The sequence below is a fragment of the Lacisediminihabitans sp. genome (assembly GCF_036569425.1).
Classification (GTDB): domain Bacteria; phylum Actinomycetota; class Actinomycetes; order Actinomycetales; family Microbacteriaceae; genus Lacisediminihabitans.
This window is the reverse complement of record NZ_DATCQQ010000040.1, coordinates 1-55,576: the sequence shown is the minus strand read 5'-3', so window position 1 is coordinate 55,576 and position 55,576 is coordinate 1. Positions and strand designations below refer to the sequence as shown.

The following is a 55,576-nucleotide window of genomic DNA, read 5'->3' as shown; positions in this document are numbered from 1 at the left end:
CCTGGCCGCCCTTGTCGGACTTGCGATGGGGTGCGCGGTGGAAGCCGAGCAGGGTGGTGACGCCCGCGTCGCTCACGAGCACGATGTCGCCGCCGTCGCCGCCGTTGCCGCCGTCGGGGCCGGCGAGGGGCTTGAACTTCTCGCGCTTCACGGAGACGCAGCCGTCGCCGCCGTTGCCCGCGCTGAGATGAAGCGTTACCTGGTCAACGAAGGTAGCCACAACGCATCCCTTCTTGGTCGACCGAGCGACCGCTTAAAAGGTGAGAGCGAGCCGAAGCTCGCCCGCACCCGTTGAACAACATGCCGGCCCGGACGGCCGACGAACGACCGTTTCGGGACCGAGCGGAAAACTACTGGGCAGCCGCCACGATGTTGATGACCTTGCGGCCACCCTTCGCGCCGAACTCGACCGAGCCCGCCGCGAGGGCGAACAGCGTGTCGTCGCCGCCACGTCCGACGTTCACGCCGGGGTGGAAGTGGGTGCCGCGCTGGCGGACGATGATCTCGCCCGCGTTGACGACCTGGCCGCCGAAGCGCTTCACGCCGAGGCGCTGTGCGTTGGAGTCGCGACCGTTACGAGTGGAGCTTGCGCCCTTTTTGTGTGCCATTTAACTATTCAGCCCCTGGGTACGTGTCTGTCGAGGATTACTTGATGCTGGTGATCTTGATGCGGGTGAGCTCCTGGCGGTGGCCCTGGCGCTTCTTGTACCCGGTCTTGTTCTTGAACTTCTGGATGACGATCTTCGGTCCACGCAAGTCGCCGACTACCTCGGCGGTCACGGTGACCTTCGCAAGCGCCGCAGCGTCGTGCGTGATCTTGTCGCCATCGACGAGCAGCACTGGTGCCAACTCGACGTTGCCGTTCTTGTCGGCCTTGATGCGATCGAGCACGACAATCGTGCCGACCTCAACCTTTTCCTGCCGACCACCGGCGCGCACAACTGCGTAAACCACTTGGTAACCCTCACTATTTGACTGGTAAGTCCGTATTCGACTGGAAGTATCCAGGGAAGTCATGGCGTGCTGACATTTCGCGGGCTTAGCCCAGCGCACACCAAGGGTCAACAATACTCGATTTCTGGTCCGTCGGTCAAACGGGCTCCGGGCAGCCGTCAGGCCGTGTCCACGATTCCCGCGATGGGGTGCCTGGAGGGGTGGCGTTCGACCCAATTCCACAGCAGGATGCCCGCGAGAATCACGAGGGGCGTCGCCGAGACGAACTCCTGCGCAGCCAAGGCGAGGCCGACGCCGAGGGTGCGCATCGTCTCGGCGCCGAGCCGCGAGAGGGCGCCCTGGTCCATGAGCCCCTGAACCGTCGCCACGGCCTCCACGACGGTCGTGGTGAGGAACACCAGGACCGCCCCCGCCAGGGCGGCGAGCAGGCTCCTCGTGATCACGTGGGCGAGCCTCAGCTCGGCGGCGACGGGCGCGATGAACCAGAAGCCGAGCAGCACTCCGACGCTGAACGGCACGGAGACCGTTACGACCTGCCGACCGTAGACCGACCACCACGGGAGGTCGCGCAGGGACCCGCCGCCGGAATACCCCAGCTGCGCCACGAAGAAGGTCAGGAGGCTCTGCACCACCAGCACGGCGAGCACGAGCGCCGCGGCGGCCAGCGCCACGAGGAAGCCGCGCTGGCGCACGACGCGATGGGCGAGGGCTGTCATCGAAAGGGTCCCCTTGGGTGAGTGGGTGCGGCGCTCGGGCCGTGTCTAGAATCGGCCAATGACCGTGTTGATAGACCAGCCTAGGTGGCCTGCGCACGACATGCTCTGGTCGCATCTGGTCAGCGACAGCTCGCTCGAGGAACTGCACGCGTTCGCTCTCCGGATGGGAATCCCCCGCCGCGGGTTCGACCTGGACCACTACGACGTGCCGGAGGCCCGGTTCGACGAACTCGTGGCGGCCGGTGCCGAACCGGTCACGATAAGGCAACTGGTGGAACGCCTCGCGGCCAGCGGTCTGCGGGTGTCTCAGCGCGAACGGCGCGCTCTCGACGCTACCAATTGACGTCGAAGCCCGTGACGCCGCGCACGAGGTTGCCCGAGGCGATGTCGACGAAGACGGTCGTGACCGAGGTGGACTGCGGATTCGCCGCATAGCCGTCGGAGATGCTCGTCGAGACGTCGGGCACGGTGCTGATCGCCACGTACTGGCCTTTGGGCGACACCCGGAAGTCGTCGATGCTTCCGCGGTCGCCGACCGTGCGGTAGAGGATGCGCGCCGAGCCGCCGGACTCGAACACCAGGAGACTCGCAAAGGTGTTCCCGGCGCCGGTCACGACCACCTTCTGCACCCGCGCCGTGCCAGCACCCAGCAGCTCCAGCCGGCCGCCGAAGGCGTGTTCGCCTCCGATGTCGAGCACGGGAAGCCGGGTGGTCTTTCCGGTGGCGATGCTCAGTGTCATCCTGCTGACGGCATCCGCGACAACGATCGTCGAGCCGTCGGGCGAACCTCCGTCGAGTTCGGCGTACTGGCCGAGTGGCGTGATTCCGCGGGGTTTCGACGGGTCGATGAGGAGCACGGACTGATCGAATCGATGGGCGACGATGCTGTCCCCCGCACCCAGGAAGCACCAGTCGTCGACGGCGAGCGGCTTCGAATCGAGCCCGGCAATCGGCTGCACGGTGTGCGCCCCCAACAGATCCACGGTCATCAGGGTGCTGTCGTATTCGCGACCGGCAGGAGGTCCGGTGCTCGTGAACTCGAAGCCGAGCCTGCCCGCGGCAGGAGCGGCCCGAAGCCCCCGGATCGTGCCCGCTCCGGGCAACGGGATCTGCTCGACGGCTCCCCCGCCGAGACTCACCAGGGCGAGCTCGCTGGCCCCGTCCGCGCCCGTGCTCACCACGGCGAGCAGGGCGGCGAAGGCCACGAACTGCTCGACGTGGGGTGCCGAGTAGACCACGGTGCGCCCGGTGCTGCGCAGCTTCGTGCGAATGATCTCGTCGTCGCCCCCTGACGCGGGATCAGCGCGATCCAGGGAGAACGACTCGGCGCCGGGTGTGGTGAAGCTCGAGCGGAAGGTCTGCGGCTACTGCTGGTAGGCGCTCGTCACGCCGCGCACCGTCACGGAGTAGTTCGTGGCGTAGTCGAGCCGCTGGTCGAACTGCACCGCGATCGCCTGCCCGGCGGTGCTCACGGTGAAGCCGGCCTTCGGGCTCACCGTCACCTGCGATTTCGACACGCGCGCCAGGTTCTGGTCGGCGAACAGCCTCAGCTGCTGGCCGGGCTGCTCGACGGCCTTTGTCGCGTCCACCTGACTGGACGACAGCTTGGGACCCTGCAGGTAGTCGAGCACCGCAAAGGTGCCGCAGACCGCGACGAGGATGGCGACGGTGAGCGCGAGAGCGCGCCGGAAGCGGCGGTCGGACGCGGAGCGGCGGTCGAAGTCAGTAGAGGTACGGCTCACTCGGCTGCTCCACTTTGGCGGTCGAGGCGGGCACGATCACGACGGGCTGCTGGCTCGACCGGCTCGGGTTCGAGTCGAATTCTCCCTTCACCTGCACCCACTGGTTGGGCGCGAGGGCATTCCTCCAGTCGGGCAGGTACACCGGTACTCCCACCGGCTGCGCGTCGACCGCACAACAGGTGATCACGAAACGCGAGACGTAGAATATGTTGTTCGCATCGTCCTTGTCCGCCGTGACGAAGCCGGTCACATCGACCGGCTTGTTCCGATAGAACGACGAGTCCGTGGTCTGGCGCAGCAGTGAGGCCCAGTCGGCCACCGAGAACCGCGCAGACGCATTCGCGGGGGCCACCGCGGCCGAATCCAGGGTCTTGGAGCTCTGTCCGACGTTCGTGCTGTTGATCACCCGCTGGTCGGCCGTGGCCGTGGTGAGGGTGGCCGGCGGCACGACGATGAGTCCGGCGGCGAGCACAAGAGTGGACACCGTGGCCGTGTTGGAGACGACCGCCCGCCACCCGACAGGCTGCTCGTCGTGATCGTGGTCTGGCCGGCGGGCGAGACTCGCGACCACGATCGCGAGGCCCACGGCGGCCATGATCACCGTGAACACGATGTAGCGCGGGTGGATGTAAAGGATTAGCTGGTTGGTCAGCGCGAGCCAGACCGTGGAGACCAGAGCCGCGATGCAGAGCACGATTCCGCGGGCGCGGCGGAGCTTAAGCCACATAGTTGATCACCAACCCGATGACCGCGCTCATGAGCGCGACGACGACGGTGAGCTGCACGAGCACGCGGGCGGTGAAGGTGGTGCGCATCAGCGTGAGCATCTTGATGTCGACGATGGGTCCGAACAGGAGGAAGACGGCCACCGATCCGGGCATGAAGGTGCTGGCGAACGGCAGGATGAAGAACGAGTCCACGTTCGAACACACCGAAATCACGAACGCGAGCACCATCATGGCGAGGATCGACCAGACGGGGTTGCTGCCCAGATTGAGCAGCACGCCGCGGGGCACGACCACTTGCACCAGTCCCGCGACGAGCGATCCGATGAACAGCGCGGGCATGATCACGCCCGCCTCGCGCGCGAACAGCTCGACGCTCTTCCGGGCGCGCGTCTGCCGGTGCTCGTGGGCATCCGGCAGCCGGCACTCGGCGGCGAACCGGTCCGTGAGTAGGCTCTCCTGGCGCGAATGCAGCGAGAAGAGCCAGCCGACGACGTTCGCGATCGCGAACCCGCCGAGGAGCCTCGCCACGAAGATCGGGCTGTCGAAACCGAATGCCTGCCCGGTCGTGATAATGGTGATCGGGTTGACGATGGGGGCGGCCAGAAGGAACGTCATCGACTCGGAGACGGTGAAGCCCTTGACGATGAGCCCCCGTGCGAGAGGCACGTTGCCGCACTCGCAGACCGGCAGGAAGATGCCGAGGAGGGAGATGACGGCCCGCCGCAGCGCCGGCTGGGAGGGAAGCACCCGCATGATCCAGTGATCGGGAATCCACACCTGCACGAGGATGGAGAGGAGAACCCCGAGGATCACGAAGGGGAGGGACTCGACGATCACGCTGATGCTCAGCGTGATCAGGTCCTGAAGCTGGTTGGGCAACGACCACCGGCCGAGGCTCGGCGTGGTCGCGCGAATCAGGAACGCCGCACCGACGCCGACCACGCCGACGGTCAGCCCGACGATGGTGGGTACTCCGATGCGAGCTCGCTCTCGCTCAGCCGCCCGGGTACCCACCCGCCAAATCCTAGAACACCGTTCCGCGAGGAACGCTGCGCCTCGCTACACCTCGGGCGAAGACTCGGCGTCGCTGGATGACGTGCGCACGGGGCCCGCGCTCGACACGCGGCGGCTCGTGCGCGCACGGCCCTGGCCAGGCTGCTTCGGCTCGGGCAGGGCGTCGAGCACCGAGTCGAGAATCTGCTCGGCGTCCCGCGGACTGATCGTGCGCGGGGCACGAGCGGTCTTCTTCACCGGGATGTCAAGGATCTCCACGGCGGCTTCCGCCGCGGCGACGGAGGCCTGCTCCACCGCGTGCTCGACCGGCTCCCTGGCCTGTTCTGCCTGGTGGTGGGCCGGCTCGTTCGAGTGCGCGATGGTGGAGGCCGCGATCTGGGCGAGCGCGTTCTTCACGTCGTCGGTGATGGCGTGCGTTCCGCTCGTGGACTTCTGGGCCGATCCACTGGACTGGCCGCGTCCGGAGTCGCCGCCGTTTCCGTTTCCGTTTCCGCCGTTTCCGCCGCTGTTGCCGCCCTTGCCGCGGCTGCGACGGATTTCGGGCTGCGCCGTCTGGCGGTGCTTGGTGACCGGGTCGTGATGGATGACGATGCCGCGGCCCGCGCAGTGCTCGCACGGCTCGCTGAACGACTCGATGAGGCCGAGGCCGAGCTTCTTGCGCGTCATCTGCACGAGACCGAGCGAGGTGACCTCGGCCACCTGGTGCTTGGTGCGGTCGCGGCTGAGGCACTCGACGAGTCGGCGGAGCACGAGATCGCGGTTGGACTCGAGCACCATGTCGATGAAGTCGACGACGATGATCCCGCCGATGTCGCGCAGGCGAAGCTGGCGCACGATCTCCTCGGCGGCCTCGAGGTTGTTCTTGGTGACCGTCTCCTCGAGGTTTCCGCCGGAGCCCACGAACTTGCCCGTGTTGACGTCGACGACGGTCATCGCCTCTGTGCGGTCGATCACGAGCGAACCGCCGGAGGGCAGCCAGACCTTGCGGTCGAGCGCCTTCTCGATCTGCTCCGTGATGCGGTACTCGTCGAACGAGTCGACGGTGCCCTCGTAGGTCTGCAGCCGGTCGATGAGGTCCGGCGCAACCTGCTTGAGGTAGGTGGAGATCGTGCCGAGGGCATCCTCCCCCTCGATCACGAGCGTGTGGAAGTCCTCGTTGAACACGTCGCGCACGATCTTGACGAGCAGGTCGGGCTCGCTGTGCAGCAGCGCGGGCGCCTGCACGTTCTCAAGCGTCTCGCTGATCGCGGCCCACTGGGAGGTGAGCCGGTTCACGTCGAGGGTGAGCTGCTCCTCGGTGGCGCCCTCGGCCGCGGTGCGCACGATGACGCCCACGTTGTCTGGCAGAACCTCCTTGAGGATCTTCTTGAGACGCGCACGCTCGGTGTCCGGAAGCTTGCGGGAGATGCCGTTCATGGATCCGTTTGGCACGTAGACGAGGTAGCGTCCCGGCAGGCTCACCTGGCTTGTGAGGCGCGCGCCCTTGTGACCGACCGGGTCCTTCGTCACCTGCACGAGCACCTTGTCGCCCGGCTTGAGGGCGAGCTCGATGCGGCGGGCCTGGCTCTTGCCGTCGCTCGAGTTCTCGGCGGCGGCCTCCCAATCCACCTCACCGGAGTAGAGCACGGCGTTGCGGCCGCGCCCGATGTCGACGAACGCCGCCTCCATGCTCGGGAGCACGTTCTGCACCCGCCCGAGGTAGACGTTGCCGATGAGGCTCGCGTCTGCGGCCTTCGCCACGTAGTGCTCGACGAGCACGCCGTCTTCGAGCACGCCGATCTGGATGCGGTCGAACTTGGAGCGCACCACCATCGTGCGGTCGACGCTCTCGCGGCGGGCGAGGAACTCGGCCTCAGTGATGACAGGGCGGCGGCGTCCGGCATCCCGGCCGTCACGACGACGCTGCTTCTTCGCCTCGAGGCGGGTGGAGCCGCGAACCTTCGTCGGCTCATTGCTCAGTTCGGGTGCCGGTCGCGGGGTGCGCACCTTGACGACGGTGTTGGCCGGGTTGCCGTTGCCGGCCTCGCGGTCCTCTTCGCCGGAGCGCCGGCGGGACCGACGGCGCACGGTCGCGGTCTCTTCGAAGTCGTCGCGCGGTTCCTGCGGACCCTGTCCACCGGAGCGTCCGGCCGGGCGGGGCATCAGCACCGGCAGGTCGGGGGCCTGGAAGAGCAGGGATGTCGTGGGGCGGGCCGGCCGCGTCGGTTGCGTCGGCTGCGTCGGCTGCGTCGGCCGTTCGGGCTGTTCCGGCTGCGACGCCGTCTCGGCCGCCGGAGAGTCGACCGGCTTGCTGGACCGGCTGCGGGCCGGGGCCTTCTTCGGTTCCGCCTGCTGCGTGCCGGCGCCGGGCTCGTTGGCGTCTGGCTGGTTGGCCTCGGACTTCGGCGCGACGCGTGGCGCGGCCTTCGGCGCGGACGAGCGCCTGGCCGGCGCTCGCTTCGCCGGAGCCGACTGCTCGACGGCGGGCTGATCGGCGGCGGGCTGATCGGCAACCGGGCCGGCCGCCGCCGTCGCGTCGGTCGTGACCGTGGCGCGCGGGGCGCTGCGACGGCGCGGCGCGGCGACCGGGACGGTGACCTCCGTCGGCTGTTCGCGCTTGGAATCCGGCGCTGCCTGCTGCACGGGCGCCTGCTGTGCTGGCGGAGCCGTGGTCTCCGGCGCGCTCACGGGTGGCGCGGCGGCTGCCTTCGCCCTGCGACCGCCGAAGAGACGGCTGCGCCTCTTGCCCTCGTTCGGTGTTGCGCCGTCATTGTTGTCAGTTGTCTCCACCATCGCTGGTGCACTCCTAGCCCGCTGCAGGCGACCGCGCCGCCTACCGGGTACTCTCTCGTGCGGCCGTACGCTTCGGCGAATCTGGCGCCTCGGCGAACATCCCGCTAATTCTCACGTTCCGAGACCGGCCTGTGCCTGGTGATGCCCTGCCTCCTGGCACGGCATTTGTGGACGGTGCTCCGGTTGGAGCTGGCTCTGGTCTCGCTCGTCTTAGTTTCGTTCTCACTGCTCGGAACTTGCTATCCGACACGGTCTGGTGAGCGGCACTGTCTTACGACGTACCGATTCTTCGTGGCCCGGTTTGATGCCCGGTAAGCATTCTCTGGCGTCACATCGAGCGCGGCTCGGGTGACTAAACCAAATTATCGCACGCATTGCCAGCAATGCGGCATTTGGGGCATGCAATAATCCGAGGGTGACTCCGAACTCGCCGGAAAACCGCCCGTCGCGGTCCGGGATCCTTCTGACCTCCCTCGGCGCCGTCGGGGTGCTGGTCTCGTTCCTCAGCACCGTGATCGCGTTCGTCGGCATCGAGACGGCGATCGGCATCCCGAAGCTCATCGGAGCCGACAACGAGCTCGGCTACCCGTCCTCGGCCTTCTCGATGGCCATCTTCGTGATCGCGCTCACCGTCGGTGCCGCCCAGCTCGCCGGGGCATCCGTCTCCCCCGCCTGGTGGCGCGCGCTCGGAACCGTCTTCGCGGTCGGCGTGGTCTTTGAGATCTGGGCCGCCTACCTCGCCTTCACCTGGTTGCTCGCCGCGCAACTCGTGCTCATGGCGCTGGTGTTCGCCCTCACGGTGCCTCGACTGCGGCGGGACGGGCGTCCGCTCGAGCTCGGCATGTTCCTGGCGGTGGCCTCCGTCGTCGGCTTCTTCGCCGCGTGCCGGCTCACCGTCGACAAGGTGGGCACGTTCACCACGCCCGACGTCGCTCCCTCCTGCAACGTCAGCGTGCTCGTGCAGTGCGGCAAGAACCTCAAGTCCTGGCAGGGCTCGCTGTTCGGCTTCCCGAATCCCCTGCTCGGGATCGGGGGGTGGATGGCGCTCTTCGTAATCGCCGTGCTCATCATCAGCGGGGTGTCTTTCGCCCGCTGGTTCTGGATCGCGCTCAATGTGGGCATCACCGGCGCCCTCGCGCTCGTTGTCTGGCTCATCACCGAGAGCATCTTCGACCTCGGAACGCTCTGTCCATGGTGCATGGGGACCTGGTCGGTCACGATCCCCTCGTTCTGGTTGATCACCCTCTACAACCTCAAGTCGGGCAACATCCGGGTGCCGGCGAGAGCGCGCCGGCTGTTCACGGCCGCCTACGGCTACGTGCCCCTCATCACGCTGCTCAGCTACGTCGTCGTGGCGGTCATCGCCCAGGTCCAGCTGGACGTTCTCAACCGCCTCTAGGCAAAACCCCAGCCGGGGTAACGGATGCTCTGAGCACCGTTTCGTATTGTTAGTACCGGTTCCTGTTCATTCGACAACGTTGGGTCACATCACATGGTCGCTCCTCCCGCCAACCGCAACTCCCCGCAGCCGGGAAAGAAGGATCGGCGAGAGGCCGCCCGCGAGACGGCGAGGATCGAACGCGAGACCGAGAAGCGGCGGCAGCGCCGCAACCGGGTGTTCCTGCAGGGCGGCATCCTCGTCGGCGTCATCGCGATCATCGCGGTGGTCGCCCTCGTGATCGTCAACGTGAACGCCAACAAGCCGACCGGCGACGGGCCGAAGAACATGGCGAGCGACGGCATCCTGCTCACCGGCAGCACGCTGGCCGCGGTGCCGACCCCCGCGATCAAGGCCGGCGGCAAGCCCGTGCCCATCGACACGTCCACGCTGAAGAGCGGCGTGCGCATCGTCACCTACATCGACTACCAGTGCCCGTACTGCCAGCAGTTCGAGGCGGCGAACGCCCAGCAGATCGAGTCGATGGTCGCCTCGGGAGCGGCGAGCCTCGAGATTCACCCGATCGCGTTCCTCGACGCGAACTCGCTGGGGAACAAGTACTCGAGCCGGGCCGCCAGCGCCGCGGCCTGCGTCGCCAACTACGACCCGAACAACTTCAACGCCGTGAACACGGCGCTCTTCGCCAACCAACCGGCCGAAAACACCTCGGGCAAGACGGACAAGGAGCTGATCGCGGTGCTCAAGGACGCGGGAAGCAGCAGCAGCAAGATCAGCTCGTGCATCACCTCGCAGGCCTTCGTGCCGTGGGTCACGGCCGCCACCGCCCGCATCGACCCATCCGGAAAGACGGTGACATTCAAGGGCGTCGCGAACACCCCGCAGAAGTTCGCCGGCACCCCGACAGTCTTCGTGAACGGCGAGCGCTTCACCGGTTCGATCACGGATCCCGCGGTGTTCGCGGCGTTCGTGCAGAAGGCGGCCTCCGCCGGGTAGTTTCCTGCCACCCGGGGCGTTCCCCTGCGCCAGGAAGTGGCACAGGGGAACACCCGCGGGGCCGGGCGCGGTCGCCGCGTGAACGGGGTTGGTCAGTCGAACCAGAGGTCGAGCTCGCGCGCGGCCGACTCCGGCGAGTCCGAGCCGTGCACCAGGTTCTGATGCACCTTGAGGCCCCAGTCTCGTCCCAGGTCGCCGCGGATGGTGCCGGGCGCCGCGGTGGTGGGGTCCGTCGTGCCGGCGAGCGAACGGAAGCCCTCGATCACGCGGTCGCCGGCGATGCGCAGGGCCACAACGGGCCCGCTCTCCATGAACTCGACGAGGGGCTCGTAGAACGGCTTGCCGACGTGCTCCTCGTAGTGCTTGGCGAGCAGTTCGCGGTCGGCCTCGACGAGCTTCACGTCGACGAGCTGGTAGCCCTTGGCCTCGATGCGGCGCAGGATCTCGCCCGTGAGGTTGCGGGAGACCCCATCCGGCTTGACGAGGACGAGAGTTTCTTCAACGGTGGTCATGGTGACTCCTCAGTGCCGGGCATTTCCGGCGTTGCGGTGGTTTCGGTTCGGTAGTGGGCGTTGCGGTAGACGGCATTGCGGCGGTCGAGGCGACGGCCGGTGATGGCGCAGTAGGTCCAGAGGGCGGCGAAGACGGCGCCGATAAACCACATGAGCGGAAGCAGAAGTCCGGTGGCGAGCAGCACGGCCTGCGCCAGCCAACCGAGCCAGACGCCCCAGCGGTAGCGCACGAGCCGACCGATCACCAGCAGGGACACGAGCAGCGCCGCTCCCCCGCCGAAGGCCGCGCCGGCCGGCAGCACGCGCAGGCCGAACGCGGTGAGCGCGATGAAGAACACCAGCACCGCCTCGAGCAGCAGCACGATCGAGAGCAGCGACTCGGTCGCCGAACGCTCCCGGCGCGCTCGGCCAGGCGTCGGCTGCGCGGTCACCGCTTCCAGCCGTCCTGTTCGGCGAGAGTGATCGCCTCGCCGATCAGGGTGATGGATCCCGTGATCACGACGCCGCGCCTCGGCTCCTGGGCCGCCCACTCGCGCGCCGCATCGATCGCGTCCTGGGCCGAGTCGAACGAGTCCGTGGCCTTCTCCCCGGCGAGCTCGAACACGATCGGCGTGAGGTCGTCCACCGGCACTGCGCGGTCGGAGCTCGACGCGGTGACGAAGAACCGCGTGGTGATCGGCACGAGCGCGGAGACGATGCCCCGCGCATCCTTGTCGGCGAGCACGCCGAGCACGATCCCCACCTCGTCGAAGGTGAAGTAGCTGGCGATCGCCTTGGTGAGCGATTCAGCGCCATCCGGATTGTGGGCGGCGTCGATGATCACCGTCGGTTCGACGCCGATCACCTGGAGACGGCCGGGGGATGCCGCCGTGGCGAGGCCCTCGGCGAGGACGTCGCCGACGAGCGCCTGCTCGCCGCCGCCGAGGAACGACTCGACGGCCGCGATCGCGACCGCTGCGTTCTGCGCCTGGTGGTCGCCGAAGAGCGGCAGGAAGAGGTCGTTGTATGTGCCGGCGAGTCCGCGCACGGAGAGCACCTGCCCGCCGACCGCCACGGTCGTGCCGAGCAGCTCGAAGGCCTTCCCCTGCACGGCGAGGCTCGACTCGGTCAGTTCGGCGGCGCGCTCGAGTTCGGCGAGCGCGGTCGGCTGCTGGGTCGAGGTGACGACGGCGGCGGCCGGCTTGATGATGCCGGACTTGGTGGCGGCGATCTGCGCGACGGTGTTGCCGAGCCGGGCGGTGTGATCGAGCGAGATCGGGGTGAACACGGCCACGACGCCGTCGCCGACGTTGGTGGAGTCCCACTCGCCGCCGAGTCCGACCTCGATCACCGCGACATCCACCGGGGCGTCCGCGAAGCTCGCGAACGCGAGGGCGGTAAAGGCCTCGAAGAAGGTGAGCGGCAGCTCCCCCGCAGCCGTGAGTTCCGCGTCCACCATGAGCAGGTACGGCCGGATGTCGTGGTAGTTGGCGACGAACGCCTCGTTGGAAATCGGTTCGCCGTCCACCACGATGCGCTCGTTCACCCGCACGAGGTGCGGGCTCGTGAGGAGGCCCGTGCGGAGCCCGTACGCGCGCAGGATGCTCTCGGTGATGCGGCTGGTGGAGGTCTTGCCGTTCGTGCCCGTGATGTGGATGATCGAGTACGCCCGCTGCGGGTCGCCGAGCAGTTCGACGACGCGCCTGGTGGGACCGAGGCGCGGCTGCGGGTTCGCCTCGCCGACACGGTCGAGGAGTTCGCGGTAGACCTGGTCCGCGTCGTTCTGGTATAGCGAGTCGTCGCTGAGTTCCGGGTCGTGCGCGTCGTGGTTCTTAGACATCTGTACCTGCTCCGTGGATGGTGACTTGGACGAGAATGTCGCCACTGTTCGCGTACTGGCCCGCCGGCACGAGCGCCCGGAAGGCGCCGGGTGTGCCGTGTTGCGCGGCATACGTCTCAACATTCTCGCCGTCCGTCGAACGGACCTCAATCGCGAGAGCGAGAGTCTCCCTGGCGATCGTGTCTTCGAAGGGCTCTACTCCCGACCGCTCGGAACCGGAGGCGAGGAAGATGGCGAGATCGATCCGGTCGCTCACGGCGAGGCCGGCGGCCTTGCGGGTGTCCTGCACTGCACGGATGATGTCCCGGGCGAGGCCCTCCGCCTCGAGCTCCCAGGTGGTCTCGGTGTCGAGCAGCACGAAGCCGCCGCCGGGCAGGAAGGTGATGGCCTGGGCCTCGTGCGCCGCCTGCAGCTCGAGCTCGAACTCGCCGTCGACCAACTCGATGCCGCCCACCAGCACTCCGTCGCCGCTCGGCGACCAGTCGCCGGCCCGTGCGGCCTGGATCACGGCCTGCACCGCCTTGCCGATGCGCGGACCGGCCGCCCGGGCGTTCACCGTGAGCTTGCGGGTGATGCCGAAGTCGGCGAGGCTGCCCTCCTCGAGCTCGCGCAGCACCACGGCCTTGACGTTGAGTTCGTCGCGCAGGATGTCGGAGAACCCGGCGAGGGACGCCACGTTCCCGGCCACCACGGTGAGCTCGGCGAGGGGCAGGCGCACCCGGAGCCCTGTCGCCTTGCGCAGCCCGAGGCCGGAGGACGCGATCTCGCGCACCCGGTCCATCGCCGCGACGAGTTCGTGGTCGAGCGGGAAGCGCTCGGCGTTCGGCCACTCGGTGAGGTGCACGCTGCGTTCGCCGGTGAGTCCCTTCCAGACGCGCTCGCTGATGAGCGGCAGGAGGGGCGCCGCGAGGCGGGTGAGCGTCTCCAGCACGGTGTACAGCGTGTCGAACGCGTCACGCCCCTCGGCGGTGTCGGTGTCCCCAGACCAGAAGCGGTCACGGCTGCGTCGCACGTACCAGTTGGTGAGCACGTCGCCGAAGTCGCGCAGGGCGAGCGCGGCGAGCGGGCTGTCGAGGCCGTCGAGGTGCGTGGTCACGTCGACCACGAGCTCGCGCGTCTTGGCGAGCAGGTAGCGGTCGAGCACGTCGGTGGAGTCGGTGCGCCACTCGGCGGTGTAGTCGGCGGCGTTGGCGTAGAGGGTGAAGAAGTAGTAGCTGTTCCACAGCGGCAGCATGAGCTGGCGCACGCCCTCGCGGATGCCCTCCTCCGTGACGATGAGGTTGCCGCCGCGGATCACGGATGACGCCATGAGGAACCAGCGCATCGCGTCCGCGCCGTCCCGGTCGAAGACCTCGGAGACGTCCGGATAGTTGCGCAGCGACTTGGACATCTTCAGGCCGTCGCTGCCGAGCACGATTCCGTGCACGATCACATTCTTGAAGGCGGGTCGGTCGAAGAGCGCGGTCGACAGCACGTGCAGCATATAGAACCAGCCGCGGGTCTGGCCGATGTACTCGACGATGAAGTCGGCCGGATTGTGCTCCTCGAAGAACTCCCCATTCTCGAACGGGTAGTGCACCTGGGCGAAGGGCATCGAGCCGGAGTCGAACCACACGTCGAGCACGTCCTCGATGCGGCGCATCGTGGACCTGCCGGTGGGGTCGTCGGGGTTGGGGCGGGTGAGCTCATCGATGTACGGGCGGTGCAGGTCAGGCTGGCCGGCTGCGTTTCTTGGCAAATCGGCGAAGTCGGCCTCGAGCTCGTCGAGCGAACCGTAGACGTCGATGCGCGGATACTCGGGGTCGTCGCTCTTCCAGATCGGGATCGGCGATCCCCAGTACCGGTTGCGCGAGATCGACCAGTCCCGGGCGTTGGCGATCCACTTGCCGAACTGGCCGTCCTTCACGTTCTCCGGCACCCAGTTGATCTCCTGGTTGAGCTGAACCATGCGCTCGCGGATCTCGGTGACACGGATGAACCAGCTCGACACGGCCTTGTAGATGAGCGGGTTCTTGCAGCGCCAGCAGTGCGGGTAGCTGTGCTCGTAACTCGCGACGCGCAGCAGGCGCCCGTCGGCTCGCAGCTTCTGCACGAGCGGCTTGTTCGCGTCGAAGACGTGCAGGCCCGCGACATCCGCGACGATCGGCAGGAACTTTCCTCCGTCATCGACGGAGATGATCACCGGGATTCCGGCGGCGGCACAGGTGACCTGGTCGTCTTCACCGTAAGCGGGCGCCTGGTGCACGATTCCGGTGCCCTCGCCGGTGGCGACGTAGTCGGCGACGAGGATCTGCCAGGCGTTCCCGGTGCCCCAGGCCTCCTCGTCGGCGTAGTAGTCCCACAGCCGGTCGTAGGTGACGCCGGCGAGCTCGGCGCCGAGAACGGTGCGGTCGATCGCGGTGACGGCGGCCTCGGGCGAACCGTAGCCGAGGTCCTTCGCATAGGTGGCCACCGTGTCGGCGGCCAGGAGGAACTCGGAGACGCCCTCCGCCGACCCGTCCGCGGCGCCCAGCGGGCCGCTGGACACGACCGCATATCGGATGTCCGGGCCGACGGCGAGGGCGAGGTTGGTGGGCAGGGTCCACGGCGTCGTCGTCCAGGCGAGGGCCCTCACCCCGGTGAGACGCAGGCTCTCGGCCTTCGCCCCGTCGAGCGGGAACGTGACGGTCACCGACTGGTCCTGCCGCATCCGATAGACGTCGTCGTCCATGCGCAGCTCGTGGTTGGAGAGCGGCGTCTCGTCGTGCCAGCAGTACGGGAGCACGCGGAATCCCTCGTACGCGAGGCCCTTGTCGTAGAGCTGTTTGAAGGCCCAGATCACCGACTCCATGAAGGTGACGTCGAGCGTCTTGTAGTCGTTCTCGAAGTCGACCCATCGTGCCTGGCGGGTGACGTAGTCCTCCCACTCGCGGGTGTATTCGAGCACGGACTCGCGCGCCTTCGCGTTGAAGGTGGCGATTCCCATCTCCTCGATCTGGTGCTTCTCCGTGATGCCGAGCTGGCGCATCGCCTCGAGCTCCGCCGGCAGCCCGTGGGTGTCCCAGCCGAACCGGCGGTGCACCTGCTTGCCGCGCATGGTCTGGTAGCGCGGGAACAGGTCCTTCGCGTACCCGGTGAGCAGGTGGCCGTAGTGCGGCAGGCCGTTCGCGAAGGGTGGCCCGTCGTAGAACACCCACTCCTCTGCGCCCTCGCGCTGGTCGATCGAGGCCTGGAACGTGCCGTCCCGCTTCCAGAACTCGAGCACCTCGAGCTCGATGGCCGGAAAGTTCGGGCTCGGGCGCAGCGGTTCGGCCGGTTCGGCGTCGGGCGAGCTCTTGGGGTAGGTCATATCTCTCCAGGTCATTGCTGTCTGGACGAGGACGCCGGGCGCACTCTCGGGTGCGGCTGACGCGGTACCACCTCGCTTGCCGGATCACTCCGACCGCTCGTTGCGGCTGTGACGGGCCTGCCCGCTCGGCTCTACTTGCCGCCCGCCCCGTGAGGGGTGTTCGCCGTTCTTCCGAGGACTCCCCGGTGATGGCCGGATCGTAGTCTGTGGGTCAATCCTAGCGGTTCAAGCGTCGACGGCTCACGAGGAACGCGATGATGCCGAGCGCGAGCAGGAGCCCGCCGATGTACGGCGTCGCCCCGGCCGAGAAGCCGGTGAAGGCGAGACGGATCGGGTCGACCGCCGCGCTGAAGCTCGCGGAGTCGTCGTTGTTCGCGAGGTCGAAGTCGGCGAGGGTGTTCGCCGCGAGCGCGACCACGAGGCCGCTCGAGCCGGCCCCGGTCGCCTGGGCGGCAATCACGAGAGTCGCGGTGTCGCCGAGCGCGAGCGTGGGCACCAATGAAGGGGACACCCGATGTACCCCGATAGACCGGAGAACGGATGGCCCGCCGGGGTCCGCGCCGCGCGACCTGCCAGACTGAGGCGATGACCGAGGCCGAACCGCCCACCGTCGCCGGCGGCTCCCTCACCGTGCTGATCGCGCTCGGCTCCAACCTTCTGGTCGCGATCGCCAAGACGGTGGCGTCCGTCATCACCGGCTCCGCCTCCATGGTCGCCGAGACGGCGCACTCGTGGGCGGACTTCGGCAACGAGATCTTCCTCCTCATCGCCGACCGGCGCTCGACGAAGGCGCGCGACGAGCCGCACCCGCTCGGCTACGGCCGGGAGGCATACGTCTGGTCGATGATCGCGGCCTTCGGCATCTTCACCGCGGGGTCCATCGTCTCGATCAGCCACGGAATCCAGCAGCTGATCGCGCCGGAAGACGCCACCAACTTCGGCATCGCCTACCTCGTGCTCACCGTCTCGTTCCTGCTCGAGAGCTTCTCGTTCGCGCAGGCCTTCCGTCAGGCCAGGCGTGGCGGCATCGACCGCGGAACGAGCGCCGGGGTCTATGCCCTCACCAGCTCGAATGCCACGCTGCGCGCGGTGTTCGCCGAGGATGCCGCGGCACTCGTCGGCCTGCTGATCGCCTTCCTCGGCATCCTGCTGCACCAGCTGACCGCCCTCGCGGTGTTCGACTCGATCGGTTCGATCCTGGTCGGCGTGCTTCTCGGCGGAGTGGCCGTCGTGCTCATCGACCGCAACCGCAGGTTCCTCGTCGGCGAGATGCCGGATGCCCGGCTGCGCAACGAGGTGCTGCGCCGGCTTCTCGACCAGCCGGAAATCGACCGGGTCACCTACCTGCACCTGGAGTTCGTCGGACCGGGAAGGGTCTTCCTGGTCGCCTCGGTCGACATCGTCGGTGACGACACGGAGACCCACGTCGCATACTCGCTTCGCCGGATCGAAGAGACGCTCACCAGGAGCGAGCACATCCAGGAGGCCCTGCTCTCGCTCTCGACGCCGGATGAGGCGTCCCTGGACCCCGACCGTCCCTAGACCTGCCGCAGGGGCCCGGTGCTTCCGGCCCGTGGCCGGTGCCCGGCGCGGCCGGTTCGATTCAGCCCTTCACCGCCCCGGCGGTCAGGCCCTGCACGATGTATCGGCTGGCGAATGCGAAAAGGACCATCGTCGGCACGATGGTGAGAACGGCTGCCGCCGACATCGATCCCCAATCGATGTTGTAGCTGCTGATGAAACCGTTGAGAGCCGTGGGGATGGTCTTCTTGCCGTCGCTGTTGATGAGGGTCACGGACAGGAACAGTTCGTTCCAGCAGTTCACGAAATTGAAGATGAATGCCGCGACGATCCCGGGCTTCATCACCGGTACGAGAACTCGGAAGAGGGCACCGACCCGGGAGCAGCCATCGATCATCGCGGCCTCCTCCAGGGCGTCCGGCACGTTCGCGAAGAATCCCCGCAACATCACGGTGCAGAAGGGGATGCATACCGCGATGTAGATCAGCGTCAGGCCGACCCTGTTGTCCACCAGCCCGAGGCTCGTGAACATGAGGTAGAGCGGTCCGAGTGCGATGAAAGACGGGATCATCTGCGTCACCAGGAATCCCATGAGCAGGGCGCCCTTGCTGCGGAACTCGAAGCGTGCGAGCACATAGGCAGACATCAACGAGATGAGGGTGGCGACGAGCGCGGCCGTGATCGAGACCACGAGGCTGTTGGCGACGTAGACGCCGAACTGCGACTTGCTGAACAGGCCGGCGTAGTTCTCGAGCGAGAAGACCTTCGGCCAGTAGGTGAGGGGGTAGCTGAAGACCGAACCGGGCGACTTGAACGAGGTGACCGCGATCCAATACAGCGGAAAGAGGGTGATGACCAGCCACAGCGCGAGGAACGCGATCCGGACGGCCTTAGCGAGGGGAGTCTCCCTGGTGATCATGAGAGGTCGCCCTTCTTTTCGCGGCTGGCGGTGAGGAAGAAGATCGAGAAGAGCACGAGCAACCCGACGACGATGAGGCCGAGCGCGGAGGCCTGACCGTAGTCCCCTCGCTGCGTCGTGGCGATCATCCAGGTGGTCACGATGTGGGTCTGGTTGGCTGGACCTCCGCCGGTCATGCCGTAGATGATGTCTGGAAAGTTGAAGATCCAGATCACCCGCAGCAGCACGGTGAGCGAGAGCGTGATGCGGATGTACGGCACGATGACCTGGAACAGGGTGCGCGCCTTGCCTGCCCCATCCAGCGCCGCCGCCTCCAGTATCTCGTCGGGAACCGACTGCAACGCCGCGAGGATGATGATGGCGAAGAAGGTCACGCCGTACCAGACGTTCGCGATGATCACCGCGACCATCGCCGTCTTCGGGTCGGCAAGCCACGGAATGGGGCTGTGGATGATGCCGGCCTTGCTCAGCAGGTCGTTGATCACCCCGAACTCGCTGTTGAACATCCAGCGGAAGAGGATTCCGATGAGGAATCCGGAAATAGCCCACGGAAAGAAGATGAGCGCCTGGTACAGCCCGCGAAACGGGAACTTGCGCCGCAACCACAGCGCGATCGCGAAACCGATGACGAACTGCGGCACGATTGACGCGACGACCCACACCACCGTGTTGCCGAGCACGGTGTAAAAGGTGGGGTCGGCGAAGATCGTCTGGAAGTTCTTGAAGCCCACGAACGCGGTGTCGGTGAGGTTGTTGAGGTTCCAGTTGCGGAACGCCATCTGGCTGCCAGACACCATCGGGTAGTAGATGAAGACGGCCACGAAAAGAACGGCCGGCGCCATGAAGGCCACCATCGTCGCACCACGGCGCACCGTGAACGCCCGCCGTCGACGGATCGACCGCGGCTCGGCGGCGCCGACCGCCGCGGCGGGGCCGGGGGCACCCGTCGCGGCCGACGGATGCCCCTTCGTCGCGTTGTCGAGCTTCGTCATGGTCGACGACCGTTTCGCATCAGCGACGGATTCATTTCGTCTTCCACTTGTCGGTCCAGTAGGTGTCCCAGCTCGCGAGCAGTTCCTTCTGGGTCATCTGCCCGATGAGCACCTTCTGCACCTCGGAATCCGACTTCTGAATCCACTCGGTCCACCAGGCGGAGTCGCGCGGCTGAACGACGGACACGTACTTGTCCGGGTGCTCGGTCATCGTGAGGTAGCTCGCCCAGGCGCCGGTCTTGTAGAACGGGCTGTCGGCCGCGCTCTTCAGGATGGGGACCAGGCTGTTCTTCTGACTGAAGGTGGTGGACGCCTTGCCTTCGGAGAGGAACTCGATGAGTTTCGCCGCCTCGGCCTTGTGGGTGCTCTTGGCCGCCGTGCCCCAGCCGGCCGTTGCCATCGGCTGCACGGCGATGCCCGACGGGCCGGCGAGCAGCGGCGCGGTGCTCCACTGGGCCGGGGTGATCGCGTCGGACTCGCCGACGGTGGCGATCACTTCGGGGTCCTGCAGCAGGAAGGCCGTTGAACCGCTCGAGAAGCCCTGCACCATCTCGGGGTAGCCCCAGGCCACCGATGACGGCGGCGAGGCCTTGCTGAACAGCGTGAAGTAGGTCTTCAACGCGTCCGCGGCCTCCGGGGCCGAGAAGATCGTCTTGCCGTTGGTGAGCTTGAAGGCGTTGTCGTGATCCAGGTTCTTGGCCACGTAGGCCTCGATCGCGACCACGACGTTCGAGTTGGCATTCGTGCCGCCGCGGAAGGCGTAGCCGAACTGGTTCTTGGCGGGATTCTGCAGGGCCGTCGCCTGGTGGAGCAGCTCGCTCCACGAGGCCGGAGGTCCGTCGAAGCCCGCCGCCTTCACGAGGTCCGTGCGGTAGAAGAGGCTGAGACCGTAGAAGCCGTATGGCACGTAGTAGGTCTTGCCCTTGGCATTCTTCGCGTACTTGGCGGCGTTCTCGGTGAGGTCGCCCCAGCCCTTCCAGCCCGTGAGCTGGCCGCTCATGTCGGAGAGCCAGCCGTTGGTCGAGAACGGCCCGACGGTGATGTCGCGAACCTCCACGACATCCACCCCGCTTCCCGACTGAAGCATCTGCTGGATCTTCTGGTCTGCCTGGTCGGTTGGCGGGGAGATGAGATCGACACTGATCTTCGGGTTCGCCTTCTCGAAGTCGGCGATGAGCACCTTGAGCACCTTGGTTCTGACCGGGTTGGTGAGGCTCTCCACCATCTGCAGGGTCACCTTTCCCCCGCTCTCGGCCGGCGCGGAGCATCCGGAGAGCAGGAGGGCGGCCACGAGGCCGATCCCCACGAGCGACAGCACTTGTTTCTTCTTCACTGTTTCCTCTTTTCCTTTGGGTGGAGTTTCTTGGGTGGAGTTTCTTGGGTGGAGCGTTGGTCGGGACCCGGAACCGGTCATTCGCCCTGTGCGGCCTCCGCCAGGGCGGCGAGGACGGGCACGCAGCGGTCGGCGAACTCCTCGAAGTCCGCTGCGGTGTTGTAGACGTGGGCGGAGAGGCGGAAGTATCCGATTCCGGCGAAGCTCGTGAATGCCGCCTCGATGCCGAGTTCTGCCGCGACCCGGTCTCGCAGGGCGTCCGCCTCCGGATGCGATGTTCCGAGCCCGGTCGGCAGCCGCACGAGTCGCAGCGCGTTCACCGGTGCCCCGACATCCACGCGGTGGTCTTCTCCCGTGAGGCTCGTGAAGGCGGCGGCGATCGTGGCCTCGGCATAGTCGGCCAGGGCCGTCAGGTAGCGGCGCGCGGCATCCCATCCCCAGGTCGAATCGATGAAGTCGAGCGCTGTCGGAGCGGACAGATAGGCGGTCGCGTCGATCGTGCCCTGGGTGTCGAAACGCTCCGGGAAGTGCTGCGGCGCGCCCCACGAATCGATGAGCGGATACAGCTCGTCGCGCAACGGCCCGCGGGCGATGAGCGCCGCGGTGCCGCGTGGTGCGCACCCGAACTTGTGGAGATTGCCGACCCAGAAGTCGCAGTCGAGGCCGACGAGAGGATCGGCGACGAGACCGGGAACGTGCGCGGCATCCACCAGCGTGGCGATGCCCCGCTCCCTGGCAACCGCGGCCACGGTGTCCGCCGGCAGGAAACGAGCCGTGGCAGACGTGATCTGGTCCACGACGATGAGGCCGGTCTTGTCGCCGAGTTCGGCGACGATCGCATCATGCGCCTCCGCTGTCGTGGCGCCGAGCGGCACCCTTGCCGTTCTCACGGTGCCGCCCCACCGACGGGCGAGCCGCTCGGCACCCATGGTCACCGCACCGTACCCGTGGTCGGTCACCACGATCTCCAGTCCGGGCGTCACCGGCAGGCTCGAGTAGACGACGCTGGCGCCCGCGCTCGCGTTCGGCACCAGGGCGAGGTCGCCGGCATCCGCTCGGAGGAAGGCGGCGATGGCGTCGCGCGTTGACGCGACCTTCGCGGGAAGCGCCGGAAACCAGAGCACCGGGGCGGCATCCATCTCGGACCTCAGCCGGCTCTGCTCCTGCTGTGCCACGAGAGGCACGGCACCGAACGAGCCGTGGTTCACGTGCAGGATGTCGGGCGAAAGCGTCCAGGCGGTGCGGGCGAGGCTGCCATCGCCGAGTCGCAGCGGGGAGGGCGCGATCGCGGTCATCGTTTCGGTCATCCCGGTGGTATTCCGTCCTGTCGTGGTGCGTCGTTGCACTCACCCTAGTAAGTCATCATATGACTTTGGTGAATTTGATGTTTCAGTTGTGTAAAATCGACCGAATAACGACAAGTGATCAAACCTCTTGAGCGGACGCGCGAGTTCGGTCGGGCCGCTACTCTGGGGCTACGCGAGAGAAAGGCGAGTCATGTCGGCAGTCGACGACGCGTTCCACGGGCTGCGCCAGATGATCGCCTCCGGGCGTCTCGTCGCCGGGCAGAAGTTTCCAGCCGAGGCCGAGCTCTGCGAGGAGCTCGGGGTCTCCCGGGGCTCGCTGCGTGAGGCGGTACGGATGCTCGCCGCCCTCGGAGTGATCGAGTCTCGCCACGGGTCCGGCACCTACGTCTCCGCGTTGCGAGCCGCCGATCTCGTCGGGGTACTCGCGCTCACGGTCGACCTGCTCCCGCTGTCCGGCCTCCTCGACATGTATGAGCTGCGGCGGGTGCTCGAGACTCACGCCGCGGTGCAGGCGGCCGCCCGCATCACCCCGGAAACGGCGCTCGAGCTGCAACGGCTCATCGACGAGATGGAGGCCACCGACGACCCGGCAACGGCATCCGCCCTCGACGCCGAGTTCCACCAGACCATCGCGCAGACCGGGGGCAACCCGACGCTTGTGGCCCTCCTCAATGTGTTCCGGTCACGGTCACGCGCCTACCAGGTGTTCACCCTCCCGCAGGGCCCGGAGTTGAAAGACATCAGCGACCGCGGGCACCGGGCGATCGCGAGCGCCATCATCGCCCACGACCCGACCGCCGCATCCACGGCCGCCGCGGCCCACGTCGCCCTGACGGAATCGTGGTTGCGGCAATTCCAGCTCGAGCTTGAGCCTTTGCCACAACTCCCGGGCGACGCGGGTTAGGTCGGATCCGGCAGCGCGAGCTCGAGCCCGGAGGAGACGATCTCGAAGGCCGAGGAAACATAGTCGGCGAGGGGGCCGCGACCGATGCCGTCCCGCGCCCACACCGTCCAGGCCGCCGAGAGGGCGCCGGAGATCGCGCTCGCTGCGCTGAGCACGAGCAGGTCGCCTGCCGGCCGCGAGAGCTGCCGCGCCAGGAATGAGGCAATCACGTCCGAGCGCCGGGCGAGGCGCACGAGGCCGGATGACCGGGTTTCCGCCCTGGTCCCCATCACGTCGTCCTGGGTGAGGGCGAGCGGCACGCGGTCGACCTCGATATCGGCGACCACCCGCAGCGCGGCATCCCGCACCGCGGCGAGCGCCGGAACGCCGGGCGGCACGTTGCTGAGCTCCTCGGCGAGGCGGTCGATCCCCGCGTCGAGTTCCACCCAGAGCAGGTCGCTCTTCGCGCCGAAATAGTTGAAGAAGGTGTTGCGGCTGACGCCGGCGCGCTGGGCGATCTGCTCGATGGTGGTGAGAGCGTAGGTGTTCTCCAGGAACAGCTCGGCCGCGGCATCCTCAAGCGCCAGGCGCGACGTCGTGCGCGGGCGCCCGACCGAGTTGCGAGAATCCATGTCCACCTCCGGGCGGTGCAATAATGTACTCAGTCCAATAATAGCCGTTCAGCAGAGAGCCCGTCCGTGAAACGCTTCGTCGCCCCCCTCATCGCCATCGTCTCCGTCGCTCTCCTCGTGGCCGGCTGCAGCACCACCTCCACCCCCTCGTCCGACGGCAAGCCCGTCGCCGGCGGCACCCTCGTCTATGCGACCGGGGACGCCGAGCCCACCTGCCTCGACCCGCACGTGGGCGGCAACTACCCTCAGGCGCTCGTGGCCACCCAGTACCTCGAGTCCCTCGTCTCCAAGAACACGGCCGGGGACATCATCCCGTGGCTCGCCACCAAGTGGAGCGAGTCCGCCGACGGCCTGAGCTGGGATTTCGCGCTGCGCACGAACGTGAGGTTCACCGACGGCACCCCGTTCGAGTCGGATGCCGTGGCCGCGAACGTCGCCCACCTGCAGGACCCGGCGACCGCGTCATCCACCGGGTACCTCGCGCTGCAGAAGGTGACGGGAGTCACCGCCGTCGACGCGCACACCGCGCGCATCACCCTGAGCAGCCCGGACAGCGCGCTGCTCGACTCCCTCTCCCAGCCTTGGCTCGCGATCGAATCCCCCACCGCGCTGAAGCGCAGCCAGGCGGCCAACTGCGAGTCCCCGGTGGGCACCGGCCCGTTCGTCGTGACGAAGTGGACACACCAGCAGTCGATCTCGCTCGTGCGCAACGAGGGCTACACCTCCCCGCCCGCTGACGCCGCCCACACCGGCAAGGCCTACCTCAAGGCGATCGACTGGCGCTTCCTGCCCGACTCCGCCTCGCGCTATGCGGCCCTCACGGCCGGAACCGTCGACGCGATCGACAACGTGCAGCCGGACACCCTCGTCGCCGCGAAGAAGAGCAAGGACATCGTCGCCCTCGACGCGCCGCGCCCCGGCGCCTCCAATCGCATCGAACTGAATTCGAGCATCGCGCCGTTCGATGACGCGAGGGTGCGTGAGGCGTTCATCCGCTCGGCCAACGTCAACGACGCCGTCACGAGCCTGTTCTTCGGAACCGCCAAGCGGTCCTACTCCGCGCTCTCGAGCGTCGAGAAGTTCGGCGTCTCAGAGCCGAAGCTGTTCGGCTACGACCAGAAGGCGGCGGCCACACTCCTCGACGCGGCCGGCTGGGGCACGAAGAACGCCGACGGGTACCGCACGAAGAACGGCAAGGTGCTTGAACTCGACTTCCCGGTGAGCACCAACCAGTCGATCCCGGCCGAGCAGTCGCTCTTCGAACAGCTGCAGGCCACCAGCAAGCAGGCCGGCTTCAAGGTGAACCTCCACCCGCTCGACCTCTCCAGCTGGTACGGCGCCCTCGGCAAGAACCAGTACAACCTGGTGAGTGCCCCGTACACGAAGGTCGGACCGGATGTGCTGCGCATCCTCTTCGACAGCGCCGGCACCAACCCAGCGCCGAGCGGCTACTTCGCCAACCACTCCCAGGTGAAGGATCCCGCCCTCGACGCGCTGCTGGAGAAGGCGGCGCAGGCCTCGGACAAGACCGAGCGCGCGAGCCTCTATCGGAAGGCGCAGGAGATCGTGCTGAGCGGCTACTACATCCTTCCGCTCTACGATCAGCAGAACCACTTCCTCCAGCGCTCCCTCGTGAACGGGCTGCGCGCCATGCCGACGGTGTCCACGCCGACGATGTACGACGCGTGGCTCTCCCGGTAGCCGCAGCACCCGCGGTACGGCGCGGCCCCCTCCCGTGGCTGCTCGTGCGGCTCGGGGGCGTCGTCTTCGTGCTCTGGGCCGTCGCCACGGTCACCTTCTTCGCCATCCGGCTGATCCCCGGGGACCCGGCCGAGGCGGTGCTCGGCGGCCCGGGCTCCCAGGCCAGCGCCGCCGCCCTCGCCCAGGTGCGCGCCGACTACGGGCTCGACCTGCCGCTTCCGTTGCAATACCTGCACTACCTCGGTCGACTGGCCGCCGGGGACCTCGGCCGGTCGTACTCGCTGCGCGAGCCGGTCACCACGGTGATCGGGCAGAATCTCGGCGGGACGCTGCTGCTCGCGCTGCTCTCACTGCTCACCGCGGCCATCATCGCCCTCGCCCTCGCCGCCTGGTCGACCAAGGGCGGCCGCTGGGCATCGGCGGTGACGTGGGTGCTCGAGGTCGTGTCGGCGGCGGTGCCGCACTTTTGGCTCGCGATCTCGCTCATCCTGCTCTTGTCCACCACGCTCGGCTGGCTGCCCCCGGTGAGCGTCCCGGGCCCCGCGGGCCTCGCGCTTCCCGTGCTCACCCTCGCCATCCCGCTGGCCGGATTCCTCGGCCAGGTGATGCGCGAGTCCCTCCTCGACGCGCTCGCCTCGCCGTTCGTGCTCGCGGCCCGTGCCCGTGGCGAGAGCGAGGCCGGCGTGTTCTGGCGGCACGCGCTCAGGCACGCGGCGATCCCGGCGATCGGCCTCGTCGGCTGGGCGTTCGGCGCCCTGATCAGCGGAGCGGTCGTCGTCGAAACGATCTTCGCGCGGCCCGGGATCGGGCGAAGCCTCCTCTCGGCCGTGCAGCTGCGCGACGTGCCGCTGGTGATCGGGGTGGTGCTCGTCGTGGCGCTCGGCTACATGCTCGTCACGACCCTCACGGATCTCGCCGACCGCATTGTCGACCCGCGCCTCGTCGACCCGCGCCTCGCCCGCCCGGCGGCCGCGCGTCGGGTCACCGAGCGCCAGGGGCGGGCATGAGGAGGCCCGCCGTCATCGTCGCCGCCGCGGTGCTCGCCTTCCTGGTCTTCGCCGCCCTGTTTCCCGGCGTCATCGCGCCCGGCGATCCGCTCGCCATCCACCCCCTCGACAGCTTCCGGGCGCCCTCATTCGCTCACCCGTTCGGAACAGACGAATCCGGCCGGGACATTTTCACGCGCATCATCCACGGCACTGGCGCGTCGCTCACGATCGGGCTGTCGGCGACCGCGATCGGCGTGGGGCTGGCCCTCATCCTCGGGCTGCTCTCCGGGCTCGGGCCGCGCTGGCTCGACTTCGGCACGACCCGGTTTCTCGAGGTGCTGTTCGCGTTTCCCGGCCTGCTGCTCGCGCTGCTCTTCATCGTGATCTACGGTCCGGGCGTGGTCACCTCCACGATCGCCGTCGGGCTTGCGACCGCGCCTGGGTATGCGCGCATCATCCGAAGCCAGGTTCGGGTGGTGCGGCGAGCGCCCTACCTCGAGGCGGCACTCGTGCTCGGCCGGAGCCCGGCCCATCGCCTGGTGCGACACCTCCTGCCGAACGTGGCCGGATCCCTCTTCGTGCTCGTGACGCTCGGCATCGGGCAGTCGATCGTCTGGGCGTCGTCGCTCAGCTACCTCGGCCTCGGCGCCGTGCCGCCCGCCGCCGAGTGGGGCGCGATGTTGTCGGCCGGCCGCACCTACCTCGGCTCCTTTTGGTGGATGACCTTCTTCCCCGGCCTCTTCATCGTGCTTGCCGCGGTCGGCACCACCCTGCTCGGGCGCGGAATCCAGCAGCGGACACGGCTCGGATGACCGCCCTCGTTTCCGTGCGCGATCTCGCCGTGTCGTTCGGCGGCACGACCGTCGTCTCCGGGGTCGACTTCGACATCGAGGCCGGGCAGTGCGTCGCCGTCGTGGGCGAATCCGGCTCGGGCAAGAGCGTGACCGCCCGCGCGCTGCTGGGCCTCACCGGCGGGTCGGTAAGCGCGGCGGAGATGCGCTTCGACGGCACAGACCTCCGCGCGGCCTCCCCCACGCGGCTCCGCCGGCTGCGCGGACGGGAGATCGGATTCGTGTCGCAGGGCGCGCTCGTGGCGCTCGACCCGCTCCGGCCCGTCGGGCGGGAGATCGAGGACTCGCTGCGAATCCACACCGCGCTCGGCGCCGCCCAGCGCCGGGAACGCGCCATCGAGCTGCTCGCCGAGGCGGGCGTTCCGCAGGCGGCGGAGCGAGCGGCCCAGCGACCCGACGAGCTCTCCGGCGGGCTTCGCCAGCGTGCGCTGATCGCCTCCGCGATCGCGCTCCGGCCGCGCCTGCTCATCGCGGACGAGCCGACCACGGCGCTCGACACGACGGTGCAGGCCGGCATCCTCGACCTGCTCGAGAGCCTCCGCGACGCGGGGACGGCGATCCTCCTGATCAGCCACGACCTCGCCGTCGTGAGCCGGCTCGCCTCCCACCTCGTTGTCATGGCCGAGGGGCGAGTGGTGGAGAGCGGACCGGCCGAGCGGGTTCTCGCCGAGCCGCGGCATCCGTACACCCGCCGGCTGATCGCGGCGGTGCCGACGGATCGCCCGCGCTTTCACCGGCTCACGGCCGCGCCACAGGTCGCCCAGCCACCCGTGGACCACGACGTGGTGCTCTGCGCCACCGGACTCCGGCGCGAGTTCGGCTCGCGAGTGGCGGTCGACGGGGTGGGGTTCGTCCTCGAGCGCGGAAAGACGCTCGGGATCGTCGGCGAGTCGGGATCGGGCAAGACCACCGTCGCCCGCCTCGTGCTCGCCCTCGACCGACCGGATGCCGGCGAGGTTCGCCTGCCCGGCCGGCCGTGGAGCACCCTGACCGAGTCGCAGCGGCGTGGGCATCGGCCCGGCATCGGCGCGATCTACCAGGACGCCCTCAGCTCGTTCGACCCGCGGCTCACCGTCGGCCAGATCCTCGCGGACGCGCTGAGCGACGGGCGGTCGCGACGCGCAACGCGCGAGGTCGTCGAGCTGATGGCGTCGGTCGGCCTCCCGGCGTCACTCGCCTCCCGCCGCCCGCGGCTGCTCTCGGGCGGCCAGCAGCAGCGGGTGGCGATCGCGCGGGCGATCGCGCCGAAGCCGCACATCCTCGTCTGCGACGAACCGGTGTCGAGCCTCGACGTGTCTGTACAGGCCCAGGTTCTCGACCTGCTCGACGATCTCCAGCGCTCGCTCGGCCTGAGCTACCTCTTCATCACCCACGACCTCGGTGTGGTGCGCCATATGAGCGACGACCTGCTCGTGATGCAGCACGGCCGGGTGCTCGAGGCCGGGCCCACCGAGTCCGTGTTCTCCCGTCCGCAGCACGACTACACGCGCGCGCTCCTCGACTCGGCTCCGCGCATCGGGTGAGGGTGGCGGGGTGGACCCGCCGGGGGTGTCCGGTTCCTGGCCCCACTGGTCGGCGCTCGTCGTGGGCCCTGCCCGCGGCCTCTTCTCCCCGGCTCGCCCTGTGGAAAGAAGTTCTCCACAGATCCGTGCCGCACTATTCGAATATATGTTCGAATGTGGGAGAATTCTGGCATGGAAAACCTCATGTCGGCCTTCGCGGATTCGGCCGCGGCCCTCTCCGCGCTGAACCCGGATTCCGAGGCCCTCGCCGGTCTCGACGACGACGGCGTGCTCGGCGCAATGGCGCTGGTCGTCGCCCACCGACGACACCTCGACATCTACGCGACGGCGATCGCCGGCGAACTGGCAGTCCGCTCGCGCCGCGAACTCGGCCAGTCCGGTCTTGCCCAACGCCAGGGATTCGTCAACCCCGAGGCGCTCCTGCAGTCCGTCTCCCAGGTGTCGCGTGCGGAGGCGACGAAGCTCGTGCGGATCGGGGTGATCATGGCCGGCGCGTCCCCTGGCGCCGACGAGGGCGGGGATCGGGGCTCTGGGAACTGGCCCCCTGAGGGCGACGCGCCCTGGCAGTCCGCGATCGTCGCCGCCATCGCGCGGGGAGCCGTGTCGACGGATGCCGCGGAGGCGATCCGCCGCGGTCTCGGCGACGCGGATGCCGCTGTCACCCCGGCGGCGCTGGGCGCTGCCTTCGAGGAATTGCTCGGCCAGGCCGGCAGCGTCACCGTGGACCAACTCCTCCGGCGCGCCAGGCAACTCCGCGACGGGCTGGATGCCGACGGCGTGGCACGGCGGCAGAAGCAACAGCGGGATGACCGCTGCGTGAAGCGGTGGATCCGCGACGACGGCATGTACGCGGTGTGGGCCGTGCTCGATCCGGAGGATGGGCGCGCTGTGTTCGCCGCGTTCGACCACCTCCTCAGCCCGCGGCGAGGAGGGCCGAGATTCGTCGACCCGGTCGAGCGCGCCCGAGCGGAGGCGATCCTCGAGGACCCGCGCACCGATGTCCAACTCGCGGCCGACGCGCTCGTGGCCATGGTGCGCCTCGCCGTCGACGCCGACCCCGGCACGCTCTTCGGAAGGCACCGACCCGCCGTTCGAGTGCTCGTGACGGACGGAACCATGAGGGCGCAGGCAGGACGCGGACACCTGGAAGGCGGGACCGATCCGGTGGCCTACGAAACCATCTCCCGGTACATCTGCGACAACGGACTCATCGGCGTCGAGTTCGACGACGACGGCCAGTGCGTGAATGTCGGCCGGGACAACCGCCTCTTCACCGAGAGGCAACGCGTGGGACTCGCGGCCAGGGACGGCGGATGCCGCTTCCCCGGCTGCGATCGACCGCCGTCCTGGTGCGAGGCCCATCACATCCGGCACTGGCATCGGGATCACGGCAAGACAGACATTGCCGACGGCATACTCCTGTGCCGTTTCCACCACATGCTCGTCCACAACAACCACTGGCAGATCCTGCGCGACCGGGGTAGCTAATGGCTGAAGCCCCCGGCCACCGAGGATCCCGCCCAGCGACTTCGGCCGATGCCCGGCAAGAGCCTGGCCCTCGAGCAGCTGCGCGAGGAACGGATCGTGGTCTGAGCGACCGGCAGCCGACCGGCGAGCGCGCGAGCGGCAGATCGCGCGGCGGGCCGCGGTTCGGCCGCCGGTTGTAGAATCGGACACGATCCCCCCATTCAGGCACCTCTTCACTGACTCGGTGCCGCACATACAGAACCGGAGCGCCCCGTGGCCGACATCTCTGCCTCGCCCATTCCCGACAAGCCGGCCCTCGAGGGGCTCGAGGCTAAGTGGGATCGCCACTGGCAGCAGGAGCAGACCTACCGGTTCGACCGGGAGACGGCCACTCGCGGCAATGTGTTCAGCATCGACACTCCCCCGCCGACCGCGTCCGGCAGCCTGCACATCGGCCACGTGTTCAGCTACACCCACATGGACCTCGTTGCCCGGTTCGAGCGCATGCGCGGCAAGAGCATCTTCTACCCGATGGGCTGGGACGACAACGGACTGCCCACCGAGCGCCGGGTGCAGAACTACTACGGCGTGCGCTGCGACCCGTCGCTGCCCTACGACCCCGACTTCGTCCCGCCGCTCGAGGGCGGCGCAGCGGCCGACGGATCCGGCTCGACCGGCAAGGCCGCCGACCAGCTGCCGCTCTCCCGCCGCAACTTCATCGAGCTGTGCGAACGACTCACCGTCGAAGACGAGAAGCAGTTCGAAGACGTGTGGCGCACGCTCGGCCTCAGCGTGGACTACTCGCTCAGCTACCGCACCATCGGCGACGAGGCCCAGACCGCCGCCCAGCGCGCCTTCCTGCGCAACCTCGCCCGCGGCGAGGCGTACCAGGCGGATGCGCCCACCCTCTGGGATGTCACGTTCCGCACGGCGGTGGCGCAGGCCGAGCTCGAGGACAAGGAGCAGCCGGCGGCCTACCACCGCCTCGCATTCCACGGAGCCGACGGGGACATCCACATCGAGACCACGCGACCGGAGCTGCTGCCGGCGTGCGTGGCCCTCGTCGCCCACCCAGACGACGAGCGCTACCAGCATCTCTTCGGCACCACGGTGACGACTCCGCTCTTCGGCGTCGAGGTGCCGGTGCTCGCCCACCACCTCGCCCAGAAGGACAAGGGATCGGGAATCGCCATGATCTGCACCTTTGGCGATATCACCGACGTCGTCTGGTGGCGCGAACTCGACCTGCCCAACCGCACGATCATCGGGCGCGACGGCCGGATCATCGCGGAAGCCCCCGACGTGATCGTGAGCGACGACGCGAAGGCGGCCTACGCCGAACTGGCCGGCAAGACCGTGTTCAGCGCGAAGGCCAGGGTGGTCGAGTTGCTCACCGCCAGCGGCGAACTCATCGGCGAGCCCAAGAGGATCGTGCACTCGGTGAAGTTCTTCGAGAAGGGCGACAAGCCCCTCGAGATCGTGTCCACCCGCCAGTGGTACATCCGCAACGGCGCTCGCGACGAGACTCTGCGCGCCAAGCTGCTCGAACGCGGCCGCGAGATCAACTTCGCGCCCGACTTCATGCGCGTGCGCTACGAGAACTGGGTCAACGGCCTCACCGGCGACTGGCTCATTTCCCGCCAGCGCTTCTTCGGTGTGCCGATCCCGGTCTGGTATGAGCTCGATGCCGATGGCGAGAAGGGCGCGGTCATCGTGCCGAGCGAGAGTGCGCTGCCGGTCGACCCCGCATCCGCCCCGGCCCCCGGCTACGACGAAACCCAGCGCGGGATGCCCGGCGGCTTCGTCGGCGAAGTCGACATCATGGACACCTGGGCCACGTCGTCCCTCACCCCGCAGATCGCCGGCGGATGGGAGCGGGATCCCGAGCTCTTCGACCTCGTCTTCCCGTACTCGCTGCGCTCACAGGGCCAGGACATCATTCGCACCTGGCTGTTCTCCACGATCCTGCGCGCCGAACTCGAGAACGGTTCGCTGCCCTGGAAGAACGCCGGCATCTCCGGCTTCATCGTCGACCCCGACCGCAAGAAGATGTCCAAGTCGAAGGGCAACGTCGTGACCCCGGCGGCCATGCTCGACGAGCACGGCTCGGATGCGGTGCGCTATTGGGCAGCCTCCAGCCGGCTGGGCACCGACGCGGCCTTCGATCCGCAGAACCCGAAGCAGATCAAGATCGGCCGCCGACTGGCCATCAAGGTGCTCAACGCGGCCAAGTTCGTGTACTCGTTCCCCGTGCCGGAGGCGCTGATCGCGTCAGGCGGGGCCGACGAGGCCGTCGCCGCGAACCTGATCACCAATCCCCTGGACATCGATGTTCTCGCCGAGCTCGCCACCGTCGTGGAGATCGCGACGAACTGCTTCGAAGACTTCGACCACGCCCGGGCGCTCGAGGTGACCGAGCGGTTCTTCTGGACCTTCTGCGACGACTACCTCGAACTCGTGAAGGAACGGGCATACGGATCGGCCACGGCATCCGAGCAGGCCTCCGCGGTGGCAACCCTGCGAACGGGCCTCGATGTGCTCCTGAGGCTGCTCGCGCCGTTCATCCCGTTCGCCACGGAGGAGGTCTGGTCGTGGACCCACGACGGCTCCGTTCACCGCGCGGCCTGGCCGACCGCACCCACCCAGGCTCACGCCACCGGGCTCCTGGGTGCCGTGGGCCAGGCGCTCATCGGCATCCGCCGGGCCAAGACCGACGCGAAGGCGTCCCAGCGCACCGAGGTGACCTCGGCGACGATCACCGGTCCGGTGCTGCTGCAACAGGCGGTCAACGACCTGGCCGCCGTCGGACGCATCGCCAGCCTCACCTTCGCGATCGGCGACGACATTGCCGTGACCGACGTGGTGCTCGCCGAGCAGCCGGCCTGACAACCCCCACCACCGCAGAGAGACCGGAGGCCAACCGATGCAGCTAGGCACACGATGGGCGGTCGGCGCCGACACGCCGCCGCGCCTCCCCGAACCGGTCGTCGCGGCGATCCGCTCGATCGAGGCCGACCTGGCCGGCCTCGACACCAGCGGCTGGCGCTGGACCCTCACCTGGCTGGAAGGCCGGCCGGTAGCGGAGCTCGACGACGGCACGATCGTGCGTGTCAGCGCCGACGGCACGGTCGTCGTCACCGATCCCTCGGAGGACGGCACAGACGCGAGCTGAGCTTCCGCCAGCAGTCCAGCCGCACGGTCGCCGGCTGACCAGCAGCCGCACGGTCGCCAGCCGCACGGGCGAGCCGACCAGCCGCCAGCTGCCAACCGCCAGCTGGCAGCTGGCAGCTGCCGCAGTATCAGCACCCGCGCTGAAGTCCGGCTCTGAAATTCGCTCGGCCAAGGCCGGCGCCCCAGAACCCCGATGAGCCGGACGGGTGTCCTGGGGATCGTGCACAGGAGGAGGCGCTAGGACGCCGAGTGCAGGTCCGTGGAGCTCATCGGGGTGGTACTGGGGCAGGATGCCGGCGGCGCCGACACGAGAGGTCCCCCTCGAGACGAGGGACGGGTTCCGATTGACGACCGCTCGTGGCGAGTGCGTCAGCGGACCGGGTACGAAGCCGATTCGGGATAGTACGGCGAGCGAAGAATTCAGCTCAGGATACCCGCATCGCCATGGATAGAGTACGGAGCAGCCGCACTTCGGCGTCACAAACCGTCGCAAATGCCCGAGCGTGTTCTTCACGTGTCATCAGGCCGCGATCGGCGCGCTTTCGAGCCCACCTCAGCATGGCGACACCGAGCACGATTACCGCGCGATCGAGGCCGCGAGGACGCGGGCGGCGCGCTGTCACCCCGGCGGTATTCACCCCGGCGGCGTTCACCCCGTCGGCGTTCACCCCGTCGGCGTTCACCCTGTCGGTTCTGCCGCGAAGGGCGAGTGTTGCTGTCATTGTCTTTTCACCTCTTCCTGGATCTCAATTTACGGTCGGCCACTGTCATTCCGGTGGCCGAATGGTTAACGGCGTGAGGCCGGACGATCATGGGTTTTCGCGAGGTTTCTGACGTGACTCGGCGTCATCCGGCGTCTCTTCCCCGTCGACGACGGGAAAGGCGTCGAAGTGGATCTGCACCGGCCTCGCGCCCGGCGCCTCCTGGCCCTTGTACTTCTCGATGTATTCGCCGTAGAGAGCGATCCAGGCGTCCACGAGTTCGCGCATCTGCTCCCTCGTGAGCCGGGTGTTCATGGTGCTCACTGTGCTGAGGTCGAGCCACTCCTCCGGCAGAAGGTCCGGGCCTCGCTCGAGGAAGTCGTCGAGAACCCGGGCGCGGCTCCGCTTCCATTCCCGCATGACGAGGTCCGTCGCGGCTCGGCCCACTGGGGTCGCGGTCGTCTCCTTCATCTCCCTCGACGACAGGTGGATCCCGACGGGGGTTCGCTCCCACCAGCGTTCGCGACCGGTGCCCTTGCCGCGCACCTCGCGCACGAAGCCGTGCTTCTCCAGCTGCCGCAGGTGGTAACTGGTAGCGCCGCTCGACTCGCCCAGCCGTTCGGCGAGGCCGCTCGCGGTGAACGAGCCGTAGGTCGAGAGCGTGTCGACGATGTGCACCCGCAGCGGATGCGCGAGCGCCTTGAGGGACTCGAGGTCGAGAGTGCGCCCCGCGAACGCCTTGTGGGCGTCGTCTTCTGGCGGCTCGGTATTCGGGTTCTCATCCATGGCGCAAAGATAGCATTGCAAAGATATCTTTGCAACAGTGTCTTTGCAGAGTTCTATTTGCAGAGAGTCCTTTGCAACTCCCGTGCGCTGTCGTCTCCGCGCCGGCATTCGGCCTAGGCTAGCCCGCATGGTTGAACAGAATCTCGCGCAGAACCCCTTCTTCGCGCCCAGCACCCTCCCCTACGGGCTGCCACCTTTCGCCGCCATTCGGGACGAGCACTACCGGCCGGCCTTCGAGAAAGGCATCGAGGAACACCTCGCCGAGATCTCGAACATCACCCGCCGCCGGGACATGCCCACCTTCGAGAACACGATGATCCCTCTCGAGAAGTCCGGGCAGACTCTCGAGCGCGTCGCCACCGTGTTCTTCAACAAGAGCTCGGCCGACAGCTCCGACTTCACGAACGAGCTCGAGGAGCAGATGGCCCCCATCCTCGCCGCGCACTCCGACGCGATCAGGCTCGACTCCGCGCTGTACCGGCGCATCAAGACCCTGCACGAGCAGCTCGATCAGCTCGACCTCGACGCGGAATCCCGCTACCTCGTCGAGCGCTATTACACCGAATTCACCCTTGCCGGGGCCGCCCTGGACGATGACCAGAAGGCCGCCCTGCGCGACTACAACCAGAAGCTCTCCACCCTCACCACGCGGTTCGAGAAGAACCTGCTCGCCGACACCAACGATCTCGCGGTGGTGATCGACGACGTCGCCGAGCTCGACGGGTTGGGCGCTGGCGAAATCTCCGCCGCGGGCGAGGCGGCCAGGGAGCGAGGTCTGGACGGCAAGTACCTCGTGACCCTGGTGCTGCCGACGGGGCATCCGTACCTCGACTCGCTCACCAACCGCGACGTGCGCAAGCGGATCATGGCTGCGTCCCGCTCGCGCGGCAGTCGAGGCGGCGACAACGACAATCGCGAACTCGTGCTGGAGATCACTCGCCTGCGCGCCGAACGGGCGCGCCTCCTCGGTTTCGAGAACCACGCGGCGTACGTCACGGCGGATGAGACGGCCAGGACGCCGGCGGCCGTCGCCTCGATGCTCGGTCGTCTCGCTCCCATCGCCGCCCGCAACGCCCGCGCAGAACTGGCCGACCTGCAGGCCCAGATCGGCGACGAGTTCGCCCTCGAGTCCTGGGACTGGGCGTACTACACCGAGAAGGTGCGCCAGGCGAAATACGACGTCGATACGGCGGCGATGCGTCCGTACTTCGAGGCCGAGCGGGTGTTGCGCGACGGGGTGTTCTTCGCTGCCACGCGCGTCTACGGGGTGACCTTCACCGAGCGCCCGGACCTCGTCGCCTACCACCCGGACGCGCGCGTGTTCGAGGTGAAGAACGACGACGGCTCCCCCGTGGGTCTCTATGTGCTCGACCTCTACACGAGGGACTCCAAGCGGGGAGGCGCGTGGATGAACTCCCTCGTCTCGCAGAACGACCTGCTCGATCATCCGGTCGTCGTCACGAACAATCTCAACGTGCCGAAACCGGCCCAAGGATCGCCCACCCTGCTCAGCTACGACGAGGTGAACACGTTCTTCCACGAGTTCGGGCACGCGCTGCACGGCCTGTTCGCCCGGGTCGCCTACCCCAAGTTCTCCGGCACGAACGTGTACCGCGACTTCGTCGAATTCCCGAGCCAGGTGAACGAGATGTGGATGCTGTGGCCGGAGATCCTGACTAACTACGCCGTGCACTTCGAGACCGGCGAACCCATGCCACAGGCATTCGTGGACAAGATCCGGGCATCCTCGGCGTTCAATGAGGGCTTCAAGACGAGCGAATACCTCGCGGCCGCCCTGCTCGACCAGGCCTGGCACCGCATCACGGCGGACGACACCGTCGCCGACGTTGCCGAGTTCGAGGCGGAGGCGCTCGCGGCGGTGGGCCTCGACAACCCGGCCGTGCCGACCCGATACTCGAGCGCCTACTTCGCGCACACGTTCTCCGGCGGGTACGACGCCGGGTACTACTCGTACATCTGGAGCGAGGTGCTCGACGCGGACACCGTCGACTGGTTCACCGAGAACGGCGGGCTCACCCGCGCGAACGGCGACCGCTTTCGTTCGCTGCTTCTCGGGGTCGGCGGGTCGAAGGATCCGCTGGAGGCGTACCGCGAGTTCCGCGGACGCGATGCCGTCATCGAGCCGCTGCTCAAGCGCCGGGGCCTGCTGGAGAGCTGAGGCTGAGGCAGCTGGGGCGAGACGACCGCGCCCGGATTCGGTGGCCGCGCAGGTGCTGGCGCGAGCGCGGGGTCACCGGTCGGGCGCGCCGTCGGGCGGGTGCGGTCACCTGTCGGGTGCGGTGTCGGTCGGGCGCTCGGCGCGGCGCCGCCAGCCCAACCAGAGCATGACGACCGCCCCCACGACGAGGCCCCAGAACGCGGAGCCGATGCCCGCCACCGTGATTCCGGACGCCGTCACGAGGAACGCGACGATCGCCGCGAGCCGGCTCGCTTCATCCTCAACCGCGGCCGTCACGGCGCCCACGAGGGCACCGAGCAGGGCCAGGCCGGCCACCGCCTGGATGAGCACGGGCGGTGATGCGGCGACGAACGCGGTGGCGACGCCCGCGAGCACCCCCAGCACGATGTAGGTCGCGCCGGCCGACACCGGCGCGATCCAGCGGCTGTCCCGGTCGGCCGCCGCCTCGGGCCCCGCTGTGAGGGCCTGCGTGAGAGCGGCGAGGTTGATCGGGATGCCGCCGAAGAGCGCCCCGGCACCGGAGAGCAACCCGGAGCCGATGAGCGCGGCACGCACCGGCGGACGGTAGCCGAAGTTGTGCAGGATGGCGGCGCCCGGGATGTTCTGGCCGGCCATCGTCACGATGAAGAGCGGGATGGCGAGGCTCACCACCACGAGCGGGTCGAAGACGGGTGCCACAAAGTCGAGTCTGGGCAGAAGCGATGCGCCGCGCAGCCAGCCGGAGTCGACGGTGACCGCGAGCAGGATGCCGGCGAGCACGATCGCCGCCGGCACCGCCCACCGCGGCGCGAGACGGTACAGCAGCAGCCAGACGAGAATCACGGGTATCGCCAGCAGCGGGATCTGCACGGCGGCCTTGACTGGAGCGAGGCAGAGCGGGAACAGGATGCCGGCGAGCATGGCGTTCGAGATCGGCCGCGGGATGCGGCCGATAAGCCTCTCGAGTGCCGGCCACAGGCCGACGAGCACGATGAGGGCGGCCGCGACGATGAACGCGGCGACGGCCTCGGCGAATCGCCCGGTCACCCCGGCCGTGGCCACGAGGAGAGCCGCCCCCGGCGTGCTCCAGGCGAATTTGAGCGGCACGCGATAGGCCGCGCTCAGCACGACGGAGAGCACCCCCTGCGCCACGCAGATCACGAGGAGGCCGGAGGCGGACTGCGAGCGGGTTGCTCCCACCGCGGCAAGGCCGGCGAGCACGATCGCGAACGAGCTGGAGAAACCGGTGATGGCCGCGACGATTCCCGCGGTGATCGGCTGGATGATGGCTATCGGACTTTCTCGAGACTGCCGGGGATTCCCTCAGCCTAGGGCCGCCCCCGCCGCTGCCACGCGGTCCAATCCGCAAGCGGTGGACCCGGCTAGCTGGTGGTTCCTGGCGACGTGACTCCTCCCGGTGGCGTGGCTCCTCCCGGCGGCGTGGCTCCTGGCGACCCGGTACCTGGCGACGTGCGTGGGCCAGTCCGGCGCTCCACGACCCTCGCGGCGGTGATCCTTCCGGCCGAGCGGTCGCCGACCACCACGACGGCGCTCCCCACCGCGAAGTCGGCGGCTGCGGCCGGCACCTTCGCCGTGCCGAATCGGGTGCCGCTGGTGATCGTCACGACGAGTGACTTGCCCGCTGCACTCAGCACCGTCCAGGTGGAGCCGTCGATCGCCGTAATCCGCCCGCGTACGGCCGCTCGCGTCGCGTCGGCGCCGACTCCGCCCGGCGCGAGCCCGGCGCCGGTGTCGGAGACCGGTGCCGCGGCCACAGCCGCGGGAGCGCCGCTCGAGACGCCCGCGCTCACCGCCCAGGCGGTCGCGCCGGACAGCAGGATCACCCCGATCACCGCGCCGACGATCCCCGCGGCACGCCGGTGCTCGCGGAAGACCCGCGGAATGCTGCGGAACGCCTCGGCCGGGGTGCGCTCCCACGGCAACGCGGGGCCGACGGAGTGGTCAGCCGCCACGGGGAGGTAGGGGTACTCGACGGTGTCGTCGAGGGAGGTGTCGTCGAAGGAGGTGTCGTCGAAGGAGGTGTCGTCGAGAGTTGGCTCGTCGAGCCGGGCATCGTGCCGTCGGGCGTTCGTGGTCATGCGACGACACAATCAGCCGCAGGTTTGCGCCCGCGCAGGATCGTGTTCGAGGAACGTAAGCGTGCCCGAGCTCCGCGGAGCTAGGCCGACTTCTCCTGGCGGATCGCCTTGTGAGGCACGATCGTCGGGGCGGCGTTCTCGAGCACGGCGGCGCGGGTCACGATCACCTGCGCGATGTCGTCGCTCGACGGCACTTCGAACATGATCGGGCCGAGCACTTCCTCCATGATCGACCGCAGGCCGCGGGCGCCGGTCTGGCGCAGGACGGCCAGGTCGGCGATGGCCTCGAGGGCGTCCTGTTCGAAGTCGAGCACCACGCCATCCAGTTCGAACATGCGCTGGTACTGGCGCACGAGGGCGTTCTTCGGCTTGGTGAGGATCTCCATGAGCGCGACCTGGTCGAGCGGCGTCACCGTGGTGACGACGGGCAGGCGGCCGATGAACTCGGGGATGAGACCGAACTTGTGCAGGTCTTCCGGCAGCACCTCGCCGAAGAGGTTGACGTCGTCGCCCTTGCTGTGCAGCGGGGCGCCGAAGCCGATGCCCTTTTTGCCCGCACGCTGGGAGATGATCTCCTCGAGCCCGGCGAAGGCGCCGGCCACGATGAAGAGCACGTTGGTCGTGTCGACCTGGATGAACTCCTGGTGCGGATGCTTGCGGCCGCCCTGCGGGGGAACGGAGGCGATCGTGCCCTCAAGAATCTTGAGCAGCGCCTGCTGCACGCCCTCGCCAGACACGTCGCGGGTGATCGACGGGTTCTCGGCCTTGCGGGCGATCTTGTCGATCTCATCGATGTAGATGATGCCGGTCTCGGCGCGCTTCACGTCGTAGTCGGCGGCCTGGATGAGCTTGAGCAGGATGTTCTCGACATCCTCCCCCACGTACCCGGCCTCGGTGAGGGCCGTGGCATCCGCGACCGCGAACGGCACATTGAGGCGTTTGGCGAGGGTCTGCGCGAGGTAGGTCTTGCCGCACCCGGTGGGACCGATGAGCAGGATGTTGGACTTGGCGATCTCGACGTCGTCGATGAGCGCGTCGGCCGAGGTGAGGGTGCTTCGCGAACGGATGCGCTTGTAGTGGTTGTAGACGGCGACCGAGAGGGCCTTCTTCGCGGCCTCCTGGCCGATCACGTACTCCTCGAGGAAGCTGTAGATCTCGCGCGGCTTGGGAAGCTCGAACTCGCTCGCGGTCTCCTCGCCGGCCTCGGCCAGGCGTTCCTCGATGATCTCGTTGCACAGTTCGACGCACTCGTCGCAGATGTACACGCCCGGACCGGCAATGAGCTGCTGCACTTGCTTCTGGCTCTTGCCACAGAAGGAACACTTGAGCAGATCGGCGCTCTCGCCTATTCGTGCCATGCTCGGCCTCCTTCAGGTCTTGGCCCCAGTGCCACTGCTCTTGCGGAAGCGGCGGCCGTCTTCTTCTACGGATCGTTCGTATTGGTGCTACCAGCGTCCTCACACCGAGCCTAACCCGACTCAGCGACACTGACCGCATCATGTGCGAATACGACACGGCAAACCTGGCCCCCGTTCGCCCGCGCCGGAAACCGCGAGGAATCCGCCATAGACTTTTCCCGCGACGCACACGCCAGAATGGGAGAGACGATGACGACCAGATGGGCCAGGTTCGCCCGGGGCTGGCTCGCCGCGCTCGTCGCCACCTTCGCCGCGGTCTGCTCGCACGCGATCGCGGGAGGAAGCATGCCGAGCGCCGTCGCCATCGCGCTGTCCCTCGCCTTCTCCGGCCTCGTTTGCGTGGCCCTCGCCGGCAAGACCCTCTCCCGCGTGAGGCTCGCCACCGCCGTCGCACTGAGCCAGTTCGCGTTCCACGGCGCCTTCAGCCTGCTGGGTCAGGCGACCACCCCGCCCGGCACCGCGCCAGCCGGGATGCAGCATTCGGCCGCGCAGATGGCCGCCGAAATCGCCGCGCTGCCCGCTGGCCAGGCGATCGTCGGTCCGGATGCCACGATGTGGCTCGGTCACGCCATCGCCGCCGTGCTGACGATCGTGGCCATCCGCCGCGGCGAGCGTGCCTTCTGGGGCCTCTTCGATCTCGCCCGTCTCCGCGTCGGCGCCCTCTGGCGCCTCGTCACCCGCCCCGTCCCCGTCCATTCGCTCGATCCCCTCGCCAGCGCGGTCGCCGTCGAGCGTGCCGTCGTGCCCAGGCCGGTCAGCCTCGTCTTCTCCTTCCTCTCCCATCGGGGACCGCCCGCGCTCGCGGCGATCTGAACACCCCCGTAACAATCATTCTCGGGATCGGCTCCGAACATCCGATGGACGACGCCGCTGGGCGAGAATCGTTCCGCCGATCTCATTCATTGCTGAGGAAGAAAATGAAGAAGCGCACCATCCTGTCCACCTCCGTTCTCTCCAGCGCGGTCGCCGTCGGTGCCGGAGCCATTCTCGCGATCGCGGCGCCCCTCTCGGCGAACGCCCACGTGAGCGTCACTCCGTACACCGCCGAACCTGGCAGCTACGCCCTCATCACCTTCACGATTCCCAACGAGTCGGCGACGGCCACCACCGACAAGGTGGAGGTGGACCTCCCTACGGAGACGCCGTTCGCGAGCGTGAGCTACGTGCCGGTGGCCGGCTGGGATGTCGAGCTCGTCACCGAGACGCTGCCGAAGCCCGTGAAGGTGCACGGCGGCGAGGTGACCGAAGCCGTGACGAAGGTGATCTGGACCGCCCAGCCCGGGCACGCGATCGAGGATGGTCAGCTGCTCTTGCTCTCGGTCTCGGTCGGCCCGGTTCCCGACACCGGCCAGATCCTGCTGCCGGCCACCCAGACCTACAGCGACGGCAAGGTCGTGAAGTGGAACGAGAAGGGCGCGGATGCCGAGATGCCCGCCCCCGTGCTCTACGTGACGGACACACCGGTCGCGAGCCACGACGCGGACGCCGAAGTGACGGCCGCCACCGAAAAGGAGGCGCACGGCGGAGCCAGCACCACGGCGAGTGCCGCGAGTGACCCGATCGCGCGCGGTCTGGGCATCTCCGGTCTCGTCGTCGGCGCGGTCGGAATCGTGCTCGCCGTCGTGTTCTCACGACGCAAGGCGGCGAACTAGGCCATGCCCGTCCCGATCAAACGGATTGCGATAGCCGGGTTCGGCGTGCTCGTGGCAGTGGGCGCGGTTCTCGGCATCGCCGCTCCCGCGCAGGCGCACAACTACCCGATCGCGACGACGCCCACGGCGAATGAGACGCTCACCGAACTCCCGCCGAAGTTCTCGGTGACGACGAACGGCGCACTGCTCAACATCGAGGGCAACGACGCGGGTTTCGCTCTGCAGGTTCGGGATTCCGCCGGGCGATACTACGGCGACGGCTGTGTCACGGTGGACGGGCCCACGCTCGCCACCGATGCCGCGCTCGGGGCGGCCGGCAAGTACACGATCACCTGGCAAGCCATTTCCACCGACGCGCACACCGTGTCCGACTCGTTCGAGTTCACCTGGCAGCCGCCGGCCGGATTCACGCCGAGCACCGGCAGCGCGAAGGTGCCCGACTGCCACGGAACGCTCAAACCCAACGGGACGGGCACTCCCATCGGTGGTGCCAGCAAGCCGGCCTCGGTCGACGAGAGCACCCTTCAGGCGGTGCTCTGGATCGGCGGTGCGGTGCTCGCGGTGGGTGCTGCGGTCATCGTGACCGTGCTGGCCACGAGTCGCAAGAAACCGGGGCCCAAGGCCTGAGCGTCTCGCCGCCAGACATTTGCGGCGGAATTCGCGAGCCGGCACTCGGTGCGGCGGACGCACGAAGGGCCCCCGCGCGAACCGGGGGCCCTTCGTGAAGCGAACTACTTGGTGATCGCCGGGATGTTCTTGCGCGAGGTGAGCACCTGGTCGACGAGACCGTAGGCGAGGGCCTCCTCGCCGCTCAGGATGTTGTCGCGGTCGATGTCCTTGTTCACCTGCTCCATCGTGCGGTTCGAGTGGCGCGAGAGCGTCTCCTCGAGCCACGTGCGCATGCGCAGGATCTCGCGGGCCTGGATCTCGATGTCCGACGCCTGGCCGCGGCCGGAGTCGCCCGTCGACGGCTGGTGGATCAGGATGCGGGCGTTCGGCAGGGCGAGCCGCTTGCCGGGGGTGCCGGCGGCGAGGATCACCGCAGCGGCAGAGGCCGCCTGGCCGAGCACGACGGTCTGGATCTGCGGCCGCACGTACTGCATCGTGTCGTAGATCGCCGTCATCGCGGTGAACGAGCCACCTGGCGAGTTGATGTACATGACGATGTCCCGGTCCGGGTCCTGACTCTCGAGCACGAGGAGCTGGGCCATCACGTCATCCGCCGAGGCGTCGTCGATCTGCACGCCGAGGAAGATGATGCGGTCCTCGAACAGTTTCGCGTACGGGTCCTGGCGCTTGTAGCCGTAGGCTGTGCGCTCCTCGAAGGTCGGGAGGATGTAGCGAGCCTCCGCCGTCGGCGCGATGCCGCCGGCCTGCTGACCAAAGTTGGTGAATTCCATGTCTGTTCTGCCCATCCCTACTTCGTGGTCACGGAGTCGTCGGTGCCGCCGCCGCCGATGACCTCGGAAGCGAACTCCCGAAGGTGATCCACGAAGCCGTACTCGAGTGCCTGCTTCGCCGTGAACCAGTTGTCACGGTCGCCGTCGATGATTACCTGCTCGACCGTCTTGCCGGTCTGCTCTGCGGTGAGCTCCGCCATCCGCTTCTTCATGTCGAGGATGAGTTTGGCCTGCGTCTGGATGTCGGCCGACGTTCCACCGAATCCGCCGGACGGCTGGTGCAGAAGCACTCGCGCGTTCGGGGTGATGTAACGCTTGCCCTTCGTGCCGGACGAGAGCAGGAACTGCCCCATCGAGGCCGCCATGCCGATGCCGACAGTGACGATGTCGTTCGGCACGAACTTCATCGTGTCGTAGATGGCCATTCCCGCGGTGATCGAGCCGCCCGGGGAGTTGATGTACAGGAAGATGTCACGCTTCGGGTCCTCTGCGGCGAGCAGCAGGATCTTCGCGCAGATCTCGTTGGCGTTGTCGTCACGCACCTCTGAGCCAAGCCAGATGATGCGGTCCTTGAGGAGTTGGTCGAAAATGCTCGAGACCAATGCCGGTTGGGCCATTGTTGCGCTCCGTTTCAGTTATCGCTTGTTGACGAATCTATCGGAGCCAACGCGCCAGAATCGCTCTGTTCGCCGTGGGCAGAGCGCGGAGTGGAGCGGCGCGTCCGTCGGGCCGCGCGCGGCGGCTCCGCATCTCGACGCACCGGCGACCCGCTCGTTCCGAAAACGCAGGACATTCGCCACGAAATCGCACGAATTGCACCACGACGGGGTGTTTGGCCGCGAATCTCCTGCGTTTTCGGAGTCGGGAGCGGGATGAGGCGGCTGGGGCGTGGGGCGGGGTGCGGCGCGCGCGGGGCGGGCTCAGTCGCTGAGGTTGTCGCTGAGGATGGTGAGCACGGTCGAGCGGGCCGACCGGGCGCTCTCCCCCAGCCGAGTCGCGACGACCTCCACGAGGGACTCGAGCAGGATCACGTGCGGCACTCGCGAGGTGTGCTCGAGCTCGTGGCGGAACGACCCGCTGGCCGGCGCCACCACGAGGGCGACATCCGCGAGGGATCCGAGCGGAGAGGTCGCGAACGAGGTGATCACGACGAGCCTCGCCCCCGTGAGCTTCACCGCACGCGCGGCCTTGAGACTCGACTCGTTCGCGCCGCTGCCGCTCAGGATGATCGCGGCATCCGCCGGGGAGAGTTGACGGGCGGCGATCTGCTGCCCGATCGGATCGGCGACGAACTCCGTGGGGCGCCCGATGGCGGTGAGCCGCATGGACAGGTCGGAGGCGAGGGGCGATGAGAGCCCGTTGGCGAGGGCGAGCAGCCGGGTAGCCGACAGGAGCGTGACGACCGCGGCCTCGACATTAGCTTCGGTGAGCACGCTCGCGATTTGCGGGAGGGATGCGGCGAGCGCCGCGATCTCCGCACGGATGGTTCCGAGGGCCGATTCGCCGAAGTCCTCGGTGCGACCGGCCGATTGGGCGAGCTCCCGGGTAAGGGCGACCCGCAGCTGCGGGAATCCGCGGTAGCCGAGGGTCTGGCAGGTGCGGATCACGGTGGACCGAGCGACGCCGGTGCGGTCGGCGAGATCCTGGGCCGTCATCTCGACCACGCCGTCCAGGTCGCCGAGGATGTGGTCCGCGACACGGCGTTCGCTCGGCTGGAGCGAGTTGAGCACCGTCGCGATGCGCGTGGTCACCGCCGCGTCGTCGTTACCGGTCCAACTCACGAACGGTGGCTCCCTCGGTGATTCGGCGGCGGATGGCGCCCGAGACGGCGTCGATGCTCATCGTAACGACCACGACGACGATGAGCAGCACCCCGACGACGGGCCAGAGCCGGTATTGCGTGTACGAGGTGAGCATGTCGCCGATGCCGCCGACCCCGATGAGCCCGAGCACGGCGGAGGCACGCACGTTGATCTCGAAGCGGTAGAGCCAGAAGGAGATGAACTCCGGTGTCACGCTCGGCCAGACGCCCCAGCGGATCACCTCGACACCCGATCCGCCGGCCGCGCGAACGGCCTCGATGGGTCCGGGATCCACTGACTCGATGGACTCGTAGCCCCATTTGCCGAGGGTGCCGATGCTGTTCAGGGTGAGCGCGAGCGCTCCGGTGAGCGGGGTGAGCCCGGTGACCGAGAGGATCACGATCGCGATGATGATCTCCGGCACCGCCCGGATCACCCCGAACAGCACCCGCAGCCCCCAGCGCACCGGTGCCGGGGAGAACCCGCGGGCCGAGAGGAAGCTGAGCGGCAGCGCGATCACCAGGCCGAGGACGGTGCCGACCCACGCCATCTCGACCGAGCGCCAGGTCTGAAGCAGGGCCTCGGGCAGCTTCGACCAGTCCGGCGCCGAGAACATGAGCCAGAGGTAGCGCAGGATCTCGGCGGGCAGGCTGCCGAGCCGGGCCCAGTTGATGTTGATCGACCAGAAGGCGGCAACGACGATGATCGTGACGACCACGCCGATCGCCAGCCGCCCCGTCCTGGACGGCCGCCGGGGCAGGGTGAACAGCGAGGAGGCACTCATACCAGCCGCCTCCGGATCGCGTCGCTCGCGCTGTCGATCACGATGACGACGACGAGGATCTCGAGGATGATCAGCGACAGCTGGTCGTACCGGTAGAAGGTGCGCACGGCATCGATGAGCAGTCCGAGGCCGCCGGCTCCGACGAGACCGAGCACCGTGGAGGCGCGCACGTTGAGCTCGAGCACGTAGAGGGTCTGGTTCACGAACGCGGGAAGGGCATCCGCCGTGGCGATCGCCCGGTTGATCTGGAACTGGGTGCCGCCCGCGGCGCGACCGGCCTCGAGCGGGCCGGCATCGTTGGCCTCGATGTTCTCCGACACCATCTTCACGATGATGCCGATGTTGAAGAGGAGCAGCGCGATGATGCCGGGCAGCGCCCCGACACCGACCATCGCCACGAGAACCGAGGCGTAGAGCAGATCAGGTATCGACCGCACGATATTGAGCAGGGTGCGCACGATGCCGCGAGTCCAGCGGTTCGGATTGGTGAGCCGAGCGGCCCACAGGCTGAGCGGAAGCGAGACGAGGGATGCGACGACGGTGGCGATCACCGCCATCTCGAGCGTCTCGAGCAGGGGCGGGATCGTGCGGGGGAAGAACGACCAGTCGGGCTGAAGGAGCGCAAAGATCTTGGAGGCACCGTTCTGCCAGTTGCGCACGATCGCGTCGAGGCTGAACGAGATGCCGATCTGGGGGCTGAGCGTGATCGCGGTGATCAGGAGGATCACCCCGAGCGCTGCCCACGGCTTCCACCGCCCGCGCGGACGGGGTGGGAGGTCGTAGGCCGTCATCTCCCGAGCACGTCCCGATTCTCGATCGAGCGGCCGTAGATGTTCTCGAATACCGCGTCCGAGGCATCCGCCACCGCGCCGTCGTAGACCACCTGCCCGGCCCGAAGCCCGATGAGCCGGGTGCCGTACTGGCGTGCGAGATCCACGAGGTGCAGGTTGGTGATCACCGTGATGCCGAGCTCCTGGTTGATGCGACGCAGGTCGCCCATCACCCCGTGCGCCGTTGGCGGGTCGAGGCTCGCGACCGGCTCATCGGCGAGAACGAGACGGGGCTGCTGCGAGAGCGCCCGGGCGATCGCGACCCGCTGCTGCTGGCCGCCGGAGAGAGTGGATGCCCGATCCCAGACCTTGGCGAGGATGCCCACCCGCTCGAGCGCCTCATAGGCGATCTGCTTGTCCTCGGTCCGATACGCGCCGAGGAAGGTGCGCCAGGTCGGGGTGTGCGCGAGACGCCCGACGAGCACGTTGTTCAGCACGCTCGCCCGTTTGGCTAGGTTGAAGCCCTGAAAGATCATGCCGATGTCGCCGCGGAGCGCGCGCAGCTCGCGCCCGCGCAGGGACTCGAGGCGGCGGCCGCCCACCTCGAGGCTCCCCGAGCTGATCGGCACGAGTCCGTTGATGGTACGGATGAGGCTGCTCTTGCCAGAGCCCGAGAGTCCGACCACCGACACCATCTCCCCCGCCTCGATGTCGAGGGAGATGCCGTCGAGCGCCACGACTCCGTTCGGGTACCGCACCGTGACATCCCGCGCACGGATGGAGAACGGCACGGCACCCATGGTTACTGCAGCCCGAGCTTCTTGGCGGCGTCCGCGACCACGGTGAGCGTCTTCGGGTTGGCCGGCGCGAGCCTGGTGATGGAGTAGATAGAGGTGAGCACCTTCGAGCCCTCCGGAGTGTCGGAGTAGTCGGCGAGCGCCTTCGTGATCTTCTTCTGCAGCGTGGGTGAGAGGTTCTTGGTGAGGGCGACTCCGTCGTTGGGGATCTCGTCAGTGAGGGCGAACACCACCACCTTCTGCCCGACGTCCGGCTTGTCGCTCTTCACGATGTCGCGGGCATCCCAGAAGCTGAAGCCGACCTCGGCGTCACCGTTGTAGACCGCGAGCACTGACGCGTCGTTCGCGGTGACCGGGATCTGCTGGATGTCGGTGTCCGTGTTGAGGCCGGCGTTCTTCAGGGCGAGCACCGGATAGATGTAGCCGGCCGGGGATCCCGGGCCGAGCAAGGCGACCTTGGCGCCCTTCACCTTCTTGATCGAGGAGAGACCGGCGGGCCCCTTGAGCGCCTCGGCGCCGTTGCAGAACAGCTTGCCGTCTCGCGCGACGGGCTTGGCGGCGCAGTACTTGTCCGGATTGTTGGTCATGAACTGTGCCGGGTAGGTGATGTTACCGTTGCGCTCGGTTTGCAGCACGACGGTCGCTCCGTAGCGGTCGCTCGCCTGCCAGAGCTGCAGGGACGGCAGGAAGCCGATCTGCGCCTGCCCGGCACCCATTGCCTCGACGGCGGCCTGGTAGTCCTTGGAGACGACGCCGGTAACCGACATCTTGAGCGCCTTGGTGAGCATGTCGGTGAGTGGCTTCGCCGTGTCCACGAGCCCCGCCTGGTCCTGCGACGGCACGAGCGCGAGGGTGAGGGAGGTCGGATCCTTCGCCGCGCTCGTGTTGGTGGTGGATCCGGCCGGGGCCGAGCATCCGGCGAGCGCGAGTGCGGTGACTGCGACTGCCGACAGGGCGATTGTGGAGCGGAGTGCCGTTCTGGGGATCACTGGTCTACCTTCGTTTCGAGAGTGGGCGATGCGGCGGAGGAGGTGCGGTGTGGCGGTTGGGAAAGGTCAGGTTCGAGCCACGCGGTGAGCGCGGGGTAGAGCTGCTCGAGGGAACTGGCGCGCAGGGTCGGCGTCGCTGCGCCGTCAGCCCGGGGTCCGACGAGGGCGGTCGTGGCACCGCGTCGGAAGGCCGGGCCCAGGTCGTTGGCCCAGACATCCCCGATGCTGACGAGGGCGGCGGCGGGCTCGTCAACAATCGAGGCGGCGAGCAGCCGGTCGATGATCGACTCCAGGCCTGCCGGCTTGCCCACCGAGGTGTGCACCTCGTCGAAGGCGCCGCCGAGCCCGAGCGCGTCGAGGGCATCCGCGATGCGGATGTCGGGGGCGTTGGTGGCGAGCACGAGCCGGGCCGAGGACCGGGCGTCGGCGAGAAAGTCGGCGAGGCCGGGCGGCGCGACCACGGGAGCCGCGTCACTCGCAAGCTCGGCGCGGCTGGCGACGTAGGCGGCCGAGTGGGCGGAATCCGTCACACCGAATCGGGCGGAGAGCAGGTGCACCAGGTCGTACCCGTCGAGAGGATCGAGGTGCTGCGGGACGTCGCCGGTGAGGCCGGCCTCGATGGCCGCGAGGAACGCAGTGCGTTCCCCCTGGTCGAGCCCGGCCGCGACAAAGCGGGCGTAGGAGCGCACGGGTCCGTCGCCGAGGGACACCGTCCCGTCGAAGTCGAACACCATCACCTTGCCGTGCTGTGCCCCGCCGATCCCTGCCACGTCGCTCTTTCCCCGGTTGGCGCGACCCCTCATGGACGCAATGTCCACAGTATGACTTCAATAGCGACGAAACGACCACGCCGAGGTTAACAGCGTGTAAATCCTCGACTACCCATGCGTGGCCCGGTCCGTCCCTACGATGGACGAGTGCCGCAGGAGACGATGGACCAGCAGGTGAGGGCGGATGCCGCGTCCGGGGCCTTCGACGACTGGGGCCTGTCGACGGTGATCGACGAGAACCTCGATGCCCCGGTGATCTCTCGCGACCAGTTCGAGCGCCTGCACCGCGTGGCCGGTCTGGACGCCGCCTGGCCGATCGGCAATGCGGGCCTGCTGCACGTCTACGGCTATCTGCTGTCGACGGTGGACACGCCGTACGGCCCCAAGCGCGCCCGCTGGCTCGACGGAACGCTCGCCCGCACTCTCGGGCTTCCGGCCGACGCGTTCCTGCCGGGCGGCGCCGGACTGCCCAGCGACGCCGGAACCCTGCTCTCTCGGGTGACCGCCGCCGTGCTCCCCCGGCTCGTCGAGCCGCCGGAGGACGCGCTGCTGGTGCTCGACCAGCCGGCCCTCAACGGGAGGGCGACGGTGCGCACGGTCGTCGTGGGCGATCCTCACGCCGCGGCGCTGCTCTACGGCATCGCCGAAGGCGCACGGATGCGCGCGATCACGGCCTTCCCGCTGGCTGCCGCGCCCGAGTCGTTCCTGCGCACCCTCGCCGAGCAGCAATCGCGACTGCGTTACAACGCGGCGACGTCGACCCTGGCGCCGCGGTCGCCGCTCGCGTCGAGCCTGCGCACCCAGTAGCCCAGGAAGGCCGCGCCGGCCTCGTCGTGGATCGACTCGCCCTCCACGATCACGCGGTACGGACGCTCGAGGATTCCATCGGCCGGCCGCACGTCCACGTGCGCCACGTCGAAGCCCGCTCCGTGCAGGTGGTCGGCCATGAGGTAGTCGCTGCGGGAGTCCCCGATCGACCGCCAGAGGGTCGGCAGGCCGCCCAGCCCCGCGAAGTAGTCGAGGGCTCGCGCGGCGCCTCGATCCTTGTCGAGCAGCACCGACTCGATGTCGGTCGAGATGATCGTGGAGTCGAGGCGGAACGGCACGTTGCCCGCGGCATCCGGAGCCGACCGCTCACCGAGCATCACCCCGAGTCCCGCCGCGGCCACGAGGTCGAAAGCGGAGTCGTTGAACCGCGACTGCGCGCGCAGGTATGCCTCGGTCGAGACGTCGGTTCGCTGCTCCACCGAGATCATTGCGAGCTTCGACTCGTCGAAGAACATCGTGTCGGCGAAACCGTCGGCCACGAGGGCGCGCACGCCGTCGACGATGGATGCCGGCAACGCGACGCTCTCATCGACGGTCACCTCGCCCAGGCCCTCGCTCGTGATGGGCGCCCAGGAGCCGCCCTTCTCGAACACGCCGAACATGCGCGCGCCCGGCGTTGCCAGGGCGGCGGCGAGGCCGACATCCATCAGGGGCGCGATCACGCTGTCGCGGATGAAGGTGTCGGACCGGCCGGTGATGAAGGCGATCGGCACACCGGCAGCCGTGAGCGCGACGAGGTCGTCGAGGATGCTCGGGATGCGGATGCTGCGGCTCACCGGGCTGGCGAGCGGCCCGTCCACGTCAAAGAGCAGACCGAGATCGAGCATGGAAAACCTCCGGGAGTTCGACGGCGATTTGCGATCGCCGTCGAACGCCTGGATGGTGCGTGCGTGCTACTTGTGGTCGTGCCCGTAGTGCTCGTTGCTCGCGGTGCGGCCGTGGCTGTCGTTCGCCCCGCCGTGGTCGTGGCCCTCGTGGCCGGCGTCCGTTCCGGCGCTCGCCTCCACGAAGTCCTCGTCATCCGAGTCGTCGAGAACGGCGGCGGTGAAGCCGGACATGTCGACCTCGGCGCCGTTCGAGTCGACGACCTTCGCCTTGGAGAGCACGATCGCGAGCGCCTTGCCGCGGGCGACCTCACCGATCATGCCGGGGATCTGGCCGTTGGAGTCGAGCACCTTGATGAACTCGCCTGGCTCCATGTTGTACTGGGCAGCGCCCTGCACGAGGTACTGGGTGAGCTCGTCCTGGCTCACCTTCACCCCTTCGGCCTCGGCGATGGAGTCGAGCAGAATCTGGGTGCGGAACGTCTTCTCGCTCGACTCCGTGACCTCGGCGCGGTGCGCGTCGTCTTCGAGGCGCTCTTCGTTCTCGAGGTGACGGTGCACCTCGTCGAGCACGAGCTGCGGGGGAACCGGGATCTCGAGCGACTCGAGCAGCGTATCCACGACCTGGTCGCGGGCCTGCGTGCCCTGTCCGAAGACCTTCGACTTCTTGACCTGCTCGCGGATGTCCGCCTTGAGCTCGTCGATCGTGTCGAACTGGCTGGCGATCTGGGCGAAGTCGTCGTCGGCGGTGGGAAGCTCGCGCTCCTTCACGGCGAGAAGCTTGACCGTGATCTCGGCCGACTCCCCCTCGTTGTCGCCGCCGAGCAGCTTCGACTCGAAGACCGTGGTCTCGCCGGCGCTCAGTCCGTCCAGCGCCTCGTCGATGCCGTCGATGAGGTCGCCGGAGCCGACCTCGTAGGAGATCGCGTTGGCGGTGTCCACCTCGTTGCCGCCGATGGTGGCGACGAGGTCGATCTGGGCGAAGTCGCCGGTCGCCGCCGGGCGGTCCACGGTGATGAGCGTGCCGAAGCGGGCGAGAAGGCTCTGCAGTTCGGTCTCGACCTCCTCATCCGTCACCTCGATCGGGTCGACGGTGAGCACGAGGCCCTCGAGGTTCGGCAGGTCGACGTCGGGACGCACGTCAACCTCGACGACGACCTTGAGCTCTCCGCTGAAGTCCTTCACGTCGGGGAGCTCGGTGATGTCGGCCTCGGGGCGGCCGAGCGGGCGGATCTTCTGCTCCTCGATCGCCTGGCGGTAGAACTTGTCGAGCCCGTCGCTCACGGCGTGGTTGAGCACCTCGTCGCGGCCGACGCGCTGGTCGATGATGGGCGGCGGAACCTTGCCCTTGCGGAAGCCCGGGATGTTGACCGACTCCGCGATGTGGCTGTACGCGTGATCGATGCTGGGCTTCAGCTCGTCGGGGGTAACCGAAATGCTCAGCTTCACGCGCGTGGGGCTCAGCTTGTCAACCGTGGTCTTCACGATGGGATCTCCTGAATTTCTGTGCTTCGTGGTGTTCGTGGGTATTGTCGGGGCGACAGGATTCGAACCTGCGGCCTCTCGGTCCCAAACCGAGCGCTCTACCAAGCTGAGCTACGCCCCGGACTTCAGTGTTGTGAGGTACGTTCACCCCGAGGACAGATCGGCGGATGACGCGAGACGTTTTCCGAAAATAAGCCTCGGCAAGCCTAGCGCACTGTATGCCGGGTGCGCCGTGCGCTCGATTGCGCGAGGCGCCCGCGCCATGTATTAGGCTGGCTACCGCGCGATCGGCCCACGGCCGGCTGCCACGGGGATGTAGCTCAATGGTAGAGCCTCAGTTTTCCAAACTGATGGCGCGGGTTCGATTCCCGTCATCCCCTCCAAGTAAACGCTGAGCAGCAAGGCTCATGCTCCTCTCGGCCTAATTGGCGATCCCCGTGTAAACCCCGGCACAGCACCTGGCGGCGTGTCGAAAGTTGAGTTCAGCTTAGGGGTGGATAATTCCATCACCCCGACTGACCGGAGTTGTAATGGAAGCAAGCGAAGTTCTGGCCAAAGCTTGGGCTGCCGTCGTAGACGCAAATCTGCCACCCGAGATTCAAGAGACTGCATTCAAGGCAGCGATAGCCATGATCGACGCCGCCCCACGTCAAATGGAAATCCGCAGCTCGACAGATGTGACCAAGTCGGAACTTCCCGCAGAGACCGATGCGTCCGAGCCAAGTACTAGCTCCCTTAGCGCCGAACAACGATTCGAGACGCTAGCTAACGAGTCCGGTGTCGACAGGTCTGCACTCGAGGAGGTGTTCTTCTTTGACCCTGATGGAACACCGCACATAAACCTGCCAGGTCGGAAGCTCGGAAATAGCATGACAGCCAAAGTGCAAGCTATCGTTACCGGCCTTGCCGGGGTTAACTACTTCGTCAGCGACCACACAACGCTGCCTTTAGAAACGATTCGTTCTGAAAGTCAAAGTAAAGCTGCGTACGACCAAAGCAACTTCAGTAGGCACATCGCTGATGCTCCCGGTGTCACGGTGTCAGGTAGCGGCTCTGCGCGAGTGTTCAGAGTCAAACAAAATGACATCGATGCCGCGTTCAAAGCCATGGTGAATGCAGTACGCGGCACAACCAACTAACGCGTGCCAGTTCTAGATCTGTCCGCAGTCGAGGCGGGATTCGTAACCGCAGGGCTTCCTGCGGAATTGGTCACTGAGCTGTTAGCGGCATTCTCCGAGGCAAAGCGACGCTTCTACCTCGGAGACTTTCGACCACAATCGGTGGAGGGCGGCCGATTTTCCGAGGCGGCTCTGCGAGTCTTGCAATGGATCACCACCGGTGCGTACAAAGCCCTAAGCGACCCGCAATTCAAGGCCGATCAGGTGATCAATGCGCTATCACAGTTACCTTCCGGGTCATTTCCGGAGAGTGTGCGCCTGCATCTCCCAAGAGCGATCCGCGTTATCTACGACATCCGCAACAAGCGAAATACGGCTCATCTCTCGGATGGCATCGATCCAAACACGCAGGACGCGACAATCGTCGTTGCGACCATGGATTGGATTCTTGCCGAATTGGTGCGACTACATCACAACGTCAGCGCGAGCGAAGCCCAGGCGATCATAGAAGCGCTTGTTGCAAGAGAAGTGCCGATGATCCAGATCTTCAATGGATTGCCGAGAATCCTTACGAACCTTCCCCATACCGATCATGTATTAGTGCTTCTTTACTGGCATGGAGACCGACCCCTGGACCGAGCAACGCTGAGATCATGGGTGCCAGCGAACGTGCGAACGCACCTCGCACGAACCCTCACCAACCTCCACGACCGGTTCTTGGTAACTGCAGATTCGAACGTCGTCGAAATCACGCGCAAGGGCCTGCTCGAGGTCGAGTCGCGAAGGCTGATACAACCCCTCTAAGCGAGCGCCACGAACGACTCGAACTTGGCGATCTGCTCGTTGTAGTCGCTGGGGTACAGATGGGCGTAGATGCTGTCCGTCGTGGCGACTGAGGCGTGGCCTATCCAGCCGGACACCTCGTAGGGCTTGAACCCGGCGGTGAACATCAACGACGCGTAGGTGTGCCGCAGGTCGTGGAACCGCATCGGCGGCATCTCCAACTCCTCGACCACAGCGGCCATCGCGTGACGACGGATGCTGCCCACGTCGCAAGGTCGCGACCAGTCTGCCGCGTGCGTCGAGTAAGCCCGGGCTGGCCAGAACAACGCATCGGGGTTGCCTGAGTCAGGATGGGACAGCAGCAGCATCCGTAGCTCCGCAATAAGCCCACGGTTCAGCAGCGGCACGTTGCGGGTCGACCGGGCGGACTTGGGAGTGCCTACAGCCCACTCCCCGCAACACGCCGGACCGTCTGCCGAACCTCGATGTGGCCAGCAGCGAGGTTCACGTCTCGCACCCGCAACCCGGCGATCTCCGCAGACCGCAGACCGCTGAACGCAGCAAACCGAATCAGCGTTCCGAAGGGAGCCTGAGTGTCCATCGCGGTCGCAATCTTCTCGACCTCGCCAGCCGTGAGGAACACCGGCGCAAAGTCCTTCTCGGCTGCGAGGCGCGGAAGCTCCACCCCGTCGCAAGGGTTGTAGGCGATGAGTCGGTGGCGCATGGCATACCGGAACACCTTGTTCAGCGCGACATGGTGATTGTGCACGGTGGACGCTGCGAGGCCAGCCCTCCGCCTGCTCCGAGGTCACCGACGAGATGCGCTGCCGTCCGGACCTCGGCAGAACGCTTAGTCTCGGACGCTGCACGGTCTGCTCGATCAGCGCTGCCCGCCGTCATGCGGGTTGCCGGCTCTGTCACATAGCGGTGCCCGGTGGGCGAGGTCCACTGGAGGTCGCCCTCGCCGATGTGCTCGACGGTCCACCCGGTGTGGTGTTTCTGGTCGTGGTGCTTCGGGCAGAGGTGCGCGAGATTGTCGTGATTCGAGGGTCCGGCATGCTGCCAGTCCTTCGTATGGTCGAGATCGCAGCGTCGGGCGGCGGCACCGCATCCGGGGGCGCGGCA

Annotated in this window: 56 protein-coding genes and 2 tRNA genes (1 of these 58 cut by a window edge); 21 read left to right on the top strand and 37 right to left on the bottom strand. The window is 67.6% G+C overall.

Annotated features, from left to right (window positions below; translation table 11 throughout):
- The 4 genes from obgE to VIM54_RS07735 all read right to left on the bottom strand — a co-directional run.
- Positions 1–220, bottom strand: partial view of a GTPase ObgE gene (gene obgE / locus VIM54_RS07750; protein WP_331900274.1) — the beginning only. It extends 1,346 nt beyond the left edge of the window; the window shows 220 of its 1,566 coding nt (coding positions 1–220); it begins with the start codon at positions 218–220; its stop codon lies beyond the left edge, outside the window.
- Positions 221–350: 130 nt separating this feature from the next.
- A complete protein-coding gene (rpmA, locus tag VIM54_RS07745) occupies positions 351–608 on the bottom strand; it encodes a 50S ribosomal protein L27 (protein WP_331900273.1) in 258 nt (85 codons plus the stop codon).
- A gap of 37 nt (positions 609–645) precedes the next feature.
- Positions 646–954 (bottom strand): 50S ribosomal protein L21, encoded by a 309-nt coding sequence (rplU, locus tag VIM54_RS07740; RefSeq protein WP_147783014.1) that lies wholly within the window; start codon positions 952–954, stop codon positions 646–648.
- 158 nt (positions 955–1,112) lie between these two features.
- Positions 1,113–1,670, bottom strand: a complete 558-nt coding sequence (locus VIM54_RS07735; protein ID WP_331900271.1) for a hypothetical protein — start codon at positions 1,668–1,670, stop codon at positions 1,113–1,115.
- A gap of 58 nt (positions 1,671–1,728) precedes the next feature.
- On the opposite strand from VIM54_RS07735, the gene VIM54_RS07730 reads away from it, so the two are divergent.
- The gene (locus VIM54_RS07730) at positions 1,729–2,013 is read left to right on the top strand and encodes a DUF4031 domain-containing protein (RefSeq protein WP_331900270.1); all 285 of its coding nucleotides are present in this window, start codon (positions 1,729–1,731) and stop codon (positions 2,011–2,013) included.
- Here the strand turns inward: VIM54_RS07730 and VIM54_RS07725 are convergent.
- From VIM54_RS07725 to VIM54_RS07705, 5 genes are all read right to left on the bottom strand, one after another.
- Positions 2,003–2,908 (bottom strand): hypothetical protein, encoded by a 906-nt coding sequence (locus VIM54_RS07725; RefSeq protein ID WP_331900268.1) that lies wholly within the window; start codon positions 2,906–2,908, stop codon positions 2,003–2,005. The genes VIM54_RS07730 and VIM54_RS07725 overlap by 11 nt on opposite strands.
- A gap of 126 nt (positions 2,909–3,034) precedes the next feature.
- Positions 3,035–3,412, bottom strand: a complete 378-nt coding sequence (locus tag VIM54_RS07720; RefSeq protein WP_331900267.1) for a hypothetical protein — start codon at positions 3,410–3,412, stop codon at positions 3,035–3,037.
- Entirely contained in the window at positions 3,393–4,139 is a 747-nt protein-coding gene (locus tag VIM54_RS07715) for a TIGR03943 family putative permease subunit (RefSeq protein ID WP_331900266.1), read from the bottom strand. The genes VIM54_RS07720 and VIM54_RS07715 overlap by 20 nt, the downstream gene beginning before the upstream one ends.
- Positions 4,129–5,154: a permease gene (locus VIM54_RS07710; protein ID WP_331900265.1), complete on the bottom strand. Its 1,026-nt coding sequence runs from the start codon at positions 5,152–5,154 to the stop codon at positions 4,129–4,131. The genes VIM54_RS07715 and VIM54_RS07710 overlap by 11 nt, the downstream gene beginning before the upstream one ends.
- A gap of 45 nt (positions 5,155–5,199) precedes the next feature.
- Entirely contained in the window at positions 5,200–7,926 is a 2,727-nt protein-coding gene (locus VIM54_RS07705) for an Rne/Rng family ribonuclease (RefSeq protein WP_331900264.1), read from the bottom strand.
- Positions 7,927–8,341: 415 nt separating this feature from the next.
- Between VIM54_RS07705 and VIM54_RS07700 the strand changes: the two genes are divergently transcribed.
- On the top strand, positions 8,342–9,325 hold the full coding sequence (locus tag VIM54_RS07700; RefSeq protein WP_331900263.1) for a vitamin K epoxide reductase family protein: 984 nt from the start codon (positions 8,342–8,344) through the stop codon (positions 9,323–9,325).
- 93 nt (positions 9,326–9,418) lie between these two features.
- The gene (locus VIM54_RS07695; protein ID WP_331900261.1) at positions 9,419–10,318 is read left to right on the top strand and encodes a DsbA family protein; all 900 of its coding nucleotides are present in this window, start codon (positions 9,419–9,421) and stop codon (positions 10,316–10,318) included.
- A gap of 92 nt (positions 10,319–10,410) precedes the next feature.
- Here VIM54_RS07695 and ndk read toward each other — a convergent pair whose 3' ends face one another.
- The 5 genes from ndk to VIM54_RS07670 form a co-directional block, all read right to left on the bottom strand.
- Positions 10,411–10,830, bottom strand: a complete 420-nt coding sequence (ndk, locus tag VIM54_RS07690) for a nucleoside-diphosphate kinase (protein ID WP_331900259.1) — start codon at positions 10,828–10,830, stop codon at positions 10,411–10,413.
- Complete coding sequence (locus tag VIM54_RS07685) at positions 10,827–11,261, bottom strand: DUF4233 domain-containing protein (RefSeq protein ID WP_331900257.1); 435 nt, start codon at positions 11,259–11,261, stop codon at positions 10,827–10,829. Before VIM54_RS07685 ends, ndk begins: the two co-directional genes overlap by 4 nt.
- Positions 11,258–12,649 (bottom strand): folylpolyglutamate synthase/dihydrofolate synthase family protein, encoded by a 1,392-nt coding sequence (locus tag VIM54_RS07680; protein WP_331900255.1) that lies wholly within the window; start codon positions 12,647–12,649, stop codon positions 11,258–11,260. Before VIM54_RS07680 ends, VIM54_RS07685 begins: the two co-directional genes overlap by 4 nt.
- Entirely contained in the window at positions 12,642–15,977 is a 3,336-nt protein-coding gene (gene ileS, locus VIM54_RS07675; protein WP_331900306.1) for an isoleucine--tRNA ligase, read from the bottom strand. Before ileS ends, VIM54_RS07680 begins: the two co-directional genes overlap by 8 nt.
- A gap of 217 nt (positions 15,978–16,194) precedes the next feature.
- Complete coding sequence (locus VIM54_RS07670) at positions 16,195–16,473, bottom strand: hypothetical protein (protein WP_331900253.1); 279 nt, start codon at positions 16,471–16,473, stop codon at positions 16,195–16,197.
- 89 nt (positions 16,474–16,562) lie between these two features.
- On the opposite strand from VIM54_RS07670, the gene VIM54_RS07665 reads away from it, so the two are divergent.
- Positions 16,563–17,519, top strand: coding sequence for a cation diffusion facilitator family transporter (locus tag VIM54_RS07665; protein WP_331900251.1), 957 nt, complete (start codon positions 16,563–16,565; stop codon positions 17,517–17,519).
- A gap of 61 nt (positions 17,520–17,580) precedes the next feature.
- Here VIM54_RS07665 and VIM54_RS07660 read toward each other — a convergent pair whose 3' ends face one another.
- From VIM54_RS07660 to VIM54_RS07645, 4 genes are all read right to left on the bottom strand, one after another.
- A complete protein-coding gene (locus tag VIM54_RS07660) occupies positions 17,581–18,417 on the bottom strand; it encodes a carbohydrate ABC transporter permease (RefSeq protein WP_331900249.1) in 837 nt (278 codons plus the stop codon).
- The gene (locus tag VIM54_RS07655; RefSeq protein ID WP_331900247.1) at positions 18,414–19,409 is read right to left on the bottom strand and encodes a sugar ABC transporter permease; all 996 of its coding nucleotides are present in this window, start codon (positions 19,407–19,409) and stop codon (positions 18,414–18,416) included. Before VIM54_RS07655 ends, VIM54_RS07660 begins: the two co-directional genes overlap by 4 nt.
- A gap of 31 nt (positions 19,410–19,440) precedes the next feature.
- Entirely contained in the window at positions 19,441–20,742 is a 1,302-nt protein-coding gene (locus VIM54_RS07650; protein WP_331900246.1) for a sugar ABC transporter substrate-binding protein, read from the bottom strand.
- Between the two features lie 77 nt (positions 20,743–20,819).
- Positions 20,820–22,049, bottom strand: coding sequence for an aminotransferase class V-fold PLP-dependent enzyme (locus VIM54_RS07645; protein WP_331900244.1), 1,230 nt, complete (start codon positions 22,047–22,049; stop codon positions 20,820–20,822).
- Positions 22,050–22,239: 190 nt separating this feature from the next.
- On the opposite strand from VIM54_RS07645, the gene VIM54_RS07640 reads away from it, so the two are divergent.
- Complete coding sequence (locus tag VIM54_RS07640; protein ID WP_331900243.1) at positions 22,240–22,953, top strand: FadR/GntR family transcriptional regulator; 714 nt, start codon at positions 22,240–22,242, stop codon at positions 22,951–22,953.
- Here the strand turns inward: VIM54_RS07640 and VIM54_RS07635 are convergent.
- The gene (locus tag VIM54_RS07635; RefSeq protein WP_331900241.1) at positions 22,950–23,564 is read right to left on the bottom strand and encodes a TetR/AcrR family transcriptional regulator; all 615 of its coding nucleotides are present in this window, start codon (positions 23,562–23,564) and stop codon (positions 22,950–22,952) included. The genes VIM54_RS07640 and VIM54_RS07635 overlap by 4 nt on opposite strands.
- 66 nt (positions 23,565–23,630) lie before the next feature.
- On the opposite strand from VIM54_RS07635, the gene VIM54_RS07630 reads away from it, so the two are divergent.
- The 7 genes from VIM54_RS07630 to VIM54_RS07600 all read left to right on the top strand — a co-directional run bounded on the left by VIM54_RS07630 (position 23,631) and on the right by VIM54_RS07600 (position 33,267).
- Entirely contained in the window at positions 23,631–25,265 is a 1,635-nt protein-coding gene (locus VIM54_RS07630; protein ID WP_331900240.1) for an ABC transporter substrate-binding protein, read from the top strand.
- Positions 25,250–26,272 (top strand): ABC transporter permease, encoded by a 1,023-nt coding sequence (locus tag VIM54_RS07625; RefSeq protein WP_414673196.1) that lies wholly within the window; start codon positions 25,250–25,252, stop codon positions 26,270–26,272. The genes VIM54_RS07630 and VIM54_RS07625 overlap by 16 nt, the downstream gene beginning before the upstream one ends.
- On the top strand, positions 26,269–27,066 hold the full coding sequence (locus tag VIM54_RS07620; protein WP_331900238.1) for an ABC transporter permease: 798 nt from the start codon (positions 26,269–26,271) through the stop codon (positions 27,064–27,066). Before VIM54_RS07625 ends, VIM54_RS07620 begins: the two co-directional genes overlap by 4 nt.
- Complete coding sequence (locus VIM54_RS07615) at positions 27,063–28,628, top strand: ABC transporter ATP-binding protein (RefSeq protein WP_331900236.1); 1,566 nt, start codon at positions 27,063–27,065, stop codon at positions 28,626–28,628. The genes VIM54_RS07620 and VIM54_RS07615 overlap by 4 nt, the downstream gene beginning before the upstream one ends.
- A 171-nt stretch (positions 28,629–28,799) precedes the next feature.
- Complete coding sequence (locus tag VIM54_RS07610) at positions 28,800–30,116, top strand: HNH endonuclease signature motif containing protein (RefSeq protein ID WP_331900234.1); 1,317 nt, start codon at positions 28,800–28,802, stop codon at positions 30,114–30,116.
- Between the two features lie 252 nt (positions 30,117–30,368).
- The gene (gene valS / locus VIM54_RS07605; RefSeq protein WP_331900232.1) at positions 30,369–32,981 is read left to right on the top strand and encodes a valine--tRNA ligase; all 2,613 of its coding nucleotides are present in this window, start codon (positions 30,369–30,371) and stop codon (positions 32,979–32,981) included.
- Positions 32,982–33,018: 37 nt separating this feature from the next.
- On the top strand, positions 33,019–33,267 hold the full coding sequence (locus tag VIM54_RS07600) for a hypothetical protein (RefSeq protein ID WP_331900231.1): 249 nt from the start codon (positions 33,019–33,021) through the stop codon (positions 33,265–33,267).
- 424 nt (positions 33,268–33,691) lie between these two features.
- On the opposite strand, the gene VIM54_RS07595 is transcribed toward VIM54_RS07600, so the two are convergent.
- Positions 33,692–33,988: a hypothetical protein gene (locus VIM54_RS07595; RefSeq protein ID WP_331900229.1), complete on the bottom strand. Its 297-nt coding sequence runs from the start codon at positions 33,986–33,988 to the stop codon at positions 33,692–33,694.
- 87 nt (positions 33,989–34,075) lie between these two features.
- Positions 34,076–34,753 carry a helix-turn-helix domain-containing protein gene (locus tag VIM54_RS07590; protein ID WP_331900227.1) on the bottom strand — a complete coding sequence of 226 codons (678 nt, stop codon included), beginning with the start codon at positions 34,751–34,753 and terminating at the stop codon, positions 34,076–34,078.
- 127 nt (positions 34,754–34,880) lie between these two features.
- Between VIM54_RS07590 and VIM54_RS07585 the strand changes: the two genes are divergently transcribed.
- Positions 34,881–36,932, top strand: a complete 2,052-nt coding sequence (locus tag VIM54_RS07585; RefSeq protein ID WP_331900225.1) for a M3 family metallopeptidase — start codon at positions 34,881–34,883, stop codon at positions 36,930–36,932.
- Positions 36,933–37,037: 105 nt separating this feature from the next.
- Here the strand turns inward: VIM54_RS07585 and VIM54_RS07580 are convergent, their stop codons facing one another.
- From VIM54_RS07580 to clpX, 3 genes are all read right to left on the bottom strand, one after another.
- Positions 37,038–38,195, bottom strand: coding sequence for a benzoate/H(+) symporter BenE family transporter (locus VIM54_RS07580; RefSeq protein WP_331900302.1), 1,158 nt, complete (start codon positions 38,193–38,195; stop codon positions 37,038–37,040).
- A 119-nt stretch (positions 38,196–38,314) separates the two neighbouring features.
- Positions 38,315–39,031 (bottom strand): DUF5666 domain-containing protein, encoded by a 717-nt coding sequence (locus VIM54_RS07575; RefSeq protein WP_331900223.1) that lies wholly within the window; start codon positions 39,029–39,031, stop codon positions 38,315–38,317.
- A gap of 80 nt (positions 39,032–39,111) precedes the next feature.
- Positions 39,112–40,389 carry an ATP-dependent Clp protease ATP-binding subunit ClpX gene (gene clpX, locus VIM54_RS07570; protein WP_331900222.1) on the bottom strand — a complete coding sequence of 426 codons (1,278 nt, stop codon included), beginning with the start codon at positions 40,387–40,389 and terminating at the stop codon, positions 39,112–39,114.
- A 249-nt stretch (positions 40,390–40,638) separates the two neighbouring features.
- Here clpX and VIM54_RS07565 point away from each other — a divergent pair, with 249 nt between their 5' ends.
- The 3 genes from VIM54_RS07565 to VIM54_RS07555 all read left to right on the top strand — a co-directional run bounded on the left by VIM54_RS07565 (position 40,639) and on the right by VIM54_RS07555 (position 42,728).
- The gene (locus tag VIM54_RS07565) at positions 40,639–41,262 is read left to right on the top strand and encodes a hypothetical protein (protein WP_331900221.1); all 624 of its coding nucleotides are present in this window, start codon (positions 40,639–40,641) and stop codon (positions 41,260–41,262) included.
- A gap of 104 nt (positions 41,263–41,366) precedes the next feature.
- Positions 41,367–42,101 carry a YcnI family protein gene (locus VIM54_RS07560; RefSeq protein ID WP_331900220.1) on the top strand — a complete coding sequence of 245 codons (735 nt, stop codon included), beginning with the start codon at positions 41,367–41,369 and terminating at the stop codon, positions 42,099–42,101.
- A 3-nt stretch (positions 42,102–42,104) separates the two neighbouring features.
- Positions 42,105–42,728 carry a copper resistance CopC family protein gene (locus tag VIM54_RS07555; protein WP_331900219.1) on the top strand — a complete coding sequence of 208 codons (624 nt, stop codon included), beginning with the start codon at positions 42,105–42,107 and terminating at the stop codon, positions 42,726–42,728.
- Positions 42,729–42,832: 104 nt separating this feature from the next.
- On the opposite strand, the gene VIM54_RS07550 is transcribed toward VIM54_RS07555, so the two are convergent.
- The 8 genes from VIM54_RS07550 to VIM54_RS07515 all read right to left on the bottom strand — a co-directional run bounded on the left by VIM54_RS07550 (position 42,833) and on the right by VIM54_RS07515 (position 49,446).
- Positions 42,833–43,501 carry an ATP-dependent Clp protease proteolytic subunit gene (locus VIM54_RS07550; protein WP_331900300.1) on the bottom strand — a complete coding sequence of 223 codons (669 nt, stop codon included), beginning with the start codon at positions 43,499–43,501 and terminating at the stop codon, positions 42,833–42,835.
- A gap of 17 nt (positions 43,502–43,518) precedes the next feature.
- Positions 43,519–44,118, bottom strand: coding sequence for an ATP-dependent Clp protease proteolytic subunit (locus VIM54_RS07545; protein ID WP_331900218.1), 600 nt, complete (start codon positions 44,116–44,118; stop codon positions 43,519–43,521).
- Positions 44,119–44,421: 303 nt separating this feature from the next.
- On the bottom strand, positions 44,422–45,282 hold the full coding sequence (locus VIM54_RS07540) for a MurR/RpiR family transcriptional regulator (protein WP_331900217.1): 861 nt from the start codon (positions 45,280–45,282) through the stop codon (positions 44,422–44,424).
- The gene (gene phnE / locus VIM54_RS07535; protein ID WP_331900215.1) at positions 45,266–46,087 is read right to left on the bottom strand and encodes a phosphonate ABC transporter, permease protein PhnE; all 822 of its coding nucleotides are present in this window, start codon (positions 46,085–46,087) and stop codon (positions 45,266–45,268) included. The genes VIM54_RS07540 and phnE (VIM54_RS07535) overlap by 17 nt, the downstream gene beginning before the upstream one ends.
- Positions 46,084–46,878 carry a phosphonate ABC transporter, permease protein PhnE gene (gene phnE / locus VIM54_RS07530; RefSeq protein ID WP_331900214.1) on the bottom strand — a complete coding sequence of 265 codons (795 nt, stop codon included), beginning with the start codon at positions 46,876–46,878 and terminating at the stop codon, positions 46,084–46,086. The genes phnE (VIM54_RS07535) and phnE (VIM54_RS07530) overlap by 4 nt, the downstream gene beginning before the upstream one ends.
- Positions 46,875–47,657 (bottom strand): phosphonate ABC transporter ATP-binding protein, encoded by a 783-nt coding sequence (gene phnC, locus VIM54_RS07525; protein ID WP_331900213.1) that lies wholly within the window; start codon positions 47,655–47,657, stop codon positions 46,875–46,877. Before phnC ends, phnE (VIM54_RS07530) begins: the two co-directional genes overlap by 4 nt.
- Positions 47,658–47,659: 2 nt before the next feature.
- Complete coding sequence (gene phnD / locus VIM54_RS07520) at positions 47,660–48,643, bottom strand: phosphate/phosphite/phosphonate ABC transporter substrate-binding protein (protein WP_331900212.1); 984 nt, start codon at positions 48,641–48,643, stop codon at positions 47,660–47,662.
- On the bottom strand, positions 48,640–49,446 hold the full coding sequence (locus VIM54_RS07515) for an HAD family hydrolase (RefSeq protein WP_331900210.1): 807 nt from the start codon (positions 49,444–49,446) through the stop codon (positions 48,640–48,642). The genes phnD and VIM54_RS07515 overlap by 4 nt, the downstream gene beginning before the upstream one ends.
- Before the next feature lie 114 nt (positions 49,447–49,560).
- Here VIM54_RS07515 and VIM54_RS07510 point away from each other — a divergent pair, with 114 nt between their 5' ends.
- Positions 49,561–50,220: an amino acid deaminase gene (locus VIM54_RS07510; protein WP_331900209.1), complete on the top strand. Its 660-nt coding sequence runs from the start codon at positions 49,561–49,563 to the stop codon at positions 50,218–50,220.
- Here the strand turns inward: VIM54_RS07510 and VIM54_RS07505 are convergent.
- The 3 genes from VIM54_RS07505 to VIM54_RS07495 form a co-directional block, all read right to left on the bottom strand.
- Positions 50,154–51,068 carry a hypothetical protein gene (locus VIM54_RS07505; protein ID WP_331900208.1) on the bottom strand — a complete coding sequence of 305 codons (915 nt, stop codon included), beginning with the start codon at positions 51,066–51,068 and terminating at the stop codon, positions 50,154–50,156. The two genes, VIM54_RS07510 and VIM54_RS07505, sit on opposite strands and share 67 nt — an antisense overlap.
- Positions 51,069–51,134: 66 nt before the next feature.
- The gene (gene tig, locus VIM54_RS07500) at positions 51,135–52,550 is read right to left on the bottom strand and encodes a trigger factor (RefSeq protein ID WP_331900207.1); all 1,416 of its coding nucleotides are present in this window, start codon (positions 52,548–52,550) and stop codon (positions 51,135–51,137) included.
- 47 nt (positions 52,551–52,597) lie between these two features.
- Positions 52,598–52,671, bottom strand: a tRNA-Pro gene (locus tag VIM54_RS07495).
- Positions 52,672–52,859: 188 nt separating this feature from the next.
- On the opposite strand from VIM54_RS07495, the gene VIM54_RS07490 reads away from it, so the two are divergent.
- From VIM54_RS07490 to VIM54_RS07480, 3 genes are all read left to right on the top strand, one after another.
- Positions 52,860–52,933: transfer RNA gene (locus VIM54_RS07490), tRNA-Gly, on the top strand.
- A 147-nt stretch (positions 52,934–53,080) separates the two neighbouring features.
- Positions 53,081–53,689 (top strand): hypothetical protein, encoded by a 609-nt coding sequence (locus tag VIM54_RS07485; protein WP_331900205.1) that lies wholly within the window; start codon positions 53,081–53,083, stop codon positions 53,687–53,689.
- A gap of 3 nt (positions 53,690–53,692) precedes the next feature.
- Positions 53,693–54,472 carry a hypothetical protein gene (locus tag VIM54_RS07480; protein WP_331900203.1) on the top strand — a complete coding sequence of 260 codons (780 nt, stop codon included), beginning with the start codon at positions 53,693–53,695 and terminating at the stop codon, positions 54,470–54,472.
- Here VIM54_RS07480 and VIM54_RS07475 read toward each other — a convergent pair.
- Complete coding sequence (locus VIM54_RS07475; protein WP_331900201.1) at positions 54,469–54,819, bottom strand: tyrosine-type recombinase/integrase; 351 nt, start codon at positions 54,817–54,819, stop codon at positions 54,469–54,471. The genes VIM54_RS07480 and VIM54_RS07475 overlap by 4 nt on opposite strands.
- A gap of 71 nt (positions 54,820–54,890) precedes the next feature.
- Positions 54,891–55,220 (bottom strand): hypothetical protein, encoded by a 330-nt coding sequence (locus tag VIM54_RS07470; RefSeq protein WP_331900199.1) that lies wholly within the window; start codon positions 55,218–55,220, stop codon positions 54,891–54,893.
- A gap of 158 nt (positions 55,221–55,378) precedes the next feature.
- Here VIM54_RS07470 and VIM54_RS07465 point away from each other — a divergent pair.
- Positions 55,379–55,576 (top strand): hypothetical protein (locus tag VIM54_RS07465; RefSeq protein ID WP_331900197.1); only part of this gene is annotated, 198 nt, incomplete at its 3' end.

What these genes read in the sequence shown, in the direction of transcription:
- rpmA (WP_331900273.1), bottom strand. Translation starts at nt 608, where the DNA reads ATGGCACACAAAAAGGGCGCAAGCTCCACTCGTAACGGTCGCGACTCC.
- VIM54_RS07735 (WP_331900271.1), bottom strand. Translation starts at nt 1,670, where the DNA reads ATGACAGCCCTCGCCCATCGCGTCGTGCGCCAGCGCGGCTTCCTCGTG.
- VIM54_RS07730 (WP_331900270.1), top strand. Translation starts at nt 1,729, where the DNA reads ATGACCGTGTTGATAGACCAGCCTAGGTGGCCTGCGCACGACATGCTC.
- VIM54_RS07715 (WP_331900266.1), bottom strand. Translation starts at nt 4,139, where the DNA reads ATGTGGCTTAAGCTCCGCCGCGCCCGCGGAATCGTGCTCTGCATCGCG.
- VIM54_RS07705 (WP_331900264.1), bottom strand. Translation starts at nt 7,926, where the DNA reads ATGGTGGAGACAACTGACAACAATGACGGCGCAACACCGAACGAGGGC.
- VIM54_RS07695 (WP_331900261.1), top strand. Translation starts at nt 9,419, where the DNA reads ATGGTCGCTCCTCCCGCCAACCGCAACTCCCCGCAGCCGGGAAAGAAG.
- ndk (WP_331900259.1), bottom strand. Translation starts at nt 10,830, where the DNA reads ATGACCACCGTTGAAGAAACTCTCGTCCTCGTCAAGCCGGATGGGGTC.
- VIM54_RS07680 (WP_331900255.1), bottom strand. Translation starts at nt 12,649, where the DNA reads ATGTCTAAGAACCACGACGCGCACGACCCGGAACTCAGCGACGACTCG.
- ileS (WP_331900306.1), bottom strand. Translation starts at nt 15,977, where the DNA reads ATGACCTACCCCAAGAGCTCGCCCGACGCCGAACCGGCCGAACCGCTG.
- VIM54_RS07665 (WP_331900251.1), top strand. Translation starts at nt 16,563, where the DNA reads ATGACCGAGGCCGAACCGCCCACCGTCGCCGGCGGCTCCCTCACCGTG.
- VIM54_RS07660 (WP_331900249.1), bottom strand. Translation starts at nt 18,417, where the DNA reads ATGATCACCAGGGAGACTCCCCTCGCTAAGGCCGTCCGGATCGCGTTC.
- VIM54_RS07655 (WP_331900247.1), bottom strand. Translation starts at nt 19,409, where the DNA reads ATGACGAAGCTCGACAACGCGACGAAGGGGCATCCGTCGGCCGCGACG.
- VIM54_RS07645 (WP_331900244.1), bottom strand. Translation starts at nt 22,049, where the DNA reads ATGACCGAAACGATGACCGCGATCGCGCCCTCCCCGCTGCGACTCGGC.
- VIM54_RS07640 (WP_331900243.1), top strand. Translation starts at nt 22,240, where the DNA reads ATGTCGGCAGTCGACGACGCGTTCCACGGGCTGCGCCAGATGATCGCC.
- VIM54_RS07635 (WP_331900241.1), bottom strand. Translation starts at nt 23,564, where the DNA reads ATGGATTCTCGCAACTCGGTCGGGCGCCCGCGCACGACGTCGCGCCTG.
- VIM54_RS07620 (WP_331900238.1), top strand. Translation starts at nt 26,269, where the DNA reads ATGAGGAGGCCCGCCGTCATCGTCGCCGCCGCGGTGCTCGCCTTCCTG.
- VIM54_RS07615 (WP_331900236.1), top strand. Translation starts at nt 27,063, where the DNA reads ATGACCGCCCTCGTTTCCGTGCGCGATCTCGCCGTGTCGTTCGGCGGC.
- VIM54_RS07610 (WP_331900234.1), top strand. Translation starts at nt 28,800, where the DNA reads ATGGAAAACCTCATGTCGGCCTTCGCGGATTCGGCCGCGGCCCTCTCC.
- VIM54_RS07600 (WP_331900231.1), top strand. Translation starts at nt 33,019, where the DNA reads ATGCAGCTAGGCACACGATGGGCGGTCGGCGCCGACACGCCGCCGCGC.
- VIM54_RS07595 (WP_331900229.1), bottom strand. Translation starts at nt 33,988, where the DNA reads ATGACAGCAACACTCGCCCTTCGCGGCAGAACCGACAGGGTGAACGCC.
- VIM54_RS07590 (WP_331900227.1), bottom strand. Translation starts at nt 34,753, where the DNA reads ATGGATGAGAACCCGAATACCGAGCCGCCAGAAGACGACGCCCACAAG.
- VIM54_RS07585 (WP_331900225.1), top strand. Translation starts at nt 34,881, where the DNA reads ATGGTTGAACAGAATCTCGCGCAGAACCCCTTCTTCGCGCCCAGCACC.
- VIM54_RS07575 (WP_331900223.1), bottom strand. Translation starts at nt 39,031, where the DNA reads ATGACCACGAACGCCCGACGGCACGATGCCCGGCTCGACGAGCCAACT.
- clpX (WP_331900222.1), bottom strand. Translation starts at nt 40,389, where the DNA reads ATGGCACGAATAGGCGAGAGCGCCGATCTGCTCAAGTGTTCCTTCTGT.
- VIM54_RS07565 (WP_331900221.1), top strand. Translation starts at nt 40,639, where the DNA reads ATGACGACCAGATGGGCCAGGTTCGCCCGGGGCTGGCTCGCCGCGCTC.
- VIM54_RS07560 (WP_331900220.1), top strand. Translation starts at nt 41,367, where the DNA reads ATGAAGAAGCGCACCATCCTGTCCACCTCCGTTCTCTCCAGCGCGGTC.
- VIM54_RS07555 (WP_331900219.1), top strand. Translation starts at nt 42,105, where the DNA reads ATGCCCGTCCCGATCAAACGGATTGCGATAGCCGGGTTCGGCGTGCTC.
- VIM54_RS07550 (WP_331900300.1), bottom strand. Translation starts at nt 43,501, where the DNA reads ATGGAATTCACCAACTTTGGTCAGCAGGCCGGCGGCATCGCGCCGACG.
- VIM54_RS07545 (WP_331900218.1), bottom strand. Translation starts at nt 44,118, where the DNA reads ATGGCCCAACCGGCATTGGTCTCGAGCATTTTCGACCAACTCCTCAAG.
- phnE (WP_331900215.1), bottom strand. Translation starts at nt 46,087, where the DNA reads ATGAGTGCCTCCTCGCTGTTCACCCTGCCCCGGCGGCCGTCCAGGACG.
- phnE (WP_331900214.1), bottom strand. Translation starts at nt 46,878, where the DNA reads ATGACGGCCTACGACCTCCCACCCCGTCCGCGCGGGCGGTGGAAGCCG.
- phnC (WP_331900213.1), bottom strand. Translation starts at nt 47,657, where the DNA reads ATGGGTGCCGTGCCGTTCTCCATCCGTGCGCGGGATGTCACGGTGCGG.
- VIM54_RS07515 (WP_331900210.1), bottom strand. Translation starts at nt 49,446, where the DNA reads ATGAGGGGTCGCGCCAACCGGGGAAAGAGCGACGTGGCAGGGATCGGC.
- VIM54_RS07505 (WP_331900208.1), bottom strand. Translation starts at nt 51,068, where the DNA reads ATGCTCGATCTCGGTCTGCTCTTTGACGTGGACGGGCCGCTCGCCAGC.
- VIM54_RS07485 (WP_331900205.1), top strand. Translation starts at nt 53,081, where the DNA reads ATGGAAGCAAGCGAAGTTCTGGCCAAAGCTTGGGCTGCCGTCGTAGAC.
- VIM54_RS07475 (WP_331900201.1), bottom strand. Translation starts at nt 54,819, where the DNA reads ATGCTGCTGCTGTCCCATCCTGACTCAGGCAACCCCGATGCGTTGTTC.